General features: G+C 68.6%; 62 protein-coding genes and 1 pseudogene (1 of these 63 running past the window's edge). 39 read left to right on the top strand and 24 right to left on the bottom strand.

Going from position 1 to position 55714, the window contains the following annotated elements; genetic code table 11:
• A protein-coding gene (locus tag NDR87_RS09340; RefSeq protein WP_251910729.1) for a RidA family protein crosses the window boundary here: on the top strand, positions 1–303 show its 3' portion. The gene continues 105 nt to the left of window position 1, outside the view; only the last 303 of its 408 coding nucleotides appear in the window; its start codon lies off the left edge, out of view; the stop codon is at positions 301–303.
• A gap of 77 nt (positions 304–380) precedes the next feature.
• On the opposite strand, the gene NDR87_RS09335 is transcribed toward NDR87_RS09340, so the two are convergent.
• Both NDR87_RS09335 and NDR87_RS09330 read right to left on the bottom strand, forming a co-directional pair.
• Positions 381–611: a hypothetical protein gene (locus NDR87_RS09335; protein WP_251910728.1), complete on the bottom strand. Its 231-nt coding sequence runs from the start codon at positions 609–611 to the stop codon at positions 381–383.
• Positions 612–744: 133 nt separating this feature from the next.
• Positions 745–954: a hypothetical protein gene (locus NDR87_RS09330; protein ID WP_251910727.1), complete on the bottom strand. Its 210-nt coding sequence runs from the start codon at positions 952–954 to the stop codon at positions 745–747.
• A gap of 322 nt (positions 955–1276) precedes the next feature.
• On the opposite strand from NDR87_RS09330, the gene NDR87_RS09325 reads away from it, so the two are divergent.
• Complete coding sequence (locus tag NDR87_RS09325; protein WP_251910726.1) at positions 1277–1522, top strand: hypothetical protein; 246 nt, start codon at positions 1277–1279, stop codon at positions 1520–1522.
• Positions 1519–2124, top strand: coding sequence for an ATPase (locus tag NDR87_RS09320; protein ID WP_251910725.1), 606 nt, complete (start codon positions 1519–1521; stop codon positions 2122–2124). The genes NDR87_RS09325 and NDR87_RS09320 overlap by 4 nt, the downstream gene beginning before the upstream one ends.
• 262 nt (positions 2125–2386) lie before the next feature.
• Here the strand turns inward: NDR87_RS09320 and NDR87_RS37230 are convergent, their stop codons facing one another.
• Entirely contained in the window at positions 2387–3106 is a 720-nt protein-coding gene (locus tag NDR87_RS37230) for a hypothetical protein (protein ID WP_286013247.1), read from the bottom strand.
• Positions 3107–3398: 292 nt separating this feature from the next.
• Positions 3399–3818: a VOC family protein gene (locus tag NDR87_RS09310; RefSeq protein ID WP_251910864.1), complete on the bottom strand. Its 420-nt coding sequence runs from the start codon at positions 3816–3818 to the stop codon at positions 3399–3401.
• Between the two features lie 95 nt (positions 3819–3913).
• On the opposite strand from NDR87_RS09310, the gene NDR87_RS09305 reads away from it, so the two are divergent.
• Both NDR87_RS09305 and NDR87_RS09300 read left to right on the top strand, forming a co-directional pair.
• A complete protein-coding gene (locus NDR87_RS09305) occupies positions 3914–4849 on the top strand; it encodes a YafY family protein (RefSeq protein WP_251910724.1) in 936 nt (311 codons plus the stop codon).
• 163 nt (positions 4850–5012) lie between these two features.
• Positions 5013–5432: a hypothetical protein gene (locus NDR87_RS09300; protein WP_251910723.1), complete on the top strand. Its 420-nt coding sequence runs from the start codon at positions 5013–5015 to the stop codon at positions 5430–5432.
• A gap of 60 nt (positions 5433–5492) precedes the next feature.
• On the opposite strand, the gene NDR87_RS09295 is transcribed toward NDR87_RS09300, so the two are convergent.
• Complete coding sequence (locus tag NDR87_RS09295) at positions 5493–6254, bottom strand: SDR family NAD(P)-dependent oxidoreductase (protein ID WP_251910722.1); 762 nt, start codon at positions 6252–6254, stop codon at positions 5493–5495.
• A 569-nt stretch (positions 6255–6823) separates the two neighbouring features.
• Between NDR87_RS09295 and NDR87_RS09290 the strand changes: the two genes are divergently transcribed.
• Both NDR87_RS09290 and NDR87_RS09285 read left to right on the top strand, forming a co-directional pair.
• Complete coding sequence (locus NDR87_RS09290; protein ID WP_251910721.1) at positions 6824–7522, top strand: TIGR00266 family protein; 699 nt, start codon at positions 6824–6826, stop codon at positions 7520–7522.
• Between the two features lie 36 nt (positions 7523–7558).
• Entirely contained in the window at positions 7559–8356 is a 798-nt protein-coding gene (locus tag NDR87_RS09285) for an HAD family hydrolase (protein ID WP_251910720.1), read from the top strand.
• A gap of 116 nt (positions 8357–8472) precedes the next feature.
• On the opposite strand, the gene NDR87_RS09280 is transcribed toward NDR87_RS09285, so the two are convergent.
• The 6 genes from NDR87_RS09280 to NDR87_RS37855 form a co-directional block, all read right to left on the bottom strand.
• The gene (locus tag NDR87_RS09280; protein WP_251910863.1) at positions 8473–9195 is read right to left on the bottom strand and encodes a sirohydrochlorin chelatase; all 723 of its coding nucleotides are present in this window, start codon (positions 9193–9195) and stop codon (positions 8473–8475) included.
• Between the two features lie 217 nt (positions 9196–9412).
• Positions 9413–10714, bottom strand: coding sequence for a sulfate adenylyltransferase subunit 1 (locus NDR87_RS09275; protein WP_251910719.1), 1302 nt, complete (start codon positions 10712–10714; stop codon positions 9413–9415).
• Positions 10714–11646 (bottom strand): sulfate adenylyltransferase subunit CysD, encoded by a 933-nt coding sequence (cysD, locus tag NDR87_RS09270; RefSeq protein WP_251910718.1) that lies wholly within the window; start codon positions 11644–11646, stop codon positions 10714–10716. The genes NDR87_RS09275 and cysD overlap by 1 nt, the downstream gene beginning before the upstream one ends.
• On the bottom strand, positions 11625–12341 hold the full coding sequence (locus tag NDR87_RS09265; protein WP_251910717.1) for a phosphoadenylyl-sulfate reductase: 717 nt from the start codon (positions 12339–12341) through the stop codon (positions 11625–11627). Before NDR87_RS09265 ends, cysD begins: the two co-directional genes overlap by 22 nt.
• Before the next feature lie 15 nt (positions 12342–12356).
• Positions 12357–14135: a nitrite/sulfite reductase gene (locus NDR87_RS09260; protein WP_251910716.1), complete on the bottom strand. Its 1779-nt coding sequence runs from the start codon at positions 14133–14135 to the stop codon at positions 12357–12359.
• 128 nt (positions 14136–14263) lie between these two features.
• Complete coding sequence (locus NDR87_RS37855) at positions 14264–14356, bottom strand: Ms4527A family Cys-rich leader peptide (protein ID WP_368854180.1); 93 nt, start codon at positions 14354–14356, stop codon at positions 14264–14266.
• Between the two features lie 158 nt (positions 14357–14514).
• Between NDR87_RS37855 and NDR87_RS09255 the strand changes: the two genes are divergently transcribed.
• The 7 genes from NDR87_RS09255 (at position 14515) to NDR87_RS09225 (ending at position 20251) form a co-directional block, all read left to right on the top strand.
• Positions 14515–14919 (top strand): SgcJ/EcaC family oxidoreductase, encoded by a 405-nt coding sequence (locus tag NDR87_RS09255; RefSeq protein ID WP_251910715.1) that lies wholly within the window; start codon positions 14515–14517, stop codon positions 14917–14919.
• Positions 14920–15016: 97 nt separating this feature from the next.
• Positions 15017–16198 (top strand): radical SAM family heme chaperone HemW, encoded by a 1182-nt coding sequence (gene hemW / locus NDR87_RS09250; RefSeq protein WP_372494126.1) that lies wholly within the window; start codon positions 15017–15019, stop codon positions 16196–16198.
• Between the two features lie 114 nt (positions 16199–16312).
• The gene (locus NDR87_RS09245; RefSeq protein ID WP_251910714.1) at positions 16313–16519 is read left to right on the top strand and encodes a hypothetical protein; all 207 of its coding nucleotides are present in this window, start codon (positions 16313–16315) and stop codon (positions 16517–16519) included.
• Positions 16520–16692: 173 nt separating this feature from the next.
• Complete coding sequence (gene hrcA, locus NDR87_RS09240) at positions 16693–17727, top strand: heat-inducible transcriptional repressor HrcA (RefSeq protein WP_251910713.1); 1035 nt, start codon at positions 16693–16695, stop codon at positions 17725–17727.
• Between the two features lie 76 nt (positions 17728–17803).
• Positions 17804–18952 carry a molecular chaperone DnaJ gene (gene dnaJ, locus NDR87_RS09235; RefSeq protein WP_251910712.1) on the top strand — a complete coding sequence of 383 codons (1149 nt, stop codon included), beginning with the start codon at positions 17804–17806 and terminating at the stop codon, positions 18950–18952.
• Positions 18953–19693, top strand: coding sequence for a 16S rRNA (uracil(1498)-N(3))-methyltransferase (locus NDR87_RS09230; RefSeq protein WP_251910711.1), 741 nt, complete (start codon positions 18953–18955; stop codon positions 19691–19693).
• Between the two features lie 84 nt (positions 19694–19777).
• A complete protein-coding gene (locus tag NDR87_RS09225) occupies positions 19778–20251 on the top strand; it encodes a hypothetical protein (protein WP_251910710.1) in 474 nt (157 codons plus the stop codon).
• A gap of 49 nt (positions 20252–20300) precedes the next feature.
• Here the strand turns inward: NDR87_RS09225 and NDR87_RS09220 are convergent, their stop codons facing one another.
• From NDR87_RS09220 to NDR87_RS09210, 3 genes are all read right to left on the bottom strand, one after another.
• Positions 20301–20780, bottom strand: coding sequence for a nitroreductase family deazaflavin-dependent oxidoreductase (locus tag NDR87_RS09220; RefSeq protein WP_251910709.1), 480 nt, complete (start codon positions 20778–20780; stop codon positions 20301–20303).
• A 75-nt stretch (positions 20781–20855) separates the two neighbouring features.
• Positions 20856–21932: a phospho-N-acetylmuramoyl-pentapeptide-transferase gene (gene mraY, locus NDR87_RS09215; protein ID WP_251910708.1), complete on the bottom strand. Its 1077-nt coding sequence runs from the start codon at positions 21930–21932 to the stop codon at positions 20856–20858.
• Positions 21933–21944: 12 nt separating this feature from the next.
• Positions 21945–23204, bottom strand: a complete 1260-nt coding sequence (locus tag NDR87_RS09210; RefSeq protein ID WP_251910707.1) for an MFS transporter — start codon at positions 23202–23204, stop codon at positions 21945–21947.
• Between the two features lie 100 nt (positions 23205–23304).
• Here NDR87_RS09210 and NDR87_RS09205 point away from each other — a divergent pair, with 100 nt between their 5' ends.
• The 6 genes from NDR87_RS09205 to era all read left to right on the top strand — a co-directional run bounded on the left by NDR87_RS09205 (position 23305) and on the right by era (position 29043).
• Complete coding sequence (locus NDR87_RS09205) at positions 23305–24192, top strand: LysR family transcriptional regulator (protein ID WP_251910706.1); 888 nt, start codon at positions 23305–23307, stop codon at positions 24190–24192.
• 249 nt (positions 24193–24441) lie between these two features.
• Positions 24442–25461 (top strand): PhoH family protein, encoded by a 1020-nt coding sequence (locus NDR87_RS09200; protein ID WP_251910705.1) that lies wholly within the window; start codon positions 24442–24444, stop codon positions 25459–25461.
• A 436-nt stretch (positions 25462–25897) separates the two neighbouring features.
• Positions 25898–26452, top strand: a complete 555-nt coding sequence (gene ybeY / locus NDR87_RS09195) for an rRNA maturation RNase YbeY (RefSeq protein WP_251910704.1) — start codon at positions 25898–25900, stop codon at positions 26450–26452.
• Positions 26449–27789 (top strand): hemolysin family protein, encoded by a 1341-nt coding sequence (locus NDR87_RS09190; RefSeq protein WP_251910703.1) that lies wholly within the window; start codon positions 26449–26451, stop codon positions 27787–27789. The genes ybeY and NDR87_RS09190 overlap by 4 nt, the downstream gene beginning before the upstream one ends.
• Complete coding sequence (locus NDR87_RS09185) at positions 27782–28144, top strand: cytidine deaminase (RefSeq protein WP_251910702.1); 363 nt, start codon at positions 27782–27784, stop codon at positions 28142–28144. The genes NDR87_RS09190 and NDR87_RS09185 overlap by 8 nt, the downstream gene beginning before the upstream one ends.
• Positions 28141–29043 (top strand): GTPase Era, encoded by a 903-nt coding sequence (era, locus tag NDR87_RS09180; protein WP_251910701.1) that lies wholly within the window; start codon positions 28141–28143, stop codon positions 29041–29043. The genes NDR87_RS09185 and era overlap by 4 nt, the downstream gene beginning before the upstream one ends.
• A 27-nt stretch (positions 29044–29070) precedes the next feature.
• Here era and NDR87_RS09175 read toward each other — a convergent pair whose 3' ends face one another.
• The gene (locus NDR87_RS09175; protein ID WP_251910700.1) at positions 29071–30483 is read right to left on the bottom strand and encodes an amidase; all 1413 of its coding nucleotides are present in this window, start codon (positions 30481–30483) and stop codon (positions 29071–29073) included.
• Positions 30484–30661: 178 nt separating this feature from the next.
• On the opposite strand from NDR87_RS09175, the gene NDR87_RS09170 reads away from it, so the two are divergent.
• From NDR87_RS09170 to NDR87_RS09145, 6 genes are all read left to right on the top strand, one after another.
• Positions 30662–31075: a hypothetical protein gene (locus NDR87_RS09170; protein ID WP_251910699.1), complete on the top strand. Its 414-nt coding sequence runs from the start codon at positions 30662–30664 to the stop codon at positions 31073–31075.
• Between the two features lie 42 nt (positions 31076–31117).
• Positions 31118–31891 carry a DNA repair protein RecO gene (gene recO, locus NDR87_RS09165; protein WP_251910698.1) on the top strand — a complete coding sequence of 258 codons (774 nt, stop codon included), beginning with the start codon at positions 31118–31120 and terminating at the stop codon, positions 31889–31891.
• 46 nt (positions 31892–31937) lie between these two features.
• Positions 31938–33317, top strand: coding sequence for an acyl-CoA dehydrogenase family protein (locus NDR87_RS09160; protein WP_251910697.1), 1380 nt, complete (start codon positions 31938–31940; stop codon positions 33315–33317).
• Positions 33318–33369: 52 nt separating this feature from the next.
• Positions 33370–34095, top strand: a complete 726-nt coding sequence (locus NDR87_RS09155; RefSeq protein WP_251910696.1) for an arginase family protein — start codon at positions 33370–33372, stop codon at positions 34093–34095.
• 89 nt (positions 34096–34184) lie between these two features.
• On the top strand, positions 34185–34982 hold the full coding sequence (locus NDR87_RS09150) for an isoprenyl transferase (RefSeq protein ID WP_372494117.1): 798 nt from the start codon (positions 34185–34187) through the stop codon (positions 34980–34982).
• Positions 34979–35380, top strand: a complete 402-nt coding sequence (locus NDR87_RS09145; protein WP_251910695.1) for a hypothetical protein — start codon at positions 34979–34981, stop codon at positions 35378–35380. The genes NDR87_RS09150 and NDR87_RS09145 overlap by 4 nt, the downstream gene beginning before the upstream one ends.
• A gap of 3 nt (positions 35381–35383) precedes the next feature.
• Here NDR87_RS09145 and NDR87_RS09140 read toward each other — a convergent pair whose 3' ends face one another.
• Positions 35384–35992 (bottom strand): TetR/AcrR family transcriptional regulator, encoded by a 609-nt coding sequence (locus tag NDR87_RS09140; RefSeq protein ID WP_251910694.1) that lies wholly within the window; start codon positions 35990–35992, stop codon positions 35384–35386.
• A gap of 101 nt (positions 35993–36093) precedes the next feature.
• On the opposite strand from NDR87_RS09140, the gene NDR87_RS09135 reads away from it, so the two are divergent.
• Positions 36094–37047 carry a hypothetical protein gene (locus NDR87_RS09135; protein WP_251910693.1) on the top strand — a complete coding sequence of 318 codons (954 nt, stop codon included), beginning with the start codon at positions 36094–36096 and terminating at the stop codon, positions 37045–37047.
• Positions 37048–37328: 281 nt separating this feature from the next.
• Here NDR87_RS09135 and NDR87_RS09130 read toward each other — a convergent pair whose 3' ends face one another.
• The 3 genes from NDR87_RS09130 to NDR87_RS09120 form a co-directional block, all read right to left on the bottom strand.
• Entirely contained in the window at positions 37329–37760 is a 432-nt protein-coding gene (locus NDR87_RS09130) for a Fur family transcriptional regulator (RefSeq protein WP_251910860.1), read from the bottom strand.
• 15 nt (positions 37761–37775) lie between these two features.
• A complete protein-coding gene (locus NDR87_RS09125) occupies positions 37776–38171 on the bottom strand; it encodes a helix-turn-helix transcriptional regulator (protein WP_251910692.1) in 396 nt (131 codons plus the stop codon).
• A gap of 105 nt (positions 38172–38276) precedes the next feature.
• Positions 38277–39164: a hypothetical protein gene (locus NDR87_RS09120; RefSeq protein ID WP_251910691.1), complete on the bottom strand. Its 888-nt coding sequence runs from the start codon at positions 39162–39164 to the stop codon at positions 38277–38279.
• Between the two features lie 168 nt (positions 39165–39332).
• Here NDR87_RS09120 and NDR87_RS09115 point away from each other — a divergent pair, with 168 nt between their 5' ends.
• Both NDR87_RS09115 and NDR87_RS09110 read left to right on the top strand, forming a co-directional pair.
• On the top strand, positions 39333–40724 hold the full coding sequence (locus NDR87_RS09115; protein WP_251910690.1) for a glycine--tRNA ligase: 1392 nt from the start codon (positions 39333–39335) through the stop codon (positions 40722–40724).
• 34 nt (positions 40725–40758) lie between these two features.
• A complete protein-coding gene (locus tag NDR87_RS09110) occupies positions 40759–41661 on the top strand; it encodes a serine hydrolase (protein ID WP_251910689.1) in 903 nt (300 codons plus the stop codon).
• On the opposite strand, the gene NDR87_RS09105 is transcribed toward NDR87_RS09110, so the two are convergent.
• The gene (locus tag NDR87_RS09105) at positions 41613–42566 is read right to left on the bottom strand and encodes a LysR family transcriptional regulator (RefSeq protein WP_251910688.1); all 954 of its coding nucleotides are present in this window, start codon (positions 42564–42566) and stop codon (positions 41613–41615) included. The two genes, NDR87_RS09110 and NDR87_RS09105, sit on opposite strands and share 49 nt — an antisense overlap.
• Positions 42567–42659: 93 nt before the next feature.
• On the opposite strand from NDR87_RS09105, the gene NDR87_RS09100 reads away from it, so the two are divergent.
• From NDR87_RS09100 to dnaG, 9 genes are all read left to right on the top strand, one after another.
• On the top strand, positions 42660–43616 hold the full coding sequence (locus tag NDR87_RS09100) for an MBL fold metallo-hydrolase (protein WP_251941101.1): 957 nt from the start codon (positions 42660–42662) through the stop codon (positions 43614–43616).
• 66 nt (positions 43617–43682) lie between these two features.
• Entirely contained in the window at positions 43683–44603 is a 921-nt protein-coding gene (locus tag NDR87_RS09095; RefSeq protein WP_251910686.1) for an NADP-dependent oxidoreductase, read from the top strand.
• A gap of 114 nt (positions 44604–44717) precedes the next feature.
• Positions 44718–45059 (top strand): hypothetical protein, encoded by a 342-nt coding sequence (locus NDR87_RS09090; protein ID WP_251910685.1) that lies wholly within the window; start codon positions 44718–44720, stop codon positions 45057–45059.
• A gap of 56 nt (positions 45060–45115) precedes the next feature.
• The gene (locus NDR87_RS09085) at positions 45116–45535 is read left to right on the top strand and encodes a VOC family protein (protein WP_251910684.1); all 420 of its coding nucleotides are present in this window, start codon (positions 45116–45118) and stop codon (positions 45533–45535) included.
• Positions 45536–45811: 276 nt separating this feature from the next.
• A complete protein-coding gene (locus NDR87_RS09080; RefSeq protein ID WP_251910683.1) occupies positions 45812–46489 on the top strand; it encodes an MBL fold metallo-hydrolase in 678 nt (225 codons plus the stop codon).
• 185 nt (positions 46490–46674) lie between these two features.
• Complete coding sequence (locus NDR87_RS09075) at positions 46675–47295, top strand: YdcF family protein (RefSeq protein ID WP_374211137.1); 621 nt, start codon at positions 46675–46677, stop codon at positions 47293–47295.
• 80 nt (positions 47296–47375) lie between these two features.
• Complete coding sequence (locus NDR87_RS09070) at positions 47376–48590, top strand: deoxyguanosinetriphosphate triphosphohydrolase (RefSeq protein WP_251910858.1); 1215 nt, start codon at positions 47376–47378, stop codon at positions 48588–48590.
• An 87-nt stretch (positions 48591–48677) separates the two neighbouring features.
• On the top strand, positions 48678–50702 hold the full coding sequence (locus tag NDR87_RS09065; RefSeq protein WP_251910682.1) for a hypothetical protein: 2025 nt from the start codon (positions 48678–48680) through the stop codon (positions 50700–50702).
• A gap of 31 nt (positions 50703–50733) precedes the next feature.
• Positions 50734–52674, top strand: a complete 1941-nt coding sequence (gene dnaG / locus NDR87_RS09060; RefSeq protein WP_251910681.1) for a DNA primase — start codon at positions 50734–50736, stop codon at positions 52672–52674.
• 61 nt (positions 52675–52735) lie between these two features.
• Here the strand turns inward: dnaG and NDR87_RS09055 are convergent, their stop codons facing one another.
• Positions 52736–52981 (bottom strand): hypothetical protein, encoded by a 246-nt coding sequence (locus tag NDR87_RS09055; protein ID WP_251910857.1) that lies wholly within the window; start codon positions 52979–52981, stop codon positions 52736–52738.
• 303 nt (positions 52982–53284) lie between these two features.
• Here NDR87_RS09055 and NDR87_RS09050 point away from each other — a divergent pair, with 303 nt between their 5' ends.
• The gene (locus NDR87_RS09050; RefSeq protein ID WP_251910680.1) at positions 53285–53536 is read left to right on the top strand and encodes a beta-lactamase family protein; all 252 of its coding nucleotides are present in this window, start codon (positions 53285–53287) and stop codon (positions 53534–53536) included.
• Here NDR87_RS09050 and NDR87_RS09045 read toward each other — a convergent pair.
• The 3 genes and pseudogenes from NDR87_RS09045 to NDR87_RS09035 all read right to left on the bottom strand — a co-directional run.
• Positions 53520–53906, bottom strand: a complete 387-nt coding sequence (locus tag NDR87_RS09045) for a hypothetical protein (protein WP_251910679.1) — start codon at positions 53904–53906, stop codon at positions 53520–53522. The genes NDR87_RS09050 and NDR87_RS09045 overlap by 17 nt on opposite strands.
• A complete protein-coding gene (locus tag NDR87_RS09040) occupies positions 53903–54088 on the bottom strand; it encodes a hypothetical protein (protein WP_251910678.1) in 186 nt (61 codons plus the stop codon). Before NDR87_RS09040 ends, NDR87_RS09045 begins: the two co-directional genes overlap by 4 nt.
• A gap of 497 nt (positions 54089–54585) precedes the next feature.
• A pseudogene (locus tag NDR87_RS09035) lies at positions 54586–55324 on the bottom strand (VTT domain-containing protein); the annotation flags it as partial.
• Positions 55325–55714: the final 390 nt, after the last annotated feature.

Here is a 55714-nt window from a genome sequence, read left to right as displayed (position 1 = left end):
GGGGCGTGCCCGCTCGAGGCCGACGGGTCCACCGCCGTCGTCGGCGATTACGCCGGCCAGGCGCGCAAGGTGATGGAGAACCTCCGCATCGCATTGGCCGAGGCGGGAGCATCCATCGAGGACGTGATCAGTACCCGAGTCTACGTGGCATCGTCGCGGCAGGCCGATCTGGTGGCGGCGTGGGAGGTCATTCGGGACGCGTTCGGCGACCATGACGTGCCGAGTACGTTGCTGGGGGTGACTGTGCTCGGTTACGACGACCAGCTGGTCGAGCTGGAAGCCGTTGCGGCCGTGGTGGATTAGTCACCCACTCCGAATGTTGGCCATGGCCGCGCCCGGGTCGTCCGGGAACGGCCATGAGCCCCGCTCGGCAGCTCGTCCTACCGGTGGACGATGACCGCCTTGTAGGTGTTCGTGCCATCCGGCAGGCAGACGGCCGCGACCGCCCCGGCCCGGCGCGCATCGGCGACCTTGCTCTGGCATGCGCTCAGGCTCAGCCCCGAAAAGCTATGGGTCTGCGGCGCTGCCTGGGCCTGTCCCGCCCCGGCGGCACCGGCCACCGCGGCCGCGGCCAGCGCCGCGAATCCCAAGGCGACAGATTTGCTCGACACAATTCCCTCCGAATCAGCACCCGGCCCCCGTGCCGTCGAGCGACGGCAACCAGCGATCGTCTGCCGACGACGCCGGAGTGCGTGCCGAGCATAACCCGACCCGCCGACAACTTGCCTACCAGGACAGCGAATGTCACTGCGGCGCAAATTCTTTCGTCAATCCAGGATTGGCGATGGTTCGTCGGGCGGCAAGGGCCGCGGTGATCTTGCGAGCCATTTCGGTCATCGTAGGGCCGGTCGGTCTGGCCGACCTGGCGGCTGGGATGGCATCGGCGATGGTGTCGCGGAGGTTGTCGACCTCTGAATACAGCCGCCAGCCCGGCTGGTACACGTCTGACAGCAACCTGATACGACATTGGCCTGGAGCGCGGGGAAGAAGGGGTCGGGGCCTATTGAGAGGGGCTGCGAGTGCCGCGCTGGCCGGTTGGGGGTGCGAGTTTCGACGGTTCGGACGTCTCGCCGGGGCAGGTGATCTTTGGAGGGTGGGGATGGTGGAAGTGCGAGGTCAACCGCTGCCGTTCCTGATTTGGTTGCGGCACTGTCGATTCCGTTCTACGTGCTCGGTGCGGTCACGGGCGGGGTTCGCGTCGGGACCATGTCGCTGCCGAGTAGTGCGCTGATCTTTGTCTTGCCGGTCGTGGTCGCGGTGGGGCTGACCTGGCGCGATGGCGGTGGTGCCGCCGCGGTGGCGCTGCTGCGGCGCACCGTTCTGGCTGCACAACCGCACCCGCCGCGGCGTGACCGCGGCGATTCTGCTGCACACCATGCTGAACGTCGTTCCCGCTGCCAGCCCCGATTTGCAGAAGCCGCTCGGCACGATCACCATCGGCATCGTGACGACTGCGGTCGCCGCGGGAGTGGTGATGGGACCGTACGCACTCCGGGTTCATCGGCGGCGGGAGGAAGCGTGAGCGTCTCGACGGAGGTGCTGTTCATCGGTGGTCGGTCCGGGGTGGGCAAGAGCAGCGTCGGCTGCGAGGTGCACACCCGGTTGTCCGTCGCGGAGGTGCGCCACTGCCTGATCGAGGGTGATTTCCTCGATATGGCCTGCCCACCGACATCCGAAGATGGTTTGGCGGAACGAAATCTCGCCGCGATGTGGACCAATTACCGCGCGCTGGGCTATCGCCGCCTGATCTACGTGAATACCGCCAGCGTCATCGAGGATGTCATCGACGAGCTGACCGCGGCCATGGGAGACCGCCCCGCAGTCACCGCTGTCCTCCTGACCTGCACTGACCAGACCGCGCGGGAACGCCTCTCCCGCCGCGAGATCGGCACCGCCCTGACCCAGCATCTCGAACGCAGTGCCCGGGCCGCTCGGAGATTGAACGATTTTGCGCCGGACTGGGTCCACCGAGTCCAGACCGACGACCGCAGCGTCACCGACATCGCGGCGCAGATCATCGCCCTCAGCGGTTGGCTTCCGGACAGGTCGGCCGGCTCTCCGCTGTCAGCCGTGGCGGGCGACGGACGCGAGGTGATCGGTGAGCGCGCGGACGAGATCGCGTAGGTCGGCAGGCTGTGAGTCCGCGGCTGCGGCCGCGGTGTGTGAGCCATGGTTCTGCCCGCCCGGACCGACCACCACAGCGTGATCAACGAATTCCTCGTTCACTATCGAGAAGTCGCACGTTGACGCCACGCACCGCCCCGCACGCCGGGTACCAGGCCCCCAACGAGCGCATCTGCCGAGGCCAGATGCGTACGCATCCGGGGGATCGGAATGCGCCGCCCTGGAGAACCCGCTGTCGCGCACGGCGGAAGGTCCTGGCGTATCACTCCTGGGGCGCGGTTTCGGTTGTGTCGAGGTCGGCGGTGTGTGGGTTTACGGCCGCGGCGGCGGATTGCAGGGCCATGGCCAGGTCGGCCAGGGCTTTGGTGATCGCGGTGGCGATTTCGGCGAGGTCGCGTTGGCGCTTGGGGGTGTGGGGGTTGTCGGTGGCGGGGGCCGCTGTGGGGTGGAGGGTTTGGGCCAATGCGTCGCGTGCGTCCATCGCGTCGCTCATGCTGGCGGTGAAGGTGTGCGTCATGGTCTCCAGGTCGTGGGCCATGGCGGGGTTGTGCTGGGAGATGTCGTGCAGGGGATGCAGAGTGGCGTCCGGATTCGGATCACCGTCGTGGTGGGAGACGGTGATCGCGGGGTCCTGGCTTCGAGGCGGGTGGGGATCCCGGTTCGGATGCACTCGACCGGGTGCGGGCTCCTCGGCTTGCTCGGCAGGGCCCGCCTGATATTCGGGTGGTGAGATCTGGTCGCCCGGATAGTCGGCCGCGGGCGGCGGAACGATCGTGTGCGGCGTGATCTCCGGGGGCGCGATCGGGTCCGGGTATACGCGGACGGTGGGCAGGTCGACGGTCTCCTGCGGCGCCGCCGCCTCGTTGCTGTCGTGCCATGGGCGCTGATCGGCGACGACCACCGCGGTGATCACGGCGGTGGCCGAGAGGACGGCCACTCGCTTGGCGCTGAATGGATCTCGTGGTGCGCTGTGTTTGCCCATCAGATGGTTTCCTCAGCCGAATTCGTCGACCGGCCGCGGGAATCGCCCATCCCCGAGTGCACTGCGTCCTGTCGGTGGTGAAAGTCTCCCGCTTGCATACGGCATCGAAGGATAGGGGCCGCAGCCCCGGCCGACGACCGACATAAGGTGGTGCTTAACGTCGGCCGAGATTGATCTGAATGCGAGCGATCGCTGGAGGTGGCCCGGGTCGGCACCGGGTGCCCGGCCCCCGTCCGGCGGGGCGGTTTTCGGCCGTCCCGCCGGGCCGGGCGAGAAAGGGTGCGGGAGTAGGTCATTCCGCACCGGAGGTGGCGATTGTTGGCCGGGTGCTCAGGATGTCCAGGTAATGCTGGTTGTACATGATGCCGAGAATGTTGCCGAAGGGATCGACGACCGAGGCGGTGACGAAGCCCTCCCCTCGCTCGATGATGGGCTGGTGCTCCTTGGCGCCCAGGGCGAGAAGCCGGTCGAGGGCGGACTGGACGTCGTCGACGTGCCAGTACAGGGTCGGCCCGCCCAAATGGCCGGACTTGTCGAGCGCGTATTTGCGATCGACGATGCCCAACTCGTGCTGGTAGTCGCCGATCCGGAACTCGATGTACCCGCCGGGGTTGCGGAAGTAGGGCGGGATGCCCAGAAGTTCGGTGTACCAGCGCTCGGCCTCGGCCAGGTCGTCGGCGAAGTAGGTCACGGTCGTCATTCCGCGCAGCATCTCGGTCTCCTTGGGGTCGTTGTCGTTGTGCTGTGTCTTCATCCTCCGGGTTAAAGTGCGCACCGAATGAGCACTTTTCCGGGCAAGATTTCGGCATGCGTGCGGACCGCTTGATTGCCACCCTGCTGTTGATGCAGACCCGGGGACGGGTGACCGCGGCGGAGGTGGCCGCCGAGCTCGAGGTGTCGCGGGCGACCGCGCGACGTGATCTGGAGGCGCTGGCCGCGGCGGGAATTCCGGTCTATCCGCAGCCCGGTCGCGGCGGGGGCTGGGCGCTCGTCGGCGGGGCGCGGACCAATCTCAACGGTCTCACCGCCGAGGAGGCACAGGCGTTGTTCCTCCTGCTCGGGCCCGCCGCCACCACCGCGCCGGGTGTTCGCTCGGCGCTGCGCAAGCTGATGCGCGCGCTGCCGGAGACGTTCCGGGCCGATGTGGAGGCCGCGGCGGACGCCGTGGTCGTCGATCCTGCGGGTTGGGGCGAACGGCATGCACCCACACCACCTCTGGTGGCCCAGTTGCAACAGGCCGTCGTACGTCGCCGTGCGGTTCGCCTGACCTACGGGCGGAATTGGACGGACTGGCAGGTCGAGCCCTGGGGACTGGTCGACAAGGATGCCGTGTGGTACCTGATCGCGGGCACCGTCCGGGGTCGGCGCACCTTTCGCGTCGATCGAATCCGGGGGGCGGAGATCACCGACGAGACCTTCGAGCGCCCAGCGGATTTCGACCTGTCTGCGGCCTGGGCCGAGGTGGTCGACGAAATGGAGCAGCGGCGCGCCCAGGTCACGGCCGTCGTGCTGGCCGACCCCGCTGTCGTCCCGATTCTGCGCGATCGGCACGGCCGCAATTGCATTGCGGAGGGCACGATCGAGGACGGCAGGTTCCGGTTACGTATCACCGCGCACCTGGCTCGCTCGATCGCCGAGCAGCTGGCGGGCTGGGGTGCGGCGGTGGAAGTCGTTGCGCCCGAGGAGGTTCGCGAGGAGCTGCGTGCTCTGGCCGGTGAGCTGGCGGCGTTGTACGGACATTGACATTCGTTTTCTCGAAATTGCTGCCGCTCAGGGTATTTCGCCACACCGAGGACTGCCGCCCCGACTTGATCTTGTATTCCGCATCGGGTAAGCAGTATTCGTTCGATTCACAACTAGACATTCGATCAGTCGGGGGATCGGGGGTCGGGGAGGAAGATAGATCATGGTCCGTCGGACCACCAGGAATGTGAGCCGTGCCCTGCTGATGGGTGCGCTGCCGATCGCGATCGCGCTGAACGTCACCGGAGTCGCCCAGGCGGCCCCGGAGCCTGCGGCGGTCGTGCAGAGCGTCGAGGCCCAGGCCGTCCAGCCGGTCGCCGCACCGGCCGAGGCCGCCGGGGCCGTCTCCGCGGGCATCCCGCTGGAGATCGCGACGAATCCCGAGGCGCAGAACCATGATCCGGTGCAGAACGGTGCCGTGCTGGGCGCCATCATCGGCGCGACCGGTTCCGGCATCGCCGGTTTTGCCACCTCCATCGTGGGCGCCATTCCGGGCGCCCTGTGGGGCGGCGTTGCCGGTGCCGTGATCGGCGCGCTGGTCGGCATCGTGAACCCGGCCATCGTGCCGCAGGTTCTGCCCTGACCCACGGTCGCATCGGAAACGGCCGCACACCGAATTGGCGTGCGGCCGTTCTGCTTTCGGTTATCGGGCGGTGAAGCCGCCGTCGATCGACACCGTCGCGCCGGTGACGAAGCTCGCCTCGTCACTGAGTAGGTATGCGCACAGCGAGGCGATCTCCTCCGGACGGGCGATGCGGCCGAGCGGATGCAGCGCGGCCACGTTCGCCTCGCCCTCCGGGGTGGCGCCCATGGAATTGCGGAAGGCCGGAGTGTCGACCGCCCCCGAGGCGATGGCGTTCACTCGCACGCCCTGACCGGCGGTTTCCAGTGCGACCGCCCGCGTCAATCCGACGACGCCGTGCTTGGCCGCCACGTACGGCGCCACCGAACCCATACCCACCACGCCCAGATTCGAGGCATTGTTCAGGATCGCGCCGCCACCGGAGGCGATGATCGCCGGAACCTGATGGCGCAGACCGAGATACACGCCGGTGAGGTTCAGCTCCAGATCCGCCCGCCAGCCCGCCTCGTCGATGTCCTGAACCGGGCCGAAGGCATTCACCGCACCGGCGTTGTTGAACGCCGCGTCCAGCCGTCCGAATTCATCCACTGCCGCCCGGGTGAGCCGGGCGACATCCGCGCCGACCGTCACGTCCGTGGGCACGAAGACCGCGCGCCCACCTGCCGCCCGGATCTGCTCGGCAATCCGGTCACCGGCCTCCTTACCGCGCGCCCCCAGCACAACCGCCGCCCCCTCGGCGGCCACCCGATGCGCGACGGCCGCCCCGACTCCGGACGTGGCCCCCGTGATCAGTACCACCTTCGACTCGAACCGGCTGGTCATTTCGTCCTCCATTTCGTTCGCCGTTCTTGCGCTTTCGAGTCAACTCGTCGTCCGATCGGGTAGCTGGCGGATTCCGGACGTCTAATTGACGTGTCATGAAATGGTGGCGGGTCGTCCGGTTCGACGGTCCGGACGGCGTGTGCCCCCCTCAAAGCCGTTGGCGTGTCGCATGATTCTCGTTACGGTGGGCTGACGGGCGTTGATAGCACTGTCCGGCAATGGGTTTCATGCCGATGTCGCCGCCCGAATGTTCTATCGAATGGAAGAATTCACTAGCGAATAGTTCTACATCGCCAGTACTGTTGGTTTCGTAAGCGAGCGCAGGGGGAGGACTCGTCATGTGGCAATGGAGTAGAAGTGTCGCCGAGCGAGCCGCAGCGGCGGCTTGGACCGGTTGGCGAACCCGGGAACCCGAGCCCACCGTGCTCGATCCGGAAGACTGGCGACACGGCCCCGATCGCGACCGCGGCCGGGGCGAGGGGAACGCGCTGGCTCTGCTGGGTGAGCTGTGTCTGGCGGGCTGATCCAACCCGCCGCGGACGGCGGGTTGGGGCGGGGACACTGGTCTGATGGAGACCAGAATCATCGGAACCGTGATGCCGGTGCTCGAGGTGGGTCTGGAGCCGGGCGAGAGTGTGGTGGCCGAGGCGGGGCAGTTGTCGTGGATGACCGATTCGATTCGGTTGCACACCTCGTCGGCCGTCGGTGGTGGCATGTTCCGGGCGGTGAAGCGGGCGTTCGGGGGCGGCGGATTCTTCATGACCGAGTACGGCGCCGACCTGCATCCGGGCATCGTGGCGTTCGCGGCGAAGCTGCCGGGGCAGGTCGTGCCGATCACGGTGCGGCCGGGGGAGGATTATCTGGTGCATCGGCACGGATTCCTCTGTGGCACCGCCGATATCGGGGTGTCGACGAGCTTTCAGCGGCGATTGGGTGCGGGCATCTTCGGGGGTGCGGGATTCACCCTGCAGAAGGTGACCGGGGCCGGATATGCGTGGGTGGAGCTGTCCGGCGAGGTGGTGCACTACGACCTCGCGCCGGGGGAGACGCTGCGCGTGCATCCCGGGCATATCGGCATGTTCGAAGCAAGGGTGGATTTCGACATCACGCTCATGCGCGGAATTCGCAACATCCTGTTCGGCGGCGACGGGTTGTTCCTGGCCACGCTGACCGGGCCGGGCCGGGTGTGGCTGCAATCGCTGACCATCAGCAACCTGGCCCAGGCCCTGCTGCCCTACCTGCCGCTGCCCGAGCGGAACGGACAGTGATGCGAGTGCCTCCGGGCGATCGGCAAGAATGAGCCGGTGGACACTGCACGCAGGCCCGAGCTGATAGCGCTGGATGTGGACGGCACGCTCCTGCAGACCGGGCAGCCGGTCTCGCCCCGAGTCCGGGCGGCGGTGCGCGCCGCGACCTCCGCGGGCGCGCACGTCGTGATCACCACCGGACGGACGCTGCTGGCGACTCGCCTGGTGATCGAGGAACTGGGACTGGAGGAGGGGCAGGCGCTGTGCTCCAACGGCGCTGTGCACGTGGATATTTCGAATTGGGAGCCGTTGGCGACGCACACCTTCGATCCGGAACCCGCTGTGGGCGTGCTGCGTTCGCTGTTTCCGGACATGGTGCTGTCGGTGGAGAAGGTCGGCGTCGGCACCTGGACCACGGGCTACTATCCGGGCAGCTTCCGGCTCGGCGAATTCCGCTTCGTCGAGGATCGGGAGCTCAGCCTGGAACCCACCACCCGACTCAACGGTTGGTGGCCGGGCGGCACCCTCGCCGACATGATCGAACTGCTCGACGAGCTGACCCTGCCCGGCGCCGGATGGGTCCACGGCGAGTACGAGCCGTTCCTGGTCGCCAGCAAGCAGGGGGTGTCCAAGGGTTGGGCGCTCGAGCGACTACGCCAGCAGCTCGGCATCCCGCGCGAGGCCACCCTCGCCATGGGCGACGGCTACAACGACCGCGAAATGCTGAGCTGGGCAGGACATTCCGTGGCCATGGGCAACTCCGTCCTGCCCATCCTGGAACTGGCCGACGAGGTCACCCTCGACGTCGCCGAGGACGGCGTGGCGGTGGTGCTGGAGCGCTGGTTCCGCAACTGATCACGACCGGAGCTCCCGCCGCCGCGTACCGGGCCGATCGGTGCGGTGCTGAGCTATGGCGGGTCGGGAAGACCTCGGCTGCTGGTGGGTGGCCGACGTTGTCCTCGGGCGAGAGGTCATGCCGCCGCGCGGCGGGCCAAGTGGGGTAGAGCGGCGAGGTAGCGGGTCAGGATGACCTCGGCGACCTGCGGGTGGTTGCCGATGGGGCAGGTGTGGGGCACGTCGGGGATCGTTGCCCTCAGGCGGTCGGTGAGCAGGCCCGGAGCGAGGAACCACGGGGCGACCATCACTTGGTCGCTGCCGCGGGATCGGAGGTGAGAAATGGTTTGTGGGAGAGATGGTTCGACGGTGGCGAAGCAGACGGAGGTGCGCCAGGCGGTTCCCGCGGCCAGCATGCGGGCGATGATGCGGGTTCGGTGGTTCGCCTCGGGCGAGGAGGAACCCACGGCGGCGACCGCGATGCCGAGGCTGCCGTCGCGCGGGTCCGCGCCGGTCTCCAGCACGCGGTCGCGCAGGGCGGTCACGAGCCGGGCGTCCGGCCCGAGCACGTCCGCCTGCACCAGGCGCATCCGCGGATGTTGGGCCCCGGCCTGGGCCAGCAGGCCGGGCAGATCGACCCGAGCGTGGTAGGCGCTGCCGAGCAACAGCGGAACCACCACTGCCTCGGTATGCCCCTGTGCCGCAACCGCATCGACGACCTGCTCCACCGAGGGCGTGCTCAGGTCCAGAAAGGCGAGCCGCACATCGAGCTGCGGACAGCTGGCCGACAACCGACCGACCACAGCGGAAACCGTTGCGGCCGAACGCGGATCGCGACTGCCGTGGGCGACCGCGATCAACGCCGGGCGATCGGCGCTGCTCGATGGTGACGCGAGGCGATCGGCGCTGTCCGGTGGTGACGCCAGGCGACCGGCGCTGCCCGAGCTGTCGTTGCCCCTGCCGACGTCCCCGCAGGGCGCAGCGATACCGGCGTCGCGCGCGGGCAGGCCGGGGACGGCCGATACCTCGCCCGCTCGGCCGCAGGGCGCGGCGCCTACCCCTTCGGCGGAACTCATTTCACGCCCCGGATTCGGTGCCGACCTCGACCGCGGTGAGCGCGTCGCCGACCAGGCCGGCGGCCAGCGTGTTGCCGCCGGACGGATCGATCAGCAGGAAGCTGCCGGTGTGGCGGTTGACGCGGTAGTCGTCGGCCGCGACCGGGTCGGCCACGCGGATCGAGATGCGGCCGATGTCGTTGAGGGACAGGGATTCCGGGGCGGGGTCGGCGGCGAGATTCTGCTCGTCGAAGCGTTCGATGAGCGCACCGACGATGGCCTGGGTGGTGCGGGTGCCGTGTTTGAGGAGCAGGCGGGCGCCGGGCCGCAGGGGGCGGTCGCCGAGCCAGCAGACGGTGGCGTCGAAGGCGTCGATCGGCTCGGGGGCGTCGACAGCGGAGACGATCGTATCGCCCCGGGAGACGTCCACGTCGTCGGCCAGGATCAGGGTGACGCTGCGGCCGGGCTGGGCGGCGGGCAGCTCGCCGTCGGGGGTGTCGATCCGCTCGATGGTGGTCCGCACGCCGGAGGGCAGCACCACGACCGCGTCGCCCTTGGCCGCCACACCGGCGGCGACCTGTCCGGCGTAACCGCGATAATCCGGATATTCGGCGGTGCGCGGGCGGATCACGTACTGCACCGGGAAGCGCAGCCCGATGGAATGCCGCCCCGAACTGTCGGCATCAACCGGCACCGATTCCAGGTGCTCGATCAGCGAGGGCCCGTCGTAGAACGGGGTGTTGCGCGACCGGGAGGCGATATTGTCCCCGTGCAGCGCCGAGACCGGAATCGCCACGACATCGTCGGCCTCCCAGCCCAATCGGGCGGTCAGCTCGGCGAATTCGGCCGAGATCCGCTCGAAGACACCGGCCGCGTCATCGACCAGATCGATCTTGTTCACGGCCAGCACCAGCCGCGGCACGCCCAGCAGTGCCATCACCGCGGCGTGGCGGCGGGTCTGCTCGATCACACCCTTGCGCGCGTCCACCAGCAGGATCACCAGCTGCGCCGTCGACGCGCCCGAAACCGTATTGCGCGTGTACTGCACATGCCCGGGCGTATCGGCGAGCACGAAGGATCGAGTGGGCGTGGCGAAGTAGCGGTAGGCCACATCGATGGTGATGCCCTGCTCCCGCTCGGCGCGCAGGCCGTCGACCAGCAGCGAAAGATCCGGTGTCGCAAGGCCCTTGTCGACCGAGGCGCGGGTGACCGCGTCGATCTGGTCGGCCAGCACCGATTTCGTGTCGTAGAGCAGGCGTCCGACCAGTGTGGACTTGCCGTCGTCGACGCTGCCGGCGGTGGCCAGTCGGAGTAGGTCGGACATCAGAAATAACCCTCTCGCTTGCGGTCTTCCATCGCGGCCTCCGAGACCCGGTCGTCGCCTCGGGTCGCGCCTCGTTCGGTGAGCCGGGACGCGGCCACTTCGGCCAGGATCTCGGCATTGGTGGCGGCGGTGGAAAGGATTGCGCCGGTGGAGGATCCGTCTCCGACGGTGCGGTAGCGCACCGACTGGATCAACAGCTCCTCGTCCTCGCGCGGCCCGCCCCACACGCCGGGCGTCATCCACATGCCGTCGCGCTGGTATACCGGGCGCTCATGGGCGTAGTAGATCGACGCCAGATCGACGTTCTCGCGCGCGATGTAGCGCCAGATGTCGAGCTCGGTCCAGTTGCTCAGCGGGAACACCCGCACATGCTCACCGGGCGCGTGCCGCCCGTTGTACAGGTTCCACAGCTCCGGCCGCTGCCGCTTGGGATCCCAGCGCCCGAACGCGTCCCGCAGCGAGAAGATGCGCTCCTTGGCCCGCGAGCGCTCCTCGTCGCGGCGGCCACCGCCGAAGACCGCGTCGAACCGGTTCTCGGCGATGGCATCCAGCAGCGGCACGGTCTGCAGCGGATTGCGAATGCCATCGGGCCGCTCGGTCAGCCGTCCATCGGCCAGATACTGCTCGACCGAGGCGACATGCAGCCGCAGCCCGTACTTCGCCACCACCCGGTCACGGAACTCGAGCACCTCGGGCAGATTGTGCCCGGTGTCCACGTGCAGCAGCGCGAACGGCAGCGGCGCGGGCCAGAACGCCTTGAGCGCCAGATGCAGCAGCACGGTGGAGTCCTTGCCGCCGGAGAACAGGATCACCGGCCGCTCGAATTCCCCCGCTACCTCGCGGAAAATGTGGATCGACTCCGACTCGAGCGCGGCCAGCGTGTCGAAGTCGGTATCGGTGGCTGTGAGAGTCATGATTGATGCAACCCGCATTCGGTCTTGGCGAGGCCAGCCCAGCGGCCGCTTCGCGGATCGGCTCCCGGTTCCGGCTTCCGTGTGCACGGAGCGCAACCGATGGACGGATATCCCTCTTCCACAAGGGGATTGACGAGGATGCCGTGTTCGGCGATGTAGTCGGACATGGCGTCGTCGGACCACGCGGCGATCGGGTTGATCTTCACCAGGCCGAACGCCTCGTCGAAGGAGATCAGGGGGGCGTTGGCGCGGGTGGGCGCCTCGACGCGGCGGATGCCGGTGACCCAGGCGTTGTAGCCGGACAGCGAGCGCTGCAGGGGGACCACCTTGCGCAGGCGGCAGCATTCGTTGGGTTCGCGGGCGAACAGATCCTTGCCCAGCAGCGAATCCTGTTCGGCGACGGTGTGTTCGGGGGTCACGTTGATCACGTTGACGCCATAGACGGCCTCGACGGCGTCGCGGGTGCCGATGGTCTCGGCGAAGTGGTAGCCGGTGTCGAGGAACAGCACGTCCACGCCCGGATGCACCTGTGCGGCGAGATGGACCAGCACCGCGTCCTGCATATTGGAGGCCACGATGTAGCCGGAGCCGAAGGTGTCCTCGGTCCACCGCAGCAGCTCGAGGGCCGAGGCATCCGGACCCAGTTGTGCCGCACCGTCTTCGGCGATCTTCCGCAGCTCGTCCTCGGACAGCTTCTCCAGAGTGGTTGCCATAGCTGATATCTCCCGTTACCGAAGGTCGGCCTCGTCGGCGCGGACAGCCCACTGCGCGAACCGCTCGCCGGAGTCGCGGTTCTTCACGAAATTGCGCACCACGCGCTCGATGTAGTCGCCGAGTTCGTCGCTGGTCACCTTGTGCTGACGCAACTTTCGCCCGAAGGCACTGTCGAACCCGAGGCTGCCACCCAGATGAACCTGGAAGCCCTCGACCTGATTCCCGTGGCCGTCGTCGACCAGCTGGCCCTTGAAGCCGATATCGGCGATCTGGGCGCGGGCGCAGGAGTTGGGGCAGCCGTTGATGTTGATGGTGATCGGCACGTCCAGCTGCGCGTTGATATCGGCCAGTCGCTGTTCGAGCTCGGGGGCGAGCACCTGGGACCGCTTGCGGGTCTCCACGAAGGACAGCTTGCAGAACTCGATACCGCTGCACGCCACCAGATTTCGCCGCCACACCGACGGGCGCGCCTGCAGGCCGAGGGCGTCCAGTTCCGCGATGAGCGTCTCGACCTTGTCGTCGGGGACATCGAGCACGACCAACTTCTGGTACGGGGTGAAGCGCACCCGATCCGAACCCGCCCGCTCGGCCGCATCGGCGACCTTGGTGAGGATCGTGCCCGATACGCGTCCGGCGATGGGGGAGAAACCGACCGCGTTGAGCCCGTTGCGCAGCCGCTGTACACCGACGTGATCGACGATCTGGGTGGGCTTTTCGGGCGCGGGCCCATCGATCAGCTTGCGCTCGAGGTATTCGTCCTCGAGCACCTGCCGGAACTTCTCGATGCCCCAGTCCTTGACCAGGAACTTGATCCGGGCCTTGGTGCGCAGCCGCCGATAGCCGTAGTCGCGGTAGAGCGCGACGATGCCCTCCCACACATCCGGCACCTCCTCCAGCGGCACCCACGCGCCGAGCCGCTGGGCCAGCATCGGATTGGTCGACAGGCCACCGCCGACCCAGACGTCCAGGCCCGGGCCGTGTTCGGGATGTTCGACGCCGATGAAGGCCACGTCGTTGATCTCGTGGGCCACGTCCTGCTGGCCGGAGATGGCGGTCTTGAACTTGCGCGGCAGGTTGGAGTAACGCTTGTCGCCGATGTAGCGGCGCACGATCTCGTCGATGGCCGGGGTCGGGTCGAGCACCTCGCCGAGCGACTCACCGGCCAGTGGGGAACCGAGCACGACGCGCGGGCAGTCGCCGCACGCCTCGGTGGTTTTCAGGCCCACATCCTCGAGCCGCCGCCAGATCTCGGGGACGTTCTCGATCTCGATCCAGTGGTACTGGACGTTTTCCCGGTCGGACAGATCGGCGGTGTCGCGGGCGAATTCGGTGGAGATGCCCGCGATCGTGCGCAGCTGGGCCAGGTTCAGCGCACCCGCGTCGCAGCGCACCCGCATCATGAAGTAGCGGGCCTCGAGGATGTCGATGTTCTCGTCGCCGGTCCAGGTGCCGTCGTAGCCCTGCTCGCGCTGGGTATACAGGCCCCACCAGCGGAACCGGCCGCGCAGATCGGCCTTGTCGATGGAGTCGAAACCGCCCTTGCTGTAGATGTTTTCGATGCGGGCGCGGACGTTGAGCGGGTTGTCGTCCTTCTTGCTCTGCTCGTTCGGGTTGAGCGGCTCGCGGTAGCCGAGCGCCCATTGACCTTCGGATTTGCGGCGAACGGGCTTGCCGGTGCGCTCACGCGGACCGGCCGGAACCTCGGCACGGCGGGGGCGGTCGGGCCGGACACGGCGCTCGCTGCCCGGCTTGGCGTTGGACGGGGTGTGACCGGCGTCGGTGCTCGACGTCATGGGGTCGCTCCTGCGGGATGGTGATCAGGCCTTGCGGCAGGCGGGAGGGGCTGGCTCACGCCTTCGGTATTTCGCGGCCGGGGAAGAGGGCGTCGAGACGGGGACGCCGAAACCGGGGCAGGGACGAGCTACCGGAGGCGATCCGGCAGACAGCTGGCACTGCACACGCGCTTGAAGTCGACGTGGCGACGCGCCACCAATCGCACTCCAAGTCCGGTCATGGAGCTTATTGTGCCATGTCAGCGGGGCCATTCCGACCGGCCCGGGGTATTTTCCGCAAAAACGAGGGAAATTCCCTGGACGCCCGACCTAATTTGTGAGATGGGTCATAGCCGGGCGCGTTGACCTCGAGTGCGCTCGAGGGCTCATGATCGTCGCCATGACGACAATTGCCCCATCCGATGCCGACCTCGCCGCGATCCGCGAGGTGGTCGCGACCGTCGACCATGCCCAGCGCAACGAACTGGTCGACGAGTTCATCGGACTGTTCCACCCCCAGGCGATCTGGACCACCGGCGCCGGGAAGCTGCTCCTCGGCCGCGACGCGATCGCCGAGTTCACCGCGCAGGTGCTGCCGGGTGCGACCGCGAACGGGCATGCGACCTATGAGATCGTCCACATCCGCTTCGTCCGCCCGGACGTCGCCGCGGTCAAGATCCGCCAGCGGTACTTTCGCCTCGACGGCACCCTCGATTCCGAGGGCAGTCCGCTGTATGTGATGACCAAGGAGGACGGGCGCTGGCTGCTGACCGTCTGCCAGAACACGCCGGTGCAGGACCACTGACCGGCCCGGACGCACCGCACACCGGGGCGGTCGGCAGACTGGAACCGTGACCTCGACCGATACTTCCGCAGATTTCCGCCCGCCCGCCCCGGCCGAGGTGGAGCGGCCGGTGCTGCGGGATTTCGGGGGCGGGCCGTTCGGTATCTACGTGCATGTGCCGTTCTGCGCGACCCGGTGCGGGTACTGCGATTTCAATACCTATACCGCCGGGGAATTGGGCAGTTCCGCCTCGCCGCAGTCGTGGTTGAACGCGCTGCGCGGGGAGTTGGCCGAGGCGGCAAGGGTTTTCGGGGAGCTGCCGAGTGCGCAGCCGCCGGTGGCGACGGTCTTCGTGGGCGGGGGCACGCCCTCGCTGCTGGGCGGGGACGGGCTGGCGCGGGTGCTCGAGGCCGTGCGCGACAACTTCACCCTGGCCACCGATGCCGAGGTGACCACCGAGTCGAATCCCGAATCGACCTCACCGGGGTTCTTCGAGCGACTGCGGGCGGCCGGGTACACCCGGGTGTCGCTGGGCATGCAGTCGGCGGCCGAGCATGTGCTGAGGGTGCTCGACCGCACGCATACCCCGGGCCGCGCGGTGGCCGCCGCGCGGGAGGCGCGGGCGGCGGGTTTCGAGCACGTCAATCTGGATCTCATCTACGGCACCCCGGGCGAGCGTGACGGTGATCTCGATGCCAGCCTCGATGCGGTGCTCGCCGCGGGTGTCGATCACGTGTCGGCCTATTCGCTCATCGTCGAGGACGGGACCGCGCTGGCCCGCAAGGTGCGCCGCGGCGAACTGCCCGCGCCCGAGGAGGACGTGCTCGCCGCCCGCTACGAGCGGATCGACGCCCGGCTGGCCGCCGCGGGGCTGGACTGGTACGAGGTGTCCAATTGGGCGGCAGGCGATTCGGCGCGCTGCCGCCACAACCTCGGGTACTGGGACGGTGGCGACTGGCTGGGGGCGGGGCCGGGTGCGCACAGTCATCTGGGCGGTGTGCGCTGGTGGAATGTCAAACATCCGGCGCGCTATGCCGCACGGGTCGCCGACGGTGGTCTGCCCGTGGCCGGGTGGGAGGCGCTGACCGGCGAGGAGCGGCATACCGAGCGGGTGATGCTGACCGTGCGGCTGCGCACCGGGCTACCCCTGCCCGATCTCGCCCCGGCGGAACGACTCGCGGCCGAGCGGGTGGTCGCCGACGGTCTCGCCGTCATCGCCGCCGATCGTCTGATCCTCACCGATCGTGGCCGCCTGCTCGCCGACGCGGTGGTGCGCGACCTGCTGACCGCCGTCGATTAGCTGTTCGGGCGGTGGCGACCGTCCCGATACGTGCGAACGCGGACAAGTTTGAGACGTTGAGCTGTTCCGGAGCACGTGGTGGGCGTAGGGTCCGAGATGACCCCGAGGAGTCCCATGTCCCAGGCACGCCGTGTCACCCTTGTCCACGACCAGAGCGATTTCGCCGAGGCCAGAGCCGCTGAGAAGGCCGAGTCCGCCCGTTTGGGCGCGCTGGCCGCCCGGGCGGTTGCGAGCCACTCCACCGATGCGGACGACTGCGTCCGCCTGCTGACCATGTTGGGCCTGGACGCGCAGGCCGGCCGGGACTCGCTCGTGGACTGAGCCGCGCATTCGGTTCGCTCGCCTGCTAGCACTGCACTAGCGCGGGTGCTAACTATTCGCGATCCTGGACTTAAACTGGATCTCGGATGAACCGGGGATCCGCGCGATCGCGGCTGCTGTGGGGCGGTCGCGTGCCCCGGGCGGACCCGATGGCGAGCGAGGAGGTGGGACCTATGTCGAGCACCGAACAGCGGCGACTCGAGGTCCTGCGTGCGATCGTCGCGGACTACATCGCGACCAAGGAACCGATCGGCTCGAAGACCCTGGTCGAGCGGCACAACCTGGGCGTGTCCAGTGCGACCGTGCGCAACGATATGGCGGTGCTGGAGGCCGAGGGCTACATCACCCAGCCGCACACCAGCTCCGGCCGGATTCCGACCGACAAGGGCTACCGGCAGTTCGTCGACAACATCGCCGAGGTCAAGCCGCTGTCCACGGCCGAGCGCCGGGCCATCCTCGATTTCCTGGAGAACGGCGTCGATCTCGACGACGTGCTGCGGCGCGGCGTGCGATTACTGGCCCAGCTGACTCGCCAGGTCGCGATGGTCCAGTATCCGACGGTGTCGGCGTCGACCGTGCGGCATATCGAGGTGGTCGCGCTCAATCCGGCGCGGCTGCTGCTGGTGGTGATCACCGACACCGGCCGGGTCGATCAGCGCCTGGTGGATCTGGGCGCGGTGATCGACGACGAGGATCTGGCGGCCCTGCGCGGACTGCTCGGCAAGGCCATGGACGGCAAGCGCCTGGCCGCGGCCTCGGCCGCCATCGCCGAGCTGCCCGAGCATGCGCCCACCCGGCTGCGCGACGTGCTCGTGCGGGTGGCGACGGTGCTGGTGGAGACGCTGGTCGAGCATCCCGAGGAGCGGCTCGTACTCGGCGGCACCGCCAATCTCACTCGCAACGCCAACGATTTCGGCGTCTTCCCCGGATCGCTGCGCGCGGTCCTGGAGGCGCTCGAGGAGCAGGTGATCGTGCTGAAACTGCTTGCCGCGGCACAGCAGCCGGGCATGGTCACCGTGCAAATCGGTGAGGAGACCCAGGTCGAGCAGATGCGCGGAACCTCCGTCGTCTCGACCGGGTACGGTGTGCCGGGCGCGGTGCTCGGCGCCATGGGGGTACTGGGTCCGACCCGGATGGACTACCCCGGGACCATCGCTTCGGTCGCCGCGGTCGCCCGTTACATCGGCGAGGTGCTCGCCGAACGATGAGCGATTCGCGGCATGGTTCGGCTGTGGAGCGGGACAGATGCGATACACCTTCGGAACAGGACTAGAAGAGACACAAGTGGCACGGGACTACTACGGAATCCTCGGCGTCGGGCGCAACGCGTCCGACCAGGAGATCAAGCGCGCCTACCGTCGGCTGGCGCGGGAATTGCACCCCGACGTCAACCCGGATCCGGACGCGCAGGAAAAGTTCCGGGATGTGTCGGCGGCGTATGAGGTGCTCAGCGATCCGGAGAAGCGGCGCATCGTCGATATGGGCGGCGATCCGCTGGAAACCGGCGGCTCGGGCGGCTCCGGTTTCGCGACCGGATTCGGCGGCCTGGGCGATGTGTTCGAGGCGTTCTTCGGCGGGATGAACTCGGCCGGTCCGCGCAAGCCGCGCGGGCGGGTGCAGCCGGGTGCGGATTCGCTGCTGCGGACGCGGCTTTCGCTGGCCGAATGCGCGGTCGGGGTGACCAAGCATCTGACCGTCGACACCGCGGTGCTGTGTGATCTGTGTCAGGGTTCGGGCACCAATGGCAACTCCAAGCCGGTGCGCTGTGAGACCTGTGGCGGCGCGGGCGAGATTCAGACCGTGCAGCGGTCGTTCCTGGGCCAGGTGATGACCTCCCGGCCGTGCCCGACCTGCCGCGGCGCGGGCGAGACCATTCCCGATCCGTGCCGCAAGTGCGGCGGTGACGGCCGGGTGCGGGCGCGCCGCGAGATCGCCGCGCCGATTCCGGCCGGTGTGGCCAACGGCATGCGGGTGCGGCTGGCCGCGCAGGGCGAGGTCGGTCCCGGCGGCGGCCCGGCCGGTGATCTGTATGTCGAGATCGTCGAGCAGCCGCACGACACCTTCGTCCGCGACGGCGACGATCTGCACTGCACGATTCGGGTGCCGATGGTCGAGGCCGCCCTGGGCGCGACGGTCGTCATCGACACGATTCTGGACGGACCGACCGAACTGACCATCCCGCCGGGCACCCAGCCGGGTGAGGTGTCGGTGCTGCGCGGGCACGGCATGCCGAAGCTGCGCTCGAGCGCGCGCGGCGATCTGATCGCGCATCTGGACATCGTGGTGCCCACCAAACTCGACGCCAAGCAGACCGATCTGCTGCGCAAGTACAAGGCGCTGCGCGGCAACGAGCGCACCGAGGTGCTGTCGGCGCAGTCCGAACACAACAGCGGCCTGTTCGCCCGACTACGAGCCTCCTTCAGCGGGCGCTGAGTGGCCGCGACGGTTTTCTATCTCGACGACATTCCCGAGCCCGGCGGCGTCGCGGTGCTCGACGGTCCCGAGGGCCGTCATGCCGCGACCGTCCGGCGCATCCGGGTCGGCGAGCCCATCACGCTGTCCGACGGCGCGGGTCTGCTCGCCGACTCCGAGGTCGTCGCGACCGGTAAGGATCGGCTGGAGCTGAAGGTCCTGAGTCGCAGCGTGGCCCAGCCGGTTTCGCCGCCGGTGACCGTCGTGCAGGCGCTGCCGAAGTCGGATCGCTCCGAGCTGGCCGTCGAGTTGATGACCGAGGCCGGGGCCGACACGATCGTGCCCTGGCAGGCTTCTCGCTGCGTCGCGAACTGGGAAGGTAAGGCGCGCAAGGGCGTCGACAAGTGGCGCGCGGCGGCGCGGTCGGCCGCACGGCAGTCCCGCCGCGCCCGGATTCCCGAGGTGACCGAGTTGTATCGCACCGCGGACGTGCTGGAGCTGGTGCGAGAGGTCAAGGGCGACAACGGTGTTGTCGCCGCGCTGCACGAATCGGGCACTGCCCGTTTCGTCGATCTGCCCCTGGCCACGGCGTCGCGAGTGGTGCTGATCGTCGGCCCCGAGGGCGGGTTGGACGACAGCGAATTGTCCGCCCTGGCCGCGGCGGGGGCCGAGGTGGTGCTGCTCGGACCGACCGTGTTGCGCACCTCCACGGCGGCGGCGGTCGCGCTCGGCGCGCTGGGCGCGCTCACGCCGCGCTGGTAGGCCGCGTTTCGCACCAATCCCAGGATTGCCCCGCTCCGAAGACTTGGCGGTAAGGCAATTTCCATCCGGCAGGAAGGTGCGTATATGAGGACGTCCAGGATTGGTTGTGGGGTCGCCGCGTTCGGGGTGTTCGCGGCACTGCTGGGGGCCGGGCCCGCGTCGGCGGAGTCGGATTCCGAGGGTGAGAAGGCCACACTGGAGGTCGCGACGGAGGAGGTCGAGCCTGCCACCGCCGCCCGGGTCACAGTCACCTACAGCTGTGAGGAGGCGACCGCCGCGACGTTGACCGTGACGGTGACGCAGGGTGAGCCCGAAGAAGAGGACGTTCCCCTCGCCGAGGTGACCCAGGAGGTGGACTGCTCCGAGGAAGAGACCACCGAGACGCTGACCGCGACGGTCGGGGAATTCAGCGATCCCCTGGACAAGTCGGAGCCGGTGACCATCGAGGCCGAGCTCGAGGATGCCGAGGGCGAGACGCTGGCGACGTTCGTGGAGGAGGGCGTCGAATTCGTCCAGCCCGCCATGGAGGAGGAACAGACCACGACGAACGAGACATAAAGCCTCCTCGTCGGTCCGCGGGCGGTCGGGCAGTCTCCGGCTCGACCGCTCAGCGCGGTTCGAGGACCACGATCGGTATGCGACGCCTGCCCGCGGACTTCTGATAGAACGCGTAGCCCGGGAAGGCATCGACCAAGCGGGTCCAAAGCTGTTCTCGCTCAGCCCCATCGGCGATGCGCGCCCGAACCGGACGCACCTCGGACCCGATCCGGATGGTGGTGTCCGGGTGGGCGCGCAGGTTGAAATACCACGCCGGGTGGGTCGGCTGCCCCGCCTTCGAGGCCGCCACCACCACCGAATCGCCGTAGTCGAGATAGATCACCGGGGAGGTGCGGCGAACGCCGCTGCGCGCGCCGACGTGATCCAGCAACAGAATTCGCGCACCGGGCCAGCCCGGCAATCGTCCGCCGACCTTGCCGTTCGTCCGGCGATACAACGCCACATGCACCTTCGACGATCGTCGGCCCAGATAGACCCCGCGAGTGGTGAACCGCGTGCTGGCGGCAACCAGCCGCGCCATGATCGACATACGTCCATTGGATCGCATGATGGCAATTTCTTACAGAGATTTGGCAGCGCTGTGGCGGTCTGTCGATCATCGGATTCACCCGATCGCGGCCAAGTACTCCCCGTAGAACAACGCCAGCCCGAAGGCCGCCGCGATCCCGCCCAGCAACCAGAAGCGGATGATCACCGTGGTCTCCGCCCACTGGCCCAGTTCGAAATGGTGGTGGAAGGGGGCCATTTTGAACAGGCGGCGGCGGGTGGTGCGGAAGACGACTATTTGGAGCAGGACCGAGAGGATTTCGGCGAAGAAGACCGCGCCGACGACCACCATGAGGAGTTCGGTTCGGGTGGTGATGGACAGGCCGGCCAGCAGGCCGCCCAGGGCCATGGAGCCGGTGTCGCCCATGAAGATCTTCGCGGGAGCGGCGTTCCACCAGAGGAAGCCGACGCAGGCCGCGGCACCGGCGGCGCAGACCAGCGACAGGTCCAGGGGGTCGCGGACGTGATAGCAGCCGACGCCGGGTTTGGTGGCGCAGGCGTTGCTGTATTGCCAGAAGGTGATGATGGTGTAGGCGCCGAGCGCGAAACCCATGGTGCCGGCGGCCAAACCGTCCAGGCCGTCGGTGAGGTTCACGGCGTTGGACCAGGCGACCACCAGGAAGCAGACCCAGAGCAGGAAGATGACCACCCAGAAGGAGAGGGTGGCGTCGTCGCGGACGAAGGACAGGTGGCGACTGCCGGGGGTCAGGCCGGTATTGCTCGGGAAGCGCAGGGCGAGTAGGCCGAAGACGACCGCGGCGGCCAGTTGGCCGACGTATTTGCCCTTGGCGGTGAGGCCGAGGTTGCGTCGTTTGCGGAGTTTGATGAAGTCGTCGAGGAAGCCGACCACGCCCAGGGCGGTGGCCAGGGCCAGGACGAGCAGGCCGGAGGCGGTGGGGCCCTCGGCGTGGTAGCGGATTCCGATCAGGTGGGAGCCGAGGTAACCGGCCCACATGCCCACGATGATCGCGATGCCGCCCATGGTGGGGGTGCCGCGCTTGGACTGGTGGCTGGCGGGTCCGTCGACGCGGATCTCCTGACCGAGCCGCCGCTGAGCGAACAGCTTGATCAACAACGGGGTCAATGTGATCGATACCGCCAGCGCGATCATCGCCGAGAACAGGATTTGCCTCATCGAGATCAGATATTAACCAAGATCAGGGGCGGATTCTCCGGCTGGTGGCGTCGAGTCGTTGGCGCCGAGGACCTTTCGCCGCTCCGGTTCCGTGCGGCGAGCCAGGTACGTGGCCGAAAAGGCCCCGGCCGCGAGGAGAACTCCCGCATAGACGGTCAATCCCGTCCAGCCGTGCCGCGCGTAGAAAATGCCCGCCGCGCCACCCGCGACGGAACTGCCGAGGTAGTAGAAGAACAGATAGAGCGACGAGGCGGCGGCGCGGTTGTGCCGGGCGGCGGTGCCCACCCAGGCGCTGGCGATGGAATGGGCCGCGAAAAAGCCCATGGTGCAGAGCAATACGCCCACCACGATGGTCGGGAGGCGGTCGGGGAGGGTCAGCGCCAGCCCGGCGGCCATCGCCACGAGTGCGACGGCCAGCACGCGGGGGCGGCCCAGCCGGTCGGACAGGCGGCCCGCGACGGCCGAGGACGCGGTGCCGCCGAGATAGAGCACGAACACCAGACCCGCTGTGGCGGCGGACAATCCGAACGGCTCGTGGACCAGCCGGTAGCCCAGGAAGTTGTACACCGATACGAAGCCGCCCACGAGCAGGAACGCCAGTGCGAACAGCGCGAGCAGCGTGCCGTGGCGCAGATGTCCGGTCAGATCCCTTGTCAGCGTGGCGATGTCGAGCGATCGCGGGGCGAATCCGCGCGACTGCGGCAGTTCGCGCACGAACAACACCGTGCACAGTGCCGCCGCGACCCCGACCGCCGCCGCGCCCCAGCGCCACGACGCACCCTCGAGGACGAACGCCGGAATGAGCCGTCCGGCCAGCCCGCCCACACTGGTCCCCGCGACGTATACGCCCATGGCCGCGCCGAGCCCGCCGGTCCCGATCTCCTCGGCCAGATACGCCATCGCGACCGCGGGGACCCCGGCCAGCGCCAGACCCTGCAGCGCCCGCCCGGCCAGCAGCACCTCGAGATTCGGGCTCAGCGGCACCAGCAGCCCGATGATCGCCGCCGCGACGGCGGAGGTGATCATCACCCGGGTGCGGCCGAACCGGCCGGACAGCACGCTCACCGGGACGATCGCCAGTGCCAGCGTGCCGGTGGTGAGCGAGACCGCCAGCGCCGCGTGCGCCGGCGTCGCGTCGAAGGCGGCCGAGAGGCTGGGCAGCAGGGCTTGGGCGCTGTACATCGAGGCGAAGGTGGTCAGGCCCGCCGCGAAGAGCGACAGCGTGATCTTGCGCTCGTGGGTGGTATCGGCGGGGGCGGTCACGACGGTCATAAGGTCAGCATGGGCAGGTTCGCTTTCGAAAGGAAATGCATAATAGAAGCGGTTTACATGCAATCTCTGTATTAGCGCTGGTGCCGGACTGGGAGGCAACATGCCGAGTGACGATTTGCACTGGCTGCTCACCCTCGCCGAGCTGGAACACGTCGGTGCGGCGGCCGAGCGGCTGCACGTATCGCAGCCGACGCTGTCGCGAATGCTGGCCCGGCTGGAGCGGCGGCTCGGGGTGGCGCTGTTCGATCGGCACGGCAAGCGCCTGGCGCTCAACGATTTCGGCCGCATCTACTACGAACACGCCCGCCGGGCGCAGGCCGAACTCGATGCCGCGGGGCGCGAGCTGGCCGACCTGGCCGATCCGGCCATGGGGGTGGTGCGGCTGTCGTTTCTGCACTCCTTCGGCGCGCGACTGGTGCCGGAGCTGATCGCGGGATTCCGGCGGGGGTCGGGCCGGATCACCTTCACGCTCAGCCAGGACGCCGCCCAGGTGGTCACCGCCCGGGTGCTCGACGGGTCGGCCGATCTGGGGCTGGTCTCGCCGAAACCGGACGCGGCCGGGCTGGGCTGGCGCACGCTGCTGCGGCAGCGGCTGGCGTTGGCCGTGCCCGCCGATCATCGGCTGGCCGGGCGGCGGCAGGTGCGGCTGGTCGAGGCCGCCGATGCCGAATTCGTCGCCATGCATCCCGGGTTCGGGATGCGGCGCATCCTCGACGAGCTCTGTGCGGCAGCGGATTTTCGGCCGCGGATCGGGCTGGAGTCCAGTGATCTGGTGACCGTCGCGGGGCTGGTCGCCGCGGGCCTGGGGGTGGCGGTGCTGCCCCTGGAGGAAGCGCCGGTGCGTGGGCCCGCTCCCGGGCCGGTCCTGGTCCCGCTCGCCGACCCCGGCGCCGCGCGGGCCGTGGGATTGATCTGGTCGGCCGATTCCGCGGCCTCGGAGGCGGTCCGGCGGTTCCGGGGCTACGCATTCGAGTGGGCGCAGCGATGACCGGTGCGCCGAATTTCGTTCAAACCTCCTGGCGAAATCTGGAACCGCCTCGTGACCTGCGGGTTGCCACTTATTCACTGGGCGCTGTCGGTCGTCCGCGTTAAACTTTCATCACACAGAAGCACTCGTTCGAGACCGGAAAGCAGGCCATAGCCACTATTGCGAACTCAAGGTGAATTCGGCGACCCGACAACTCCTACGGCCGGCCTCGGCGTCGGCGGCGACGATTCGGGTCCCGCCGCACGGACCGTGCGTTCCAGCATCGAACTTGCCCCTGAATCCGTCTTCGGCTTCCTCGGATCGGCCGACGAGAATCTGCGCGAACTCGAGCGGCTGCTCGACGCGGACATCCATGTCCGCGGCAATGCGGTCACCCTCACCGGCAAGGCCGCCGACGTGGCGCTGGCCGAGCGGGTCGTGGAGCAGCTGGTCGCGCTGACCGGCCGCAACCGGGTGGTCACCCCGGAGGCGGTGCGGCACACGTACTCCATGCTCACCGAGGGATCGTCGGATTCCCCGGCCGAGGTGCTGAGCCTGGACATCCTGTCGCGGCGGGGCAAGACGATTCGGCCCAAGACGCTCAACCAGAAGCGCTACGTCGATGCCATCGACGCGCATACGGTCGTGTTCGGCATCGGCCCGGCCGGTACCGGCAAGACGTATCTGGCCGTCGCCAAGGCCGTGCAGGCGCTGCAGAGCAAGCAGGTGACGCGGATCATCCTGACCCGTCCCGCGGTGGAGGCGGGGGAGCGGCTGGGCTTCCTGCCGGGCACGCTCAACGAGAAGATCGATCCGTATCTGCGGCCGCTCTACGACTCGCTGCACGACATGATGGATCCGGAGGCGATTCCGAAGCTCATGCAGTCCGGCGTGATCGAGGTCGCGCCGCTGGCCTACATGCGCGGTCGCAGCCTCAACGATTCGTTCATCATCCTGGACGAGGCGCAGAACACCACGCCCGAGCAGATGAAGATGTTCCTGACCCGCCTGGGCTTCGGCTCCAAGATCGTGGTCACCGGCGACATCACCCAGATCGATCTGCCCGGCGGCACCCAGTCCGGCCTGCGGGTGGTCAGCGACATCCTGTCCGACGTCGAGGACATCCACTTCGCCGAACTCACCTCGAGCGATGTGGTCCGCCACCGCCTGGTCGCGGAGATCGTCGACGCCTACGGCCGCTACGAGGCCGAAACGCGACCGAATGTGGCGGCGCACTATCCGGGCAACCGCGCCCAGCGCCGGGCGGCGGAGCGGTCGGGGCGTCGCTGAATCCTCGCCTTGCATCGCGCTGCGCGGCACGGCGAGGGAAAAGAGTAGGCGTCGCTGCGGGGGAGTGAGGCGTTGCTGCCGGGAAGCAAGGCGTTGCTGCGGGGAAGCAAGGCGTCGCTGCGGGGGAGCAAGGCGACGTTGCGGGGGAGCAAGGCGACGTTGCGGGGGAGGCAGGGCGTCGCTGAGTCCTCGCCGTGCGCCGCGCTGCGCTGCACGACGAGGAAACGAGGTGGGGTGGCGCTGCGGGGGAGTGAGGCCACGCTGTGAGGCAGTAGGGGCTGTGGGGAAATAAGGGCTGTGGGGAAGTAAGGCGCTGAGAGGGAGTAAGGCGACGTTGCGGGGAGGTGGGGCGTCGCGGTGCGGCCTCCCCTGTTCCTCGCTTCGCAGCGCAGCGCGATGCGAAGCGAGGGCCTTGCGGTGACATAAGCTGTGGCCCGTGAGTATCGAGATCGCCAACGAGTCGGGTATGGATGTATCCGAGGAAGAGCTGGTCAGTGTCGCGCGGTTTGTGATCGGCCAGATGGATGTGCATCCGGCGGCCGAGCTGTCGATGGTGCTGGTCGATCTCGACACCATGGCCGATCTGCATATGCGGTGGATGGATTTGCCGGGGCCCACCGATGTGATGTCGTTCCCGATGGACGAGTTGGAGCCGGGTGGGCGGCCCGACAGTGCCGAGCCGGGGCCGTCGATGCTCGGCGACATCGTGCTGTGCCCGGAGTTCGCGGCCGCGCAGGCAGTCAAGGCGGGGCATTCCCTCGATCACGAGCTGGCGCTGCTCACCGTGCACGGCGTCCTCCATCTGCTCGGTTACGACCATGCCGAGCCGGAGGAGGAGAAGGAGATGTTCGGCCTGCAGGGCCAGCTGCTCGCCGACTGGTACGAGAGCCTGCGCGAGGCGCAGCGCCGTGCCGAACTCGCCGAGCGCGACCGCAGGCTGCTGGGCAAGACCGGGTTCACCGACGCCGGTGATCCCTTGGACCCGGCGTGAATTCGCTGCTCCTGCTGCTCCTGGCGATCTTGCTGGTTCCGGTGGGCGGCATCTTCGCGGCCCTCGACGCGGCGCTGGTCACCATCTCCCCGGCCCGCGTCGAGGATCTGGTGCGCGCCGACCGCGCGGGCGCGCGGCGACTGGCCCGCCTGGTGGTCGATCGGCCCCGCTATGTGAACCTCATGGTGCTGCTACGCCTGACCTGCGAAATCACCGCGACCGTACTACTGGCCGCCGCCCTCGACGACCATCTGTCCGCGGGCTGGGCGCTGTTGATCACCGCGGTGACGATGGTCGTGGTCGACTACATGGTCATCGGCGTCGGCCCCCGCACGCTCGGCCGCCAGCACGCCTACTCGATCGCACTCGGCGCGAGCCTGCCGCTGCAGGCCATCGGCGCGCTGCTCGGGCCGGTGAGCCGGTTGCTCATCGTCCTCGGTAATGCCATCACCCCCGGTAAGGGATTTCGCAACGGCCCCTTCGCCTCCGAGATCGAGCTGCGTGAGGTCGTGGACATGGCCCAGCAGAGCGGCGTGGTCGACTCCGAGGAACGTCGGATGATCCAGTCGGTCTTCGAACTCGGCGACACCCTCGCCCGTGCCGTCATGGTGCCGCGCACCGAGATGGTGTGGATCGAGGCGGACAAGACCGCGGCGCAGGCGATGTCGTTGGCCGTGCGGTCCGGGCATTCGCGCATCCCGGTTATCGGCGAGAACGTCGACGACATCCTCGGCGTGGTCTATCTGAAAGACCTTGTGCCCTATGCCGATCGGGGTAAGAAGGTGCGGGTGCGCGAGGTGATGCGCCCGGCGGTGTTCGTCCCCGACTCCAAGCCGCTCGACGCGCTGCTCGACGAGATGCAGCGCCGCCGCAACCATATGGCGCTGCTGGTCGACGAATACGGCGGCATCGCGGGCCTGGTGACCATCGAGGATGTGCTCGAGGAGATCGTCGGCGAGATCGCCGACGAGTACGACACCGACGAGATCGCGCCGATCGAGGAGCTCGGCAACGGCAAATACCGGGTGTCGGCACGACTTTCGGTGGAGGATCTGGGCGAGCTGTTCGGGATGGAGATCGACGAGGAGGACGTCGACACCGTCGGCGGCCTGCTCGCGCACGCGCTGGGCCGGGTGCCGCTGCCCGGCTCGAAGGCCGTGGTGCACGGACTGCAGCTGCGCGGTGAGGGCGGCGCCGATGCGCGCGGGCGGGTCCGGGTGCACACGGTGGTGGTGAAGCGGGCGCCCGAAAAGCCCGCGGAGAAGGTCGAACCCGAGCGTAACGGGGCCGAGCCCGGCCGGACTCCGGGCCACGAGGATGGAGATGGCGATGAGTGAACGCGCGGGCAACGGCCTGGACGCGGAGGACAACAAGCTGCTGGTGCTGGCGCGCGGCGCGCTGGGCCGCACGGGCGGCACGAGCGGTGCGGCCGTGCGGGATACCGACGGGCGTACCTACGCCGCGGGCGAGGTGGCATTGACCGCCCTGCGGCTCACCGCATTGCAGTCGGCGGTCGCGGCCGCGATCTCCAGCGGCGCCGAGGGTTTCGAGGCGGCGGTGGTGATGGGCGGGCAGCTGCGCGATCCCGGCGTGGCCGCGGTGCACGAGGTCTCCCCGTCGGCGCGGATCATCTTCACCGACCGCAGCGGCGCGATCTACGACACCGTCGAGGACCCCGAGGTGTCCGCATGAGCGACGAATTCCGTTCCGGCTTCGTCTGTTTCGTCGGCCGCCCCAATACCGGCAAGTCCACCCTGACCAATGCGATGGTGGGTCAGAAGATCGCGATCACCTCCTCGCGCCCGCAGACCACCCGCCACACCATCCGCGGCATCGTCCATCGCGAGCACGCCCAGCTGATCCTGGTCGACACCCCCGGCCTGCACCGGCCCCGCACGCTGCTGGGCCAGCGGCTCAACGATCTGGTGCGCGACACCTACTCCGAGGTCGACGTCATCGCGATCTGCATTCCCGCCGACGAGAAGATCGGACCGGGCGATCGCTGGATCGTGCAGCAGGTCAGGCAGATGGCGCCGAAGACGACCCTGATCGGCGTGGTCACCAAGATCGACAAGGTGGGCCGCGACCAGGTCGCCGAACAGCTGCTGGCGGTCTCGCAGCTGCTGGGACCCGAGGCCGAAGTGGTCCCGGTGTCGGCGGTCAAGGGCGAGCAGGTCGAGGTCCTCATCGACGTCATCGCCTCGAAAATGCCCGAGGGCCCGGCCTTCTACCCCGACGGGGAGCTGACCGACGAGCCCGAGGAAACCCTCATGGCCGAGCTCATCCGCGAGGCCGCGCTCGAGGGCGTGCGTGACGAACTGCCGCACTCGCTCGCGGTGGTCATCGAAGAGGTGCTCCCGCGCGAGGAGACCGAGGGGATGCTCGACGTACACGCCATCCTCTACGTCGAGCGGCCCAGCCAGAAGGCGATCATCATCGGCAAGGGCGGGGCCCGGCTCAAGGAGGTCGGCACCGCCGCCCGCAAGCAGATCGAACGCATCCTGGGCACGCGCATCTATCTGCACCTGCACGTCAAGGTCGCCAAGGATTGGCAGCGTGACCCCAAGCAACTGCGCAAGCTGGGCTTCTGATCACACCGACGTCGTCACCAGGGCGTATCACTCCCACCAGGGCTCGGGGCGGTGCCGTTGCCAGCGCAGTTCCGATTCCAGCTGGGCCGCGACCGAAACCAGCAGCGGCTCCGAACACGCCGGGCCCATGAGCTGCGCGCCGACGGGCAGTCCGGCCGCGGTGAATCCGGCGGGCACGTTGACGCTCGGCCAGCCCAGGACGTTCCACGGCCAGGTGTAGGGGCAGGCGGCGGTGATGAGCGCGTCGGTGGCCGCGACGCTCAGGCCCTTCATGGCCTCGACCGCTGGTGGCGGGGTCGCGGTGGTGGGTGCGAGGACCAGATCGTAGTCGTCGAAGAAGCGGCCGATGCGCTTGTGCAGCAACGGTTCCGCCGCGCGGGCGGCGGCCAGTGCCGGACCGCCCAGGAACAGGCCCATCGTCGCGTTGAAGCGGGTGCGCGAATCGACCTGCGCGCCGGTCAGTTTCGCCAGTTCGGCACGGATACCGGCCATCGAGCGGGGCAGGAAGCTCGCCCCCAGCAGGACGCCGTAGTGCAGTTCGGCGACGGTCACCTCGTGTCCCAGCCGCCGCAGCACGCCCGCGACACCGTGCACCCGCGCGGCGATCTCCCGGTCGAGCGCGGTCCGGGTGGCGGTGAACGGAATGCGCAGCGACAGCGCGATTTTCAGTCGTCTCGGATCGCGGCCCACCGCATCGGAGACGGTGACCTCCGGCGGGGTGTGCCGGTCGCCCGGATGCGCCCCGGCGGCCACGTCCAGCAGCAGCGCCGCGTCGGCGACCGTGCGCGCCAGCGGTCCGTGCACGGTCAGCCCGTGGAAGGATTCGGGCAGCGGCCAGGTGGAGATGCGCCCGCGCTGCGGTTTGATGCCGACCAGGTTCGTCCACGAGGCGGGGATGCGGACCGATCCGGCGCCGTCGGAACCCAGGGCGGCCGGGACCAATCCGGCCGCCACCGCGGCGGCCGAACCGCCGGAGGATCCGCCGGGGGTGTGCCCGGCGCTCCACGGATTGCGGGTGTAGCCGAACGCCGCGGCGTCGGTGAACGGCCACTGGCCGATTTCGCAGGTATTGGTCTTGCCGACGATCACCGCGCCCGCCGCGCGCAGCCGCCGCACCACCTCGGCATCCTCGGTCTTGGCCGGGAAACTGCCACCACAGCCGAACGCCGTTGGCTCGCCGACGATATCGGTGTCATCCTTGATCGCGATCGGCACGCCGAGCAGCGGCAGGCGTTCGCCCGCGGCCACCCGCCGGTCCGCCTCTGCGGCCTCGGCGAGGGCGCGCTCGCGGCGCACGATCCGAAACGCGTTGAGGCTGCCGCCGCTGGCCTCGATGCGATCGAGCGCGTCCGTGGTCGCCGCCACCGAGGTGGTGCTGCCCTGAGTGATCGCGGCCGCCAGTTCGGCCAGTCCGAGGTCGCGGGTGGACGCCGTGGTCATATGTGATCTCCGTCTCGTGACTCCTGCTCCGAACGGTAACCTGGAGTTGGTCAATCGTCCACATAGGCACGCTGACGTGCGCCGTTTTCGAATTGTGATGTCCGCGCGCGGCGTTTTCCCAGGATCGGGCAAATTCCACCCACCCGCGAACGGTCCGACGGGCCTACCATGCATTCGCGTGAAGTGGATGTCCCGGGCATTCGGCTCGAAAGAGCTGCCGTTGCAATTGCGTTCGGCGCTGGAGTCGGACGGCATCGTCGTATTCGGCCCGATCAGTGGATCGGTGGCGCGGCGCAGCTATCGGACGGCACTGCACTACGCCTCCTCGAGCTGGACCGATATCGCGGCGGGCACGGTGGCGATGAGTAAACGCCGGTTGGTCGTCTGGGGCAATCGGGAGGCGCTGGTCGACGTTCCGCTCGGCCATCCGGCGGTGACGATGGAACTGCAGGGCTCGGAGCGGATGCTGGTCGAGGCCGACAACTTCGGCATCGACCGCAGCCGGACCGGATGGACCACGCTGCTGCTGCGCACGATCCACGCGCCGCGCATCGAACAGCTCTACAGCGAGAATCGGGACGATCGGGCCTGAGGGTTCCCCCACCTCGTCGGACGGGCATGGGAGGATGGGCCCGTGCGTTTGTATCGGGACCATGCGATAGTGCTGCGCCAGCACAAGCTCGGCGAGGCCGATCGCATCGTCACGCTGCTCACGCGCCAGCACGGCCTGGTCCGGGCGGTGGCCAAGGGGGTGCGGCGCACGCGGTCGAAGTTCGGGGCGCGGCTCGAGCCGTTCGCCTATGTCGACATCCAGCTCTATCCCGGCCGCAATCTCGACACCGTCACCCAGGTGCACACGGTGGAGGCGTTCGCCGCCGACATCGTCGCCGATTACGGCCGCTACACCACCGCCTGCGCGGTGCTCGAGACCGCCGAACGCCTCGCCGGTGAGGAGCGCGCCCCCGCACCGCGGCTGCACACCCTGACCGCGGGCGCCCTGCGCGCCATCGCAGCCAAACACCGTCCGCACGAGCTGGTCCTGGACGCATTCCTGTTGCGCGCCATGGGTTTCGCGGGCTGGGCCCCCGCCCTGGACGAATGCGCCCGCTGCGCCACCCCCGGCCCGCACCGCGCCTTCCACGTGGCGGCCGGGGGAGCGGTCTGCGTGCACTGCCGACCACCCGGCTCGGCCACCCCAGCCCTGGGCGTGCTGGAGCTGATGAGCGCCCTCTATCGCGGCGACTGGTCCGGCCTGGACGTCGTGCCCGAGGGTGTGCGCCGCCAGGCCAGCGGCCTCACCGCGGCGCATCTGCAATGGCATCTGGAACGCCAGCTGCGCACTCTGCCGCTGATCGAGCGCTCCCGCCCGCATGCGACGGCAGAGGAGGCCGAGAGCCGGGTCGGCTGAGCCGGGCGCGCGGATTGGTTCGCGAGACCGCGGGTATCGAGTAGATGTGAGTTTCGACCTGACTCCGACGGCCGCGCAGCACGATCTGGCCGCGCGGGCGCACGAATTCGCGCGCGATTGTCTCCGGCCGGTGGCCGGGTACTACGACCGGGCCCAGGAGTTTCCGTGGCCGGTGCTCGAGGAGGCGGCCCAGCGCGGGTTCTACAGCCCGCTGTTCTACCGGGATCTGATCGGCGACCCGACCGGGCTGTCGCTGCCGATGTTCATGGAGGAGCTGTTCTGGGGGTGCGCGGGAATCGGGCTGGCGATCGTGATGCCCGCCCTGGCGCTGTCGGCCATCGGTCAGGCGGCCACGCCCGAGCAGATGTTGCGGTGGGCGCCCGAATGTTTCGGCACTCCGGGCGATCTCAAACTCGCCGCCCTCGCGATCTCCGAACCCGAGGGCGGTAGCGACGTGCGCAATCTGCGCACCCGCGCGGTTCGCGACGGTGACGACTGGATCATCGACGGGCACAAGATGTGGATCGGCAACGGCGGCATCGCCGATGTGCACGTGGTGAACGCGGTGGTGGATCAGGAGCTGGGGCATCGCGGGCAGGGGTTGTTCGTGGTGCCGGGCGGCACGCCCGGCCTGGAACTGGTGCGCAAGCTCGACAAACTGGGCTGCCGCGCATCGCATACCGCCGAGCTGAGGTTCGACGGCGTGCGCGTGCCCGCGGAGAATCTGCTGGGCGGGTCGGAAAGGCTCGAACGCCGGTTGGCCACCACCCGCGAGTCGATCCGCAGTGGGGGCCGGTCGCGGTCGGCGACGCTGGGCACCTTCGAGCAGACCCGACCGATGGTCGCCGCGCAGGCCCTCGGAATCGCCAGGGCCGCTGTGGAATACATGACGGCATACGCGAACAAGCGCGAGGCGTTCGGCGCGCCGATCATCGACAATCAGGGCATCGCCTTCCCGATCGCCGATCTCGCCACCCGGATCGACGCCGCACGGCTGCTGACGTGGCGGGCCTCCTGGATGGCGGCCAACGGCGTGCCCTTCGACCGCGGTGAGGGCTCGATGGCGAAGCTGGCGGCCAGCGAGGTCGCGGTGCAGGCCACCGAACGGGCGATCCAGACCCTGGGCGGATGGGGTTACATCACCGACCATCCCGTCGAGAAGTGGTTCCGGGATGCCAAGCTGTACACCATCTTCGAGGGCACCAGCGAGATTCAGCGCATCGTGATCTCCACCGCGCTGGGCGCGGCCGAGGGCAAGCCGCCGCTGCACGTGGATCTCGAACCGTCCGGCGGCGCGTTGAGCAAGATGTTCGGTCGCGGTACCGAGGTGCGGACCAGAGCCGCCGCGGCCGCGCTGGCCCTGAAGGACCGGGTGCCGGAACCCCTTGCGCGGGCCGCGATGCGGGTGCTGCGCCCGCCGCGCTGACCGGACAAATATCGGCTGACCCGGTCGCGCCGGGTGAATTACGCTCGCGCTCATGCGGATTCTCCTGCCCTATCATCTCGACGAGTACCGGCCCGGGCTGGAATTTCCCGTGGCAGCGGATGTGGTTGTCGACCCGGACCTTTCGGGTGACGGTGATGTCTGGTCCCGGATGGCGGTGCTGTACGAGGAGATCGCCGAGCAGGTTGCTCGGGCCGTGCGGGCGGGGGAGCGGGCGAGCGTGCTGTCGGGGGATTGCACGACCGCGCTGGGGACGGTGGCCGGGTTGCAGCGGGCGGGGATGGATCCGGCGGTGGTCTGGTTCGACGCACACGGGGATGTGCAGACGCTGGAGACCTCGGCGTCGGGATATCTCGGCGGGTTTTCGCTGCGCATGCTGGTCGGGTACGGGCGGCGGCTGCTGGCCGATCGGATCGGATTGCGCGATATCGCGCAGGAGCGGGTCGTCCTGGTGGACGGGCGGGATCTGGATCCGCCGGAGGTCGAGTATCTGCGCACGTCGAGCATTCGCCAGTGCTCGGTCGACGAGCTCGGTGAGCTGCCGAAGGGGCCGATCTACCTGCATCTGGACTGCGATGTGATCGGTGATCTGCCCGGATTGGTGTTTCCCGCGCCGGACGGACCGGATGAGTCCCAGGTCGCCGCGGCCCTGCGGCGCGTGCTGGATACCGGCCGGGTGGCCGCCGTCGGCATCGCGTGCACCTGGTACGACGGCAGCGGGGCCGCCGAGCGCCTGCGGCCGCTGGCCGAATCGCTCTGAACTGCCCGCATGGGGAGAAATCGGGGAGATATCGCCCGAAAGTGATGGTCGTGGCCGCCGCTGCGGGCGCGTAATGCAGGATTGGGGGCGTGATCGGTAACCGCACCTCCACCGCTCAGGCCACCCGCACCGTCCGCCCACCGTCGCCGCACCCGTCGGGCGCCAGGCCGCCCGCGCTGCCGCCGGAGTTCGTGCCCCGGCATGTGGCGCTGGTGATGGACGGCAACGGCCGCTGGGCCCAGGAGCGCGGACTGCCGCGTACAGCCGGTCACGAGCGCGGCGAGGCGGTGTTGATGGACACCGTCGAGGGCTGCATCGAGATCGGCGTGAAATGGCTGTCGGCCTATGCCTTCTCGACCGAGAACTGGCGGCGCAGCCCCGATGAGGTGCGCTTCCTCATGGGCTTCAACCGCGATGTGATCCGCCGCCGCCGCGACGAGATGCACGAGATGGGGGTGCGGGTGCGCTGGGCCGGGCGGCGACCGCGGTTGTGGCGCAGCGTGATCAAGGAATTGGAGATCGCCGAGGAACTCACCAAGGACAATACGGTGATGACCCTCACCATGTGCGTCAACTACGGCGGCCGGGCCGAGATCGCCGATGCCGCACGTGAAATCGCGCGCCGGGTGGCGGCCGGGGAGCTCGATCCGGAGAAGATCAACGAGACGACCTTCGCCCGCTTCCTCGACGAACCGGATATGCCGGATGTGGATCTGTTCCTGCGCCCGTCGGGTGAGCTGCGCAGCTCCAACTTCCTCATCTGGCAGTCGGCTTACGCCGAATTCGTCTACCAGCACACGCTTTTCCCCGATTTCGACCGGCGCAACCTGTGGGAGGCGTGCGTGGAGTACGCCAAGCGGGACCGCCGCTTCGGCGGCGTCAAATGAGCGCTCCGGCCGCCGAGGAGCTGCAGGCCCGGGCCGGGGCGTGCCTGGCCCGCTGCGATATCGCCGTGCGGGTCGAGGACGGCGGACTCGGATTCGAATTCGAAGGCGCGCTGTGCTCGCTGCGCGGGGTCAACCTCGCCGACGGTCTCGATGTGCTCACCCTGACCTGCGTGCTGGCCTGGGATCGCCCGCTCAAGCCGCAGCTGCACAAGCGGGTGGCCGATCGCAACAACGCGCTGCAGTTCGGTTCGATCACCGTGATCGGTCACGAGAAGCTCGCCGATGTGATCCTGCGCTACACCTTCCCGGCCGCGGGGCTGTCCGACGATGCGCTGACGACCATGCTGCTGCTGGTGCTGTCGGGTGCGGGCCGGGCGCGCAAGGGCTTGGTGCCCTGAGGTTTACGCCGAGGCGTGCCGGTAGTCCGGCAGCAGCAGATCCATTCCGCGCGCCAGGGTCTGCGGATCGATGTCGCCGAGCAGCAGATGCTGGAGGACGAAGCCGGGCATGATTCCGAGCAGCGCCTTGGCCACGGCATCGGTATCGGCATCCGGCGGTAGCCAGCCGGCCGCACGCATCCGTTCGGCATAGTCGCGCCAGCGGTCGCGCAGGGTGCGGATGGCCGTGCTCACGAAGGTGTGCGCGGTCGGGTCGGTGACCGCCAGCGCCCACGCCTGCGGCGCCAGCCGGACTCGGCCGCTGGTCTCGCCGATCCGGATGATCTCGGTGGTCAGCGCCGCGATCACCTCGCCGGGAGTCGGCAGCGGATCGCGCTGCACAACCTCCTCCATGGCCCCGCGCAGCAGGACGGTGGCGTCGGCGGCCAGGGCGGCGATCAGCTCGTCCTTGCTCTTGAAATACCGGTAGACAGCGCCTGCGGACAGGCCCGCCTCGGTGAAGACGTCCTGCATCGAGGTGGCGTGAAAACCCTTGCGGGCGAAGCATTCCAGCGCCGCGTCGAGGATCTGCTGGCGGCGGCGTTCCAGATGTTCTTCGCTGACTCGGGGCATGGCTCCAAATTAAAACGAATGTTCGTTCTTGACAAGTTGGCGCGGCGGTGCGACCGTTGGCCTTATAAAGAACGAACCTCCGATTTTCTGGGGAGCTCCGCATGAACGCCACGTCTCGAGCGGTTGCCGTCGGCCTGGCCGCCGCCGTCCTGCAGGCCGTGCTGCTGATCGCCTTCGCCTGGCCCGCCGCCAATCTGAAGCCGCGCGACCTACCGATCGTGGTGGCCGGGCCGCAGGCGGGCATGGTCGAGGAGCGGCTGGTTCAGCGCGAACCGGAGGCCTTCGAGATCGCCACCGTCGCCGACGAGGCCGCCGCGCGTGCGGCCATCGAGCGGCGAGACGCCTACGGCGCGATCGTGACCGGCGGCGGGCAGCCGCGGGTGCTGATCGCCTCGGCGGCGAGTCCCGTTGTGGCGCAGCTGATCACGCAGCTGGGCCAGCAGCTGTTGGGGGCCTCGGCCGCGCCGGTGCAGGACGTGGTGGCCGCCGATCCCGACGATCCGCGCGGCGCCGGCTTCGGGGCGATGGTGCTGCCGCTGGTAATGGCCGGGTTGGCCGCCGGTGTGCTGCTGAGCCTGCTGGTGCCGAGCGTCGCCGGCCGTGCGCTGGGCCTACTCGCCTTCGGCATCGTGGCCGGACCGCTGAGCATGGCGATCGTGCAGGGCTGGCTGGCGCTGCTGCCGGGTTCCTTTCTCGCGCTGGCGGCCATCGCGGGCTTGGTCTCCTTCACCGTCGCGGGCACGGTCGTCGGCCTGGCCGCGCTGCTCGGGCACCCCGGGATCGGCCTCGCGGCGCTGCTGCTGCTCCTGATCGGAAACCCGTTCTCCGCGGCCACTTCCGCTCCCGAACTCCTGCCCGAGCCGTGGGGCGCGATCGGCCAACTCCTGCCCCCGGGCGCGGCCGCCACCCTGCTCCGCTCGGTCGCCTTCTTCGACGGCCACGCCGTCGCCACCCCACTGATCGTCCTGTTCACCTGGGCCGCGGCCGCGGTGGCCCTCCTCGCCGTCACCGCCCTCCGCCCCCGCATCGCCGCGCCGCAACCGGTCCCGGCGTAACCCCACCCACCGCACCCTTTCCCGCGCTTCGCACCCTCTGTGGCCGTCCGCAGCGGGTGCGAAGCGCCAGAAGGGGTGCGGCTGCTCGGGGGCGCCTGCGGAGGTCGCGATCTGGCCGAGGCGCGCTAGTGGTGGAGCGGTTCAGCCGCACCCCTGGGGGCCCGGCGTGGCAGAGGCGTGCCCGGAGGGGAAACGGTTCAGCCGCACCGCTTTTCGCGCTTCGCACCCCTTGGGGATGGCCGCAGGGGGTGCGAAGTGCGGAAGAGGGTGCGGCTGTGGGGTCAGGCCGGGGTGGTTTTGTCGTCTCGGGTGGCGGCGCAGGTTCGGCAGGTGCCGAAGACCTCCATGGTGTGGCTGATCTCGGTGAAACCGTGTTGGCCCGCAACGGATTCAGCCCACGCCTCGACGGTGGGTCCCTCGACCTCGACCGTGCGGCCGCAGTGACGGCAGACCAGATGATGGTGGTGGCCCTTGGAGCATTGGCGATAGACCGATTCGCCGGTGTCGGTGCGCAGCACGTCGACCTTGCCCGCCTCGGCCAGCGATTGCAGGGTGCGGTAGACCGTGGTCAGGCCGATGCCCTCACCGCGGCGGCGCAATTCGTCGTGCAGCTCCTGGGCGGAGCGGAATTCATCGATATCGCCGAGCAGGGCCGCGATGGCGCTGCGCTGGCGGGTACTGCGAATACCGACCGTCTTCTCGGCTGTGCCCATCTTGTCCGGCACGGATCACCCTTCCTCGGCGTGTGCGACAGCGTCGACGACGATGCGCGCCAGGTGGTCGTCGACCAGTTCGTAGATCACCTCGCGGCCGGTGCGCTCCCCGCGCACCACCCCCGCCGACTTGAGGATGCGCAGATGCTGGCTGACCAGTGGCTGCGTCACACCCAGGGTATCGACCAGTTCGTGCACGCAGCGCGGGGACTCACGCAGCTGCAGCACGATGGCGATCCGCACGGGGGCGGCCAGGGCGCGTAACAACTCGCCCGCGCTGTCCAGAATCGGGCGCGGCGGGACCGCGGGCGCGGTCGGTGCGCGATACGGATAGGGATCGTGCGGAATCGGGGTGGGCGCCTCCACGGCGACGCGGCTGCGACGCAGGGGGGCACCGCTGTCGGCGGTCATCGAACCAACTCCTTATTGGAAACCGATGCCATTATTGGTATGCACAGGTGCGCATGTCAACCAGGAGGGCTCGCGTGTCGTGCGATCCCCGCAAATTCGGCGAGATCAGCAGTTGTTCTCGGTCGGTATCGGCAGAGTGGGATCGAAGTAGTCCTCGTTCCGCGGATGGGCCGGCCGACCGTAACCGACGGCGGGCGGGTTGCTGTAGCTCGGCGCCAGGAACCCCTTCTCGTGCAGTGCGCAGTTGACGGAGTAGGCGAAGCCGGTGACCTTGCCGATCCACATGCCCTGGGAGGGTTGGTCGTAGCGGGCGTCGTCGACCCATTCGTAGGCGGCCTGCAGGCGGTCGACGGCGACGATATCCATCGGGTCGTCCAGGTCCTTCGGATTGGCGTGGTCGAAGGCGTAGGCGACCAGGTAGTCGGTGTGAACCACCAACTCGTCGTCTTCGCCGATGGCCACGCGCATCGATCCGGTCACTCGCGGGACCGCCTTCGCCAGCCCGTAGCCGGAGGCGATCTTGGACGACACCCACCACGTCTGGTGCTCATTGCCGGGTGTCAGCCTCGGCCGGAGCTTCGTCACCATGCCGGGTGCCAACTGTGCCAGCACGGGTTCGGCGTCGTGCCCGATGAGCACGTGCCGGTCCAGCCGGGCGGTGATGATCAGTTGCTTCGCCCGGGCCATCGCATCGGCGACCTGTTCGGCGGAGTATCGCCCGATCGGTGCGGGCGGCGGCGGCACGATGCCGTCGGCGCCCTCGGCCCAGCTCGCCGCGGGTGTATCCCGGAACGGCTGGTCGAGGTCCACCGCGGGGCGCGGGGTCGTCGGGGTGATGACCGGCCGGGCGGTGCCGGGGATCGTGCGGGAGCCGCGATCGACCACCTGCCATGCGACCACGGCGACCAGGAGTCCGATCGTCAGGATCAACAGTGCCGCATTGGAGCGCAGGAACCGCGAGACGGGTGAAGACTTGGGCGGAAACTCGTTCACTCCGCGAACCCCCCAATGAGCTTGCCTCCTCTCTATACCCCACCCGTGCGTCACATATGCCCGTATCGCGCGATGATTCGTGGATACTGCTTCGACTCGCGAGCGGCCGTGCCGATAGGCTGGATCGAATCGCCCGTCAACCCATCATCCAGAGGGAGAGCTTCAACAGTGGCACCCAAGTCGAAGGTCGACACCGTCGCCAATCTCGCCAAGCGCCGGGGTCTGGTCTACCCCAGTGGTGAGATCTACGGAGGCACCCGGTCGGCGTGGGACTACGGGCCGCTGGGTGTGGAGCTCAAGGAGAACATCAAGAAGCAGTGGTGGCGGGCCATGGTCACCAGCCGCGACGATGTGGTGGGCCTGGACTCCGCGATCATCCTGCCCCGGCAGGTGTGGGTCGCCTCGGGCCATGTCAGCGTGTTCAACGATCCACTGGTCGAATGCCTGAACTGCCACAAGCGCCACCGGCAGGACCACCTGCAGGAGGCCTACGCCGACAAGCACAAGATCGATGACCCGGATTCGGTCTCGATGGAGCTCATCGGCTGCCCGGACTGCGGCACCGTCGGCAAGTGGACCGAGCCGCGCGACTTCAACATGATGCTCAAGACCTACCTCGGCCCGATCGAGTCCGAGGAGGGGCTGCACTATCTGCGCCCGGAGACCGCGCAGGGCATCTTCGTCAACTTCGCCAATGTGATGACCACCGCGCGCAAGAAGCCGCCGTTCGGCATCGCCCAGATCGGCAAGAGCTTCCGCAACGAGATCACCCCGGGCAACTTCATCTTCCGCACCCGCGAGTTCGAGCAGATGGAGATGGAGTTCTTCGTCAAGCCCGGCGAGGACGAGCAGTGGCATCAGTACTGGATCGACACCCGGCTGGCCTGGTACACCGATCTGGGCATCGATCCGGAGAACCTGCGGCTGTACGAGCATCCGAAGGAGAAGCTGTCGCACTACTCGACCCGCACGGTCGACATCGAGTACCGCTTCCACTTCCAGGGCAGCGAGTGGGGTGAGCTCGAGGGTCTGGCCAACCGCACCGACTTCGACCTCAAGACCCACTCCGAGCACTCCGGCACCGATCTGAGCTTCTTCGATCAGAACACCGGCGAGCGCTACACCCCGTACGTCATCGAGCCCGCGGCCGGTCTGACCCGCTCGCTCATGGCGTTCCTCATCGACGCCTACACCGAGGACGAGGCCCCGAATGCCAAGGGCGTCATGGAAAAGCGCACGGTGCTGCGCCTGGACCGCCGCCTGGCCCCGGTGAAGGTGGCGGTGCTGCCGCTGTCGCGCAACGCGGATCTGTCGCCGAAGGCGAAAGACCTTGCGGCACAGTTGCGCAAGAACTGGAATGTCGACTTCGACGACGCGGGCGCCATCGGCCGCCGCTACCGCCGCCAAGACGAGATCGGCACCCCGTTCTGCGTGACCGTCGACTTCGACACCCTCGAGGATCAGGCGGTGACGGTTCGCGAGCGTGATTCCATGGCGCAGGAACGGGTTTCGCTCGATCAGGTCGAGGGGTATCTGGCGGAGCGGCTGATCGGGGCCTAACCGGACGAGGCCGTCCGCGGCTCGATGCGACGGTATGCGAGAGATCTTCGACGGGGTGGGCGTGCGGGGCTGGCTGCACGCCCGCTGCCTGGATTGCGGCGCCGAAACCGGTTGGCGCGCGGACGAACTCGTCGTGCTGTCCTCGGTCGTCAAGGTGCCGCTGGTCCTGGAGCTGGCCCGGCAGTTCGCGGCCGGACAACTCGACCCCACCGACCGGGTGCGTGCCACCGCCGCCGATCGCCTCGGCGGCCCCGGCACCTCCGGCTGCCGCGACGACGTCGAGTACAGCCTGCGCGACGCCGCCTATCTGGCCCTGTCGATCAGCGACAACACCGCCGCCGACCTGCTGTTCGACCGGGTCGGCCTGGACAATGTCCGGTCGCTGGTCCGCGAACTGGGCCTGCCCCGCACGCGTATCATCGGCGCCCTGCGCGATCTGCTCGGGTCGATGGCCGAGGATATGGGCGTCGCCGACGCCGCCGAATTCGCCCGCCGCTATGCCGCCATGTCCGCGCCGGAGATCTTCGCCCTGCGCATCCTGGACTCGGCGCGCACCTCAGCGAGCACCCCGCGCGAGATGACCCGGCTGCTCGAACTCATCGCCCTGGATCGGGCGGGACCGCCGCGGGCCTGCGCCTGGCTACGCGAACTGATGGGGGCCCAGCTCAATCAGCACCGGCTCGGCTCGGCCTTCGGCGACGAATTCGGGCTGTGGGGTAAGACCGGCACCCTGCCGGGCATCCGCAACGAGATCGGCGTGATCGAGACGCCGGACGGAATCCGGTGCGCGGTGGCGGTTTTCACCCGGGCCGAGCGGCTCGACCACCGACTGCCGCGGGTGGACCACGCCATCGGCGCGGCCGCCCGGGCCGCGCTCGAATCCCTCGATCACCGCCGCCCGATCAGCACATTCCACGGTCGCGCCGCGTCCTCCTGAGCGGGCGCGAGCGTGGACACCCCGTCCGCACGCAGCACGCTCACCACCAGGTCGGCGCAGCGCGCCGCCACCGGATGCGGGGCGGCCGTGGGCCAGGCCAGCGACAGCCGCCTGCGCAGCGGCTGCCCGATCAGCGGTCGCCACACCACCCGCGGCTCCTTCTGCGCCACCATGCCCTGCTCGAATGCCACGCCATGCCCCGAGAGCACCAGGCCGAGCACGAATTCCGGGTTGCGCGCGTGCGTCACCCGGGTGGGCCGGAAGCCGTGTTCCCAGCAGGTCCGCAGCGTCGCGTCGTACATTCCGGGCGCGGCCGCGCGCGGCGGCATGACCAGGCCGTGCCCGGCCAGATCCTCGAGCGCCAGTTCGGATTTCGACGCGAGCGGGGAGTCGCGCCGCAGCACCACACCGAGCGGGGTATCGATCGCGGGACCCAGCTCCAAACCGATCACATCGACCGGATGCTGCAGTAGCCCGGCGTCGATCTGCCGCTCCGCGAGCAGGCGCAGCTGTTCGGCGGTGGTCAGCTCCTGCAGATCCAGCCGCAGCTCGGGATGGCGGCGTTCGAAGGCGGTCACGATCGCGGCCAGCACCCGTCCGGCCAGCTCCGGCGGCACGCCCACCCGCAGCGCGTCCATCTCACCCCGATGCGCCCGGCCCACCAGCGTCGTGGCCCGGTCCCAGCGGGCCAGCAGGTCGCGGGATTCGGCGAGCAGGATCTGCCCGGCCTCGGTCAGGGTGACCGTGCGGCCGCGGTCGAAAAGCCGTGCGCCCAGATCCTTTTCCAGTTCGCGGATGCGCTGGCTCAACGGCGGCTGGGCGATGCCGAGCCGCTCGGCCGCACGACCGAAATGCAATTCTTCGGCGACGGCCACGAAGTACCGCAGCTTGCGCAGGGGGTCCACGCTGCGACGATATCGGTTCCGATATGGGCACGCCGAAGCGTCGATCTTGGACACCGGCGCGACCGCCGTGATGTCGTGCCCGCCATGAGCAGAATGAGCAGGCGAGGTTTACTGGGTGCGGGCGCGGCGGCCGCGGCGGTTCTGGCGGCCGGTTGCACCGCCGAGCAGCGCGGCCCCACCGGGGCCCCGACGGCCCCGGTGGGTGCGTCCGGGGTGAGCGTGCGCTGGTGGGGCAACAACGGCTGGGAGATCACCGCGGGGGGCAAGACCGTGCTGATCGACCCGTGGATCACCCGCTTCCGGACCGGTACCTACACCGAGCAGGGCGCGGACCCGCAGACGCCGATCTCGGTGGATACCGCGTTGATCGACTCCTACCTCGACTCGGGCCGCCTGCGCGCCGATCACATCCTGGTCACCCACGGCCACTACGACCATCTGACCGACGTCCCCTACCTCGCGCAGCGCACCGGGGCCACGGTCCTGGGCACCGAGACCCACCTGAACCTGATGGCCGCGCTCGGCGCGCCGGAGCAGCAGCTGGCTCTGGTCACCGGCGGTGAGGATCTGCTCTTCGAGGGGTACCAGATCCGGGTGCTGCGCGCGCTGCACTCCGCGCTCGGCCCGCGCGCCCAGATCCCCTATCCCGGAACGCGTCCCGGCTACGGCGCCGCGAAGCTGCCGCGCCCGCGGGTGATCGCCGATCTGGTCGAGGGCGGCACGCTGGCCTACCACGTCACCGTGAACGGAATCGGCGTGCTGAATTTCGGCGGCTCCAACTACATCGAATCGGAACTGGTTGGGCTGCGCCCCGATGTACTGCTGCTCCCGGCGGGCGGGGCGAAGGTGCGCGACTACGTGACTCGACTGCTGCGGACGCTGGGCAATCCGCGCTATGTGGTGCCGACGCACTGGGACGACTTCGACTACCCGCTCGGCGAACCGGCCCGCGACGCCGGTGGGCTGGAGCCGCTGCGCAAGGCGGTGACCGCGGCGAGTTCGGACAGCCGTTTCGTGGTGCTGAACCATCTGGAGACCCTTACCCCGTAAGGCGGAAATATCCGCACACCCGGGGCTGTTCGGGTTCGACAGGGACCCCGACGGAAGAGGTGCGGCATGGCACAGGCGGTGCAGTTCGATCGGTACGGCGATATCGACGTGCTGAAGGTGGTCGAGGTGGCGGATCCGGTTCCCGGGCCGGGGGAGGTGGTCGTGGCGGTGGTCGCCGCCGGTATCAACCCGGGGGAGGCCAAGATTCGCGCCGGGCTGCTGCACGAGCGCTGGCCCGCGACCTTCCCCTCGGGGGAGGGTTCCGATTTCGCGGGCCGCATCGCGGCGCTCGGCGCGGGCGTGAGCGGCATCGCGGTCGGTGACGAGGTGCTGGGCTTCACCCACCGCCGCGCCAGCCACGCCACCCATGTCGTCGTGCCCGCCGAACAGGTCACGCCGAAGCCCGCCGAACTGTCCTGGGACGTCGCGGGCGCGCTGTTCGTGGCGGGCACCACCGCCTTCGCCGCGGTGCGCGCGGTGAGTGCGGAGGCCGGTGACACGATCGCGGTGTCGGGTGCCGGGGGCGGGGTGGGATCGATTGCGGTGCAATTGCTTCGGGCTCGCGGCGCCACGGTCATCGGCATCGCCGGACCGGCCAAGCACGACTGGCTGCGGGCCAAGGGCGTGCGCCCGGTGGCCTACGGCGAGGGGCTGGCCGAGCGCCTGCGGAGCGCCGCTCCCGACGGTATCGACGCCTTCATCGACACCTACGGCTCCGGCTACGTCGAACTGGCCCTCGAGCTGGGCGTGACGCCCGAGCGCATCGACACCATCATCGACTTCGCCGCCGTGCAGCGCTACGGGGTCAAGGCCGACGGCAATGCCGCCGCCGACACCATCGACGTCCTCGCCGAACTGGCCGATCTCGCCGCGGCGGGAACCATCGAGGTGCCGATCGCCGCGACGTATCCGCTCGCGCGCGTGCGCGAGGCGTTCGGTGAGCTCGAGCGCGACCACATCCACGGCAAGATCGTGCTGCATCCGTAGCAATCGCCCGTTCGAATGGCTCGCCGATGGTTCCGCCCGGTAAGGTGAGCTCGACGAAAGGTGCTGGCGCACGGTCGAATCCGAATGCGGCGGCGGGAACGGCGAGGAGTGGCGGTGGATTCGGGACATTCCCCCTGGGCCGCGCTCGCTCGGTTGCTGAACTTCTGGGTGGCGATGGCGGCGCTGGCCGGTGTGCTGGTGTTCGGGACGGCCACGGTCCTGGCCGTGCAGACGGCCGCCTGGGTCTCGGCCGCGCTGTTCGCTCAGCCCGCGGTGCTGTGCCTGCTCGTGGTGGTGCTGAACATCCTCGTCGAGATCGCCTCGGCCGTTCTGGGGTTGGTGAGCACGCTGGCGGTGCCGTTGCTGGCGCTGCCGCCGGTGCGGCGGCGGATGGACCGAATCCGGTTGCGCCGCAGCGCCGACCGGCCGGTGGATGCGGTGCCGGGGCAGTCCTGAGTCGCCCCCGGGGCCCGGGCGGGCGACCGGTTCGGCCGGTTGTAGGTTGGGTCGACGTGCACCTGACTCAGATTCGTTTGATCGTCGACGATTTCGCCCGCACCTGCGCCTACTACCGCGACGTCATCGGGCTCACGCCGCAGGACGACCAGCCCGCCCCACCGTATGTCGCCTTCAAGCCGGAACTGGGCAGCAGCCTGTGCCTGCACGATCGCACCGACCTCGACGCCGCGCTGGGCGGCGCACTGCGCACCGGCCTGGGCCGCACCGACGTCGCCGTGGTGTCGCTGCGGGTCGACGATCTGGACGCCTATCTCGCCGGGCTGCGCGAGCGCGGGGCCGAGATCGCGTTCGGCCCCGTGGTTTTCGGTGATCGCATCCGCTGCGCGTACCTGCGTGATCCGGAGGAGAACCTGATCGAGATCCAGCAGTGGCTCAGCACCCGATCCGGTGCGCCGGTGCCGCCCGCGTGCTGAGCAGTCGCGGCTTCCGCTGCTCGCGGCGGTCAGGCGCAGGCGTACCGATGTCTCGGACGAGGAACGCGCTGGGTGGACGACATCATGCCGCTGCTCGGCGAGGACGATCCGCTGGGCGTGGACGACTTTGCCACCCACCGGCTTCCGCTCGACGCGCCCCACAGGCGTACGCGATGTTCCAGCGCAAGGCCGACGGCGCGGTGCGGGTCGTGCTCGACCCCACGGCGCGGTCGTGACGTCCGGCTCGTGTCGGTGTCCATCGCTACCATCGACAACGTGATCACGATCGATCGTCCCTATACGGGCCATGTCTCACCGGGTGCCAATCCGCAGCAGCGCGACGTGCCCGGGGCACGCATCGTGAAGTTGTCGGTCGGCCCCATGGACAACAACGTCTACCTGGTGCAGGACACGGCGACCGGCGATGCGCTGCTGATCGACGCCGCCAACGAGCCCGACCGCCTCCTCGAACTGCTCGGCCAGGAGACCCCCGGCCAGCTGCGCCTGATCGTCACCACTCACCAGCATCCCGACCACTGGCAGGGGCTGGAGAAGGTGGCCGCCGAGACCGGCGTACCCACCGCGGCGCACTCCCTCGACGCCGATCCGCTGCCCGTGCGGCCGGACCGGGTGCTCGCCGAGGGCGATTCGGTGCGCGTCGGCGAGCTCGCGCTCGAGGTGATCCATCTGCGCGGGCATACGCCGGGTTCGGTGGCGCTGGCGCTCACCGACGGCGACGGGCGCGTGCACCTGTTCACCGGTGATTCGCTGTTTCCCGGTGGCGTGGGGCGCACCACATCGCCGGAGGATTTCGACTCGCTCTACCGCGATGTCACCGGGAAGCTGTTCGATCGCTACGGCGACGATACGGCTGTTTATCCCGGCCACGGCGACGACACCACCCTGGGCACCGAGCGGCCGCGGCTGGCGGAGTGGCGGCAGCGCGGTTGGTGACGACGCGCTGGAGGTCGCATCGCAATCGTGACGTGACCGAGCCCTGGCAGACTCGGGGAATGCCGTCCGCGCCGACCCGACCCGCGCCCGGGAGCTTCACCGGCTCCGCCCCGCGATCTCGCTGGCTGGCCTCCAGTGCCCAGGGCACGACACCGCCCGCCGGGGCCCGGAACGGAGGATCCGGTTTGCTGCGCTGGATTCGCCGACTGATCGCCGGGACCGTGCTGATGTGCGTGATCGTCGTCGGCGGGACCGCGGTGCGGGTATGGCAGGTCGCGCGCATCGACGACTACTCGCCCGCCGACGCCATCGTCGTGCTCGGCGCGGCCCAGTACGACGGCACGCCCTCGTCGGTCTTCGAGGCGCGTCTGGCCCAGGCCTACAAGCTGTTCACCAAAGGCGTTGCGCCCCTGGTGATCACGGTCGGCGGCAAACAGGTCGGCGACAACTACACCGAGGCCGCGTCGGGCAAGAACTACCTGAAGAACCGCGGCGTGCCCGCGGACCGGATTCTCGCGGTGGAAACCGGTTCGGACACGTTGCGCAGTATCGAGGCCGTGGCGACCGCCATGCGGGCGCGCGAGCTGTCGTCGGCGGTGCTGGTCAGCGATCCGTGGCATTCGCTGCGGACCCGGACGATGGCGCGCGACCAGGGCTTACGGGCCTGGACGGCGCCCACGCGCACGGGACCGGCGGTCTACACCCGCGAGTCGCAGGCGCACGGCATCGCCCGCGAGACCGGTGCGCTGCTGTGGTACCAGCTGACCCACGTCTCGGCCGATTTCAAATACACCGCGGAGCAATGAGTTTCGGGAAAGACCGAGCTTCGAGGAGTGCATCGATGAGCGGCGGCGGGGACGCCTACAACGATGAGGACCGGGAACGCATGGTCGCGGAGAACACCGACACCGCGGGCCTGAGCTGGTCGCCGTGTCCCGCCCGTCGCAGCGACTTCGCCCGCGACCGCGCCCGCGTGCTGCATTCGGCGGCGCTGCGCCGGTTGGCCGACAAGACCCAGGTCATGGGTCCGCGCGACGGTGACACCCCGCGCACCAGGCTCACCCATTCGCTCGAGGTCGCCCAGATCGGGCGCAGCATCGCCGAGGGGCTGGGCTGCGATCCGGATCTGGTGGACCTGGCCGGACTCGCGCACGATATCGGGCATCCGCCCTACGGCCACAACGGCGAACGCGCGCTGGACCAATTCGCCGACGCGCACGGCGGATTCGAGGGCAATGCGCAGAATCTGCGCATTCTGACCCGACTGGAGCCGAAGGTATTCGACGCGGGCGGGGAGAGCTTGGGGCTCAACCTGACCCGCGCGGCGCTGGACGCCACCGTGAAATACCCCTGGGGCAGAACCGAATCCGCCGCCAAATTCGGCGCCTACGAGGTGGACCGGCAGCGACTGGACTGGGTGCGCAAGGGCGCCCCGGAGCGACGGCAGTGCCTGGAGTCCCAGGTCATGGACTGGTCCGACGATGTGGCCTATTCGGTGCACGATGTCGAGGACGGGGTGATCGCCGGTCGCATCGACCTGCGTGCCCTGGCCGATCCGGCCGAACAGTCCGCGCTGGCTCACCTGGGCCACGCCCAGCATCCCGGGCTCACCATCGACGATCTGGTCGCCGCGGCCGAGCGGTTGTCGGAGTTGCCGGTGATCGCCGCCGCCGCGGGATACGACGGCACCCTGCGCGCCTCGGTCGCCCTCAAGCGGCTCACCAGCGATCTGGTCGGCCGCTTCGCCACCGCGGCCGTGGAGGCCACCCGCCGCGCCTGGGGCGGTCGCCGCCTGTGCCGTTACGCCGCCGATCTGGAGGTGCCGCGCATCGTCGCCGCCGAGGTCGCGGTCCTCAAGACGGTCGCGCTGCGCTACGTCATGTCCGATCCGGAACATCGCGAACGGCAAGCGGCCCAACGCGAACGGATTCTGCTCGTGGCCCATCACCTGCTGGAGCGGGCCCCGCACGACCTGGACCCGGTGCTGCTGCCGTGGTGGGAGACCGCGGCCGACGACACCGCGCGGGTGCGGGTGATCGTGGACCAGATCGCCTCCTACACCGAAAGCCGCCTGGAACGGATCGCGGCCGGAATCGGCTGAGCCGATCCGCCGAAACCTGTCGGTGGTCGGTCGTACATTGAACTCGCGGTGTTTCCGGTTCGTCAGATCGAGAAACAGGGGGCTTCGATGCGGGTGTTCGGCAGATATCTTGCGGTGCTGGCGGTTTCGGTGCTCGCGGTGGCGGGGTGCGGTAGCCGCCCGCCCGCCGAGGCTCCGTTCCACTTCCAGGTGACCGAGGGGCAGAACCTCAACTATTTCCTGCGCGACGGGCGCACCGCGGCGCATCTGATACTCGGCGCGGGGCACGATCCGCGCATCCTGGTGGCGTTCCCGGCGGGCAACAGCGGTACCGGCGCCTGGTTCGAGTCCACCGCCGAGGGGGTGCGCTGGCAGCTGGACGCACCGCCGAAGGCCGAGTCGGACCGGGATGCCCGCGGCCGGGAGCTGAACGGCATCGTCTTCGACGCCTCGATCGCGACACCGACCCTCGTTCCGAAGCAGGCGGTGCTGTCGAATGTGCGCGTGCTGCGCACCTACGGCGAGGACCGCAAACCCGTCCCCACCGAGGTGCTCACCCCGCCAACCGTTTTCGGAAAGTCGGTGACCTGGGCTCGCGACCGCCTCGACGGCGCGCCCGGATATCGGCTGAGCCTCGAGGTCACCGCGGGCACCGTGCTGGACGGGGGAGCGGTCACCGCGGGCCCCGACGGGCGCATCGGGCTGCGCGTGACCGCCCTCACCGGGGAGACGCCGCTCACCCCGCTGGCGGGTGCGGAACTGTTCAACGGCAACGAGCGAGCGCTCGAGGGCCCGAAGAACACGCTCACCTTCCTCAGCTACCGGGAGAAGTTTCTCGCCGGATCCTGGCGCTTCGACACCTATTTCGGCCGCGACACGCTGCTGTCGCTGATGATGCTCATGCCGGTCCTGGCACCCGAGGCGACCGAGGCCGGCTTGCGCTCGGTCCTGACCCGGCTCGCGCCCGACGGCGCGGTCGCCCACGAGGAGTCCGTCTCGGAATTCGCGATCCTGACCCGCCTGCGCCAGGACGGCAGCCGCGGCGATGCGCCGATCTACGACTACAACATGGTCGACGAGAGTTATCTGCTCGCCCCGGTGGCCGCCGCCTATCTGCTGGATTCGGATCGGGCGGGCGAATTCCTGCGCGCCGAGGCCGCTCCCGGAGTCTCGAACGGTCAGGCGCTGGTCCGCAACCTTCGGCTCGTGGTCGCCACGGCCGAACCGTTCGCCCGGGATCCGCGCTATACCAATCTGATCGGCCTGAAGCCGGGGCACAACGCGGGGGAATGGCGCGATAGCGAGACCGGTCTGGGAGGCGGCCGCTATCCGTACAACGTCGGCGCGATTCTGGTCCCGGCCGCGCTCGAGGCGACCGCGCGGCTGCTCGACAGCGGTCGGCTCGATGGGTATCTCGGCGACGACGACCGCCTGGAACTGTCGTTCGCCGCGGCCCATGCGAAGGTCTGGCGCAGCGAGGCGGCCCGGCTGTTCACCGTGCGGCTCGACAATGCCGCGGCCCGGGCCGCCGTCGAGTCCTATGCCCAGAGCGTCGGAGTCCCGGCCGCGGCCGCGCTCGCGGCACTGGCGTCCGGACCGGTCACATTTCCGGCGGTCGCCCTGGACGCCGAGGGACGGCCGATTCCGATCCTGCATTCCGACGACGTCTTCGACCTGCTGCTCGGCGAGTCGCCGCCGGAGGCGCTCGACGCGGCGGTGGCCACGATGATCCGGCCGTTCCCGCTGGGGCTGATGACCGGCGCCGGGCCGGTGGTCGCGAATCCGGTCTTCGCCGATCCGGGCCTGCGCGCGCAGTTCACCACGCACCACTATCACGGCACCGTCGTGTGGTCCTGGCAACAGGCCGCCTTCGCCGCCGGTCTGCAGCGGCAATTGCAGCGCACCGATCTGCCGCCGCCGATCCGCGATCGGCTGGTCGACGCGCAGCGCACGCTGTGGCGAGTGATCGATGCGACCGCGGCGATGCACAGCTCGGAGCTGTGGAGCTGGCGCTACGACAATGGCGGCTATCACATCACCCCGTTCGGTGCGGCCGCCGCGGATGTCACCGAATCCAATGCCGCCCAGTTGTGGAGCAGCGCGTATCTCGCGATCCGGCCACCTGCGCCGTGACCGGGCCATGATCCGGCTAGACTCGACCACCGTGGCCGGACGACTCCCTGATCGCGATATCGCGGCAATTCGAGAACGCGTACGCATCGAGGATGTCGTCGGCGAGTACGTGGCGCTGAAGAAGGCGGGCGCGGACTCGCTGAAGGGGTTGTGCCCGTTCCACGACGAGAAGACGCCCTCGTTCCATGTCCGGCCCAACCACAGTCATTTCCACTGCTTCGGCTGCGGCGAGAGCGGCGATGTGTTCGCCTTCCTGCAGAAGATGGAGCATGTCGGGTTCGTCGAGGCGGTCGAGCAACTCGCCGACCGCATCGGCTACAAGATCAATTACGAGGGCGGCGGCACCTCGGTGCAACGCGACCGCGGCACCCGCTCGCGCCTGGTCGCCGCGAACGCCGCGGCACACGAGTTCTACGTGGCCCAGCTGGGCGAGCCGGAGGCCGCCGCCGCCCGCAACTACCTCACCGAGCGCAACTTCGACGGCAACGCCGCCCGGCAGTTCGGCTGTGGTTTCGCCCCGGGTGGCTGGGACACCCTGACGAAGCACTTGCTGCGCAAGGGATTCGACGTCAAGGAGCTGGAGGCGGCCGGGCTGTCCAAGCCGGGGCGGCACGGTCCCATGGACCGGTTCCACCGCCGCCTGCTCTGGCCGATCCGCAATCTGAGCGGCGACATCATCGGCTTCGGCGCGCGCCGGTTGTTCGACGACGACCAGATGACCGCGAAGTACATCAATACGCCGGAAACGGTGCTGTACAAGAAGTCTCAGGTGCTGTTCGGCCTCGACCTGGCCAAGCGCGAGATCGCCAAGAGCCATCAGGCGGTGGTGGTCGAGGGCTACACCGACGTGATGGCCATGCATCTGGCGGGTGTGAAGACCGCTGTGGCCTCGTGTGGTACGGCCTTCGGCGAGGAGCATCTGGCGGTGCTGCGGCGGCTGCTGATGGATGACACCTGGATGCGCGGGGAGATCATCTACACCTTCGACGGCGACGAGGCGGGTCAGGCCGCGGCGCTGAAGGCGTTCGCGGGTGATCAGCGCATCGCCATGCAGACCTATATCGCCGTCGCGCCGGACGGCCAGGATCCGTGCGAGCTGCGCCAGCGCTCCGGCGACACCGCGCTCAAGGATCTGGTGGCCCGGCGGGTTCCGTTGTACGAGTTCGCGATTCGCGGTGTGGTCGAGAAGTACTACGACGATCCGGTGCGCAAGGATATGAGCGCCGACAAGCAGGTGCAGGCGCTGCGCGAGGCCGTGCCGCTGGTGGCGCAGATCAAGGATCCCGTGCATCGCAAGGCCTATGGACTCAAGCTGGCGGCGCTGGTCGGCTGGCCCGACGAACATCAGGTCGTGCGCCGCGTGGGTGACGAGGCGCGGCGGATGCGGCAGGGCGGCCCGGCGCGTTCGGCTCGGCCGGGGCAGTCGGAGGCGGTGAGCGCCAAGGTCGCCGAGCATCCCGCCGCGCGCCCCAATCCCAACGATCCGGTGCTGCTGCCGCAGCGGCAGGCGCTCGCGGCCGCGCTGCAGTATCCCGCGATGGCGGGGCCGGTGTTCGATTCGCTCGATGCGGAGACGTTCACCCATCCGGCGTATGTCGCGGTCCGTGCCGCGATCGTGCAGGCGGGCGGCACGGCCGCCGGACTCGGTGGGGCCGAATGGGTCACGCGGGTCAGCGATCACACCGACGATCTCACGCTACGCGCGCTGGTGTCGGAGCTGGCCGCCGAGCCGCTGCCGGTGAAATCGCTGGACGACATCCAGCGTTTCGTCTCGGGTGTGCTCGCCCGCACCCAGGAGGCGTGGGTGGGGCGGCAGATCGCGGAGCTGAAGTCCAAACTGCAGCGGGTGTCGTCCACCGAGGAGCCGGACGCCTATATGGCGCTGTTCGGCGACCTCGTCGCCCTGGAGCAGTACCGCAAGAGCCTGCTCGCGCAGGCCATGGGCAATTCGGACGACTTCGCCGTCGGCTGACGCGGATCGCTTCCGGACGCCGGGCGAGATCGGCTCGCGCCCAAGCGCTTCGGGCCGTCGCTCAGCGGCGCAGCTGATCCTGCGGTACGAGGACGGTGGTGCGCTCGTCGATGGGTTCCATCGGCTCGAGCTTCGGCTGCGTGCTGAGCCGATCCGACAGCTTCTGCCGTCCGACCAGAACGAGTTTGCGGGTGACCGGACTCCCGGTGATCGCGCGGGTGGTCTTGCTGATCTGCTCATAACGGGCCCGCCCCGCCTTGGCCCCCAGCACATAACCGGCTGCGACGCCGATGATCAACCGCAGCATAACCTTGGGCTCCTCCCAGTCACTGTCCGCGCCGTACATCCTGCCCGACGCCCACTCCGGCTGTCGATCCAGGTCCCGATCCCAGCCGACCTCAACCATGCCAGAGGGGACCGACAATTCCGGCCCGATGCGCATCCCGCGTGACCAGCTTCGCCGATGGGGTCGTTTCGCCTGTCCGGCAGGCGTTCTCGCGCGACACTGACCACTTCCGATCGCCTGTGGCCAGCGCCGATGGGTGGCAACGGATGATCTCGCGCCGTCGACTCGACCTTGCCCCTGGGGCAGGGTTCGACGATATTCGACATGAACAACAACGCACTGCACACCATTGCCGCCGCGATTCGCGAACAGGTGGTCGCCTACTGCGATGCCAACCACGTCCCGGGCTTCGTCACCGGTGTTCATCACGCCGGTGAACAGGTCATCGTCGCCCACGGCACCGCAAACGTCGCCACCGGCGCCCCGATGCGCGAGGACACCGGATTTCTCTTCGGCTCCTACACACGTTGTCGACCGGCGCATCAGCTGCGTTGCCTGCTCAGGGTCCGGATGTAGTGGGCCCTGCGCTTGCACTGCTTGTTCTGCAGTACTTCCGGGGTCGCCCGCCCTTGCCTGGTTCCCTGGGAGGAAGCTCGCGCAGGCATACGGGGCAGGTGCCTGGCTTCTCGATCCGGCGGTCCCTGAGATAGGCCAGGAGCCGGGCCTCCTGAACCGGATCGAGCCGCACTCGCGTCAAGATCCGACGAAGCAGCCGGTCGTCGCGTTCGGGCGAGGAATCATCGGCGGGCTCCTGCTCGATCATGTGGTCGACCAGATCACGCTCGGATCGTGGCAGCGTGGCGAGAGCGTGCAAGAGATCTTGGTGCAGGAAGCTGTCGGCGACATATTCGGCCAGCGAATCCCGGTGGTAGCGGCTGCGGCTCATCGGAGTTTCTCCTTGCGGGGGACCGCACGGCGGCGGATCGACGGCGTGCCTGGCGCGCGGCGGCCGAACGCCGACGCGAACGACGCGAACACCTTCGGCACATCCTCGCAGCGGGCCCGCCACAACGCGGTGGTCGCCACCAGGATGACCCCGGCGATGAGCAGCAACACGGGCATCTGCATCCAGAACATTGTCATCCCGTTCATCGAAGCCCGGGACGTGATTACGGTCGGCACAACACCTCCAGAAACGACGAAGGGCTCCCGACGACCGCGCGTCGAGAGCCGATAACCTGCTGAAACGCAAAAGCCCCAGCCGAAGCTGGAGCCTGTGGGCACACGTGTGCCTGCGAATGGGAGCAATAGCGCGACAACAAGATTCGCCTCAAACCCGCAGCTCGAACCCCCTGGAGCCCGAGTCCGGGGCCGTCGAAACCGCAGCCCCCGCAACGGGTTTCGTGACAAATGATAACAAGATGGCAAGTCGGCATTTATGCCGAACACATCTCGCGAAAGAAACCCAACTCGGTCTTTCCATCCGACCGTCTACACCGAACTCATATCGGATGGAGCGTCGTAGGCGGTGCATATGCCGACAGGTCGTCACTGCGCAGTGCGCGAGAACCGATCCGCACCACGCTCGCAATAGCAGAGCACCGCCGCCAGGCAGGACCTGACGACGGTGTGGGCTCGGGCTGCCGACGCCCACATGCGCCTCTCGGCGAGTGAGCTGATGGCCGCCGGACGGGCCGCGGTCTGGTCTCGATGATGATCGGGACGACGGACGCGAGCACTATCGCGGTGAAAATGGCGTCAATATTCCGTGCGATGAAATCAACCTGCCCCAGCCAGTAACCGAGTAGCGTGACGCCCGCTCCCCATACGATTCCACCGAGCACGTTGTACACGATGAAGGTGCGATAGCGCATGGCGGCAGCCCCGGCGACCAGGGGCGCATAGGTGTGGACAATCGGCACGAAACGAGCCAGAAAAATCATGACGGGGCCATGTTTTTTAAAGAATGCGTGCGCTTCGTCGAGATAGGCCTTCTTGAAAAGGCGGGCGCCCGGTTTGAACAGCGCTTCGCCGCCGCGAGTACCGATGACATAACCAACTTGGCACCTAGGACGGCGGCAATGGGAATGAGCAATGCCAATTGCCACAAACCAGCGAAAGCCTCCATTCGCGTCCCGTCTGCGGCGGTACCCCCGGCGGCTGCGATCACAGACCGGCCGTGAAAGCAGCGAATCACCTGGCAGCAGCGGAAACAGCAAACCGGATTCCACGAACACGACGACCAGCAGGCCGAGAAGGAACCAGGGGCCGAAGGAGTTCAGCAAGCTGACGGGGGTCGAAGAGCTCGGGCATGAGGGCGAGGTTCGGCGAGGCGCGCACACGGGACACAGTACCGATCGCCATGAGTCGAGGTGAGCCAGAGGGCGCGCCATCCGGAGATGCCAGTCGTTCCCCCAAAACGACCTGATAAGCCCCGATCGAATCTTTCAATTGCAAGTTTCGAATCGGAGTTACTTGCTGCATGCGGTGCGAGAGAAGGCCCCCCGAAAAGAAAACCTCTTATTCGGTGAAATCTAACACAGAGAGGATTACCCTCCGAGTGGAACGAAAACAAAACAATCGCGATGGAGTAGTTCACTCGATCTGGCAGGTAGGGGTAAACCCGGAGGCCAACAAAAAGTACAACCCACGAGGGACGACCGTGGAACAGCAGGCCCATATGGTGAATATTGCGGCGACGCACTCCTGCGAGTTGTCTCCAAAGCGGAGCGACGCGCGATGTCGCCGCAAATC

The sequence above is a fragment of the Nocardia sp. CDC159 genome, from assembly GCF_023740735.1.
In the GTDB taxonomy this organism is placed as follows: Bacteria; Actinomycetota; Actinomycetes; order Mycobacteriales; family Mycobacteriaceae; genus Nocardia; species Nocardia pulmonis.
This window is presented reverse-complemented; position numbering and strand designations above follow the sequence as displayed.

Bases quoted from the DNA above. Each gene is read 5' to 3' on its own strand.
- NDR87_RS09050 (WP_251910680.1), top strand. From the start codon at position 53,285: ATGAACAACAACGCACTGCACACCATTGCCGCCGCGATTCGCGAACAG.
- NDR87_RS09260 (WP_251910716.1), bottom strand. From the start codon at position 14,135: ATGACGTCGAGCACCGACGCCGGTCACACCCCGTCCAACGCCAAGCCG.
- era (WP_251910701.1), top strand. From the start codon at position 28,141: ATGAGCGACGAATTCCGTTCCGGCTTCGTCTGTTTCGTCGGCCGCCCC.
- NDR87_RS09125 (WP_251910692.1), bottom strand. From the start codon at position 38,171: ATGACCGCCGACAGCGGTGCCCCCCTGCGTCGCAGCCGCGTCGCCGTG.
- NDR87_RS09290 (WP_251910721.1), top strand. From the start codon at position 6,824: ATGGAGACCAGAATCATCGGAACCGTGATGCCGGTGCTCGAGGTGGGT.
- NDR87_RS09065 (WP_251910682.1), top strand. From the start codon at position 48,678: ATGCGGGTGTTCGGCAGATATCTTGCGGTGCTGGCGGTTTCGGTGCTC.
- NDR87_RS09205 (WP_251910706.1), top strand. From the start codon at position 23,305: ATGCCGAGTGACGATTTGCACTGGCTGCTCACCCTCGCCGAGCTGGAA.
- NDR87_RS09305 (WP_251910724.1), top strand. From the start codon at position 3,914: ATGCGTGCGGACCGCTTGATTGCCACCCTGCTGTTGATGCAGACCCGG.
- NDR87_RS09275 (WP_251910719.1), bottom strand. From the start codon at position 10,714: ATGTCCGACCTACTCCGACTGGCCACCGCCGGCAGCGTCGACGACGGC.
- NDR87_RS09245 (WP_251910714.1), top strand. From the start codon at position 16,313: ATGTCCCAGGCACGCCGTGTCACCCTTGTCCACGACCAGAGCGATTTC.
- NDR87_RS09045 (WP_251910679.1), bottom strand. From the start codon at position 53,906: ATGAGCCGCAGCCGCTACCACCGGGATTCGCTGGCCGAATATGTCGCC.
- NDR87_RS37230 (WP_286013247.1), bottom strand. From the start codon at position 3,106: ATGGGCAAACACAGCGCACCACGAGATCCATTCAGCGCCAAGCGAGTG.
- NDR87_RS09140 (WP_251910694.1), bottom strand. From the start codon at position 35,992: ATGCCCCGAGTCAGCGAAGAACATCTGGAACGCCGCCGCCAGCAGATC.
- NDR87_RS09145 (WP_251910695.1), top strand. From the start codon at position 34,979: ATGAGCGCTCCGGCCGCCGAGGAGCTGCAGGCCCGGGCCGGGGCGTGC.
- NDR87_RS37855 (WP_368854180.1), bottom strand. From the start codon at position 14,356: ATGACCGGACTTGGAGTGCGATTGGTGGCGCGTCGCCACGTCGACTTC.
- NDR87_RS09110 (WP_251910689.1), top strand. From the start codon at position 40,759: ATGCGAGAGATCTTCGACGGGGTGGGCGTGCGGGGCTGGCTGCACGCC.
- NDR87_RS09210 (WP_251910707.1), bottom strand. From the start codon at position 23,204: ATGACCGTCGTGACCGCCCCCGCCGATACCACCCACGAGCGCAAGATC.
- NDR87_RS09220 (WP_251910709.1), bottom strand. From the start codon at position 20,780: ATGTCGATCATGGCGCGGCTGGTTGCCGCCAGCACGCGGTTCACCACT.
- cysD (WP_251910718.1), bottom strand. From the start codon at position 11,646: ATGCGGGTTGCATCAATCATGACTCTCACAGCCACCGATACCGACTTC.
- NDR87_RS09185 (WP_251910702.1), top strand. From the start codon at position 27,782: ATGAGTGAACGCGCGGGCAACGGCCTGGACGCGGAGGACAACAAGCTG.
- NDR87_RS09310 (WP_251910864.1), bottom strand. From the start codon at position 3,818: ATGCTGCGCGGAATGACGACCGTGACCTACTTCGCCGACGACCTGGCC.
- NDR87_RS09175 (WP_251910700.1), bottom strand. From the start codon at position 30,483: ATGACCACGGCGTCCACCCGCGACCTCGGACTGGCCGAACTGGCGGCC.
- NDR87_RS09155 (WP_251910696.1), top strand. From the start codon at position 33,370: ATGCGGATTCTCCTGCCCTATCATCTCGACGAGTACCGGCCCGGGCTG.
- NDR87_RS09295 (WP_251910722.1), bottom strand. From the start codon at position 6,254: ATGACCAGCCGGTTCGAGTCGAAGGTGGTACTGATCACGGGGGCCACG.
- NDR87_RS09265 (WP_251910717.1), bottom strand. From the start codon at position 12,341: ATGGCAACCACTCTGGAGAAGCTGTCCGAGGACGAGCTGCGGAAGATC.
- NDR87_RS09135 (WP_251910693.1), top strand. From the start codon at position 36,094: ATGAACGCCACGTCTCGAGCGGTTGCCGTCGGCCTGGCCGCCGCCGTC.
- NDR87_RS09040 (WP_251910678.1), bottom strand. From the start codon at position 54,088: ATGCAGATGCCCGTGTTGCTGCTCATCGCCGGGGTCATCCTGGTGGCG.
- NDR87_RS09095 (WP_251910686.1), top strand. From the start codon at position 43,683: ATGGCACAGGCGGTGCAGTTCGATCGGTACGGCGATATCGACGTGCTG.
- hrcA (WP_251910713.1), top strand. From the start codon at position 16,693: ATGTCGAGCACCGAACAGCGGCGACTCGAGGTCCTGCGTGCGATCGTC.
- NDR87_RS09070 (WP_251910858.1), top strand. From the start codon at position 47,376: ATGGTCGCGGAGAACACCGACACCGCGGGCCTGAGCTGGTCGCCGTGT.
- NDR87_RS09130 (WP_251910860.1), bottom strand. From the start codon at position 37,760: ATGGGCACAGCCGAGAAGACGGTCGGTATTCGCAGTACCCGCCAGCGC.
- NDR87_RS09100 (WP_251941101.1), top strand. From the start codon at position 42,660: ATGAGCAGGCGAGGTTTACTGGGTGCGGGCGCGGCGGCCGCGGCGGTT.
- mraY (WP_251910708.1), bottom strand. From the start codon at position 21,932: ATGAGGCAAATCCTGTTCTCGGCGATGATCGCGCTGGCGGTATCGATC.
- NDR87_RS09055 (WP_251910857.1), bottom strand. From the start codon at position 52,981: ATGCTGCGGTTGATCATCGGCGTCGCAGCCGGTTATGTGCTGGGGGCC.
- NDR87_RS09325 (WP_251910726.1), top strand. From the start codon at position 1,277: ATGGCGGTGGTGCCGCCGCGGTGGCGCTGCTGCGGCGCACCGTTCTGG.
- NDR87_RS09225 (WP_251910710.1), top strand. From the start codon at position 19,778: ATGAGGACGTCCAGGATTGGTTGTGGGGTCGCCGCGTTCGGGGTGTTC.
- NDR87_RS09300 (WP_251910723.1), top strand. From the start codon at position 5,013: ATGGTCCGTCGGACCACCAGGAATGTGAGCCGTGCCCTGCTGATGGGT.
- NDR87_RS09255 (WP_251910715.1), top strand. From the start codon at position 14,515: ATGACGACAATTGCCCCATCCGATGCCGACCTCGCCGCGATCCGCGAG.